We start from the raw sequence: 57,671 nt of genomic DNA, 5'->3' as shown, positions 1-57,671 counted from the left end.
TTCTGCGCCATAAAGCTTGATGATGTCCATCGTCGCCATGGCAAGGCCCGCGCCATTGACCATGCAGCCGATATTACCGTCGAGCGCGACATAAGCGAGATCGTGCTTGGAAGCCTCGATTTCCTTTTCGTCTTCTTCCGACAGGTCGCGCAGTTCGACGATGTCCGCATGGCGGAACAGCGCATTGCCGTCGAACGACACCTTGGCGTCGAGCACGCGCACGCGGCCATTGGTCATGACGATCAGCGGGTTGATTTCCAGAAGGCTCATATCCTTCTCGGTGAAGGCCTTGTAGAGAATCGGGAACAGCTTGAGGCCGTCCTCGCGCGCTTCGCCTTCGAGCTTGAGCGCATCGGCCAGCTTGTTGGCGTCTTCGTCGGTCACGCCCTTGGCCGGGTCGATGGCGACGGTCACGATCTTTTCAGGGGTTTCTTCTGCAACGGCCTCGATGTCCATGCCGCCTTCGGTCGAAACCACGAAAGCCGGACGACCAACCGTGCGGTCGATCAGGATCGAGAGATAAAGCTCGCGCGCAATGTCTGCGCCGTCTTCGATGTAAAGACGATTGACCTGCTTTCCGGCAGGACCGGTCTGCTTGGTGACGAGCGTATGCCCCAGCATTTCCTTGGCATGGGCAACCACTTCATCGACGGATTTCGCAAGCCGCACACCGCCCTTGGCGTCTTCCGGCAGTTCCTTGAACTTGCCCTTGCCGCGTCCGCCAGCATGGATCTGGCTCTTGACGACATAAAGCGGTCCGGGGAGCGTCTTTGCCCATTCTTCCGCCTGCTCGACGGAATAGACGGCCACACCATTGGCGATCGGCGCGCCATAAGTGTGCAGCAGGCGCTTGGCCTGATATTCGTGAATATTCATCTGGTTGTCCTCTACGGATTGACAGCCGGAAAAGGCCGGGAGAACCCCGGCCTTGTCTGGAACTTATTTCAGCGATGGCGCGATGCCAATACATGCCTCGCAAAGACCGGCGACTGCCGCCACCGACTTTTCGAACTCGCCCTTTTCAGCACTGTCGAGATCGATTTCGATGATGCGTTCAACGCCCTCGGCGCCGATCACCACCGGAACGCCGACATACATGTCCTTGACGCCGTACTGGCCCGAAAGCTGCGCTGCGACCGGCAGGACGCGCTTCTTGTCCTTGAGGTAGGATTCAGCCATCTGGATCGCCGAAGCAGCCGGTGCGTAGAAAGCGGAACCGGTCTTGAGCAGGCCGACGATTTCCGCGCCGCCGTCACGGGTGCGCTGGATGATCTTGTCGAGCTTGTCCTGGCTGGTCCAGCCCATCTTGACCAGATCGGGCAGCGGAATACCTGCAACCGTCGAGTAACGCGCCAGCGGCACCATTGAGTCGCCATGGCCGCCGAGCACGAATGCGGTGACGTCTTCGACCGACACATTGAATTCTTCCGAGAGGAAATAACGGAAGCGCGCCGAGTCGAGCACGCCGGCCATGCCGACGACCTTGTGCGCGGGAAGACCGGAGAATTTCTGCAAGGCCCAGACCATCGCATCGAGCGGGTTGGTGATGCAGATCACGAAAGCCTCGGGCGCATATTTGGCAATTCCCGCGCCAACCTGTTCCATCACCTTGAGGTTGATGCCCAGGAGATCGTCGCGGCTCATGCCCGGCTTGCGCGGCACGCCTGCGGTGACGATGACGACATCCGCGCCTTCGATGGCGGCGTAATCGTTCGCGCCGGTGAATTTCGCATCGAAACCGTCAACGGGTGAAGATTCTGCAATATCGAGTCCCTTGCCCTGCGGAATGCCTTCCGCAATGTCGAAAAGGACAACGTCGCCGAGTTCCTTCAGACCAGCCAGATGGGCGAGCGTGCCGCCGATCATGCCGGAGCCGATGAGGGCAATCTTGTTGCGTGCCATGATTGTTTCTTTCCTCACGTTTGATCCAGAAACGCATGAAGCCGTCCGGAAGATTGCCGGAAACGCTCAAGCGTTGCGAGGGTTCGATAGGACTCTTTGCAAAAAAACTCAACTCATTATTTTGCGACCAATGTTTTCAATCGGTTAGAATTATATGTTCTTACGTAAACGTCAAATAAATTGACGAAATGAAGACAATTGCCGCCCGCTCGCCTGCCCGATGCGCCCGCATCGGGACAATCGAGTCTGCGCTTCCTGTCGATGTTCTGTGACCCCCGCTCAAGCTCCGGTCATTCGTCCGGTTTAACCGCTCTATTCCCCCCTGATCCTTAACCTGATTCTTAAATCGCGTTTGTGGCAGACTGATGATATTTTCTACGCGCCGATCTTTTCCTTGCTTGCGTCCAGATACTCCGCGCTCTGCATTTCAAAAAGCCGCGATGCAGTGCGGTCGAATTCGAAGGCTTCGGTGCCGGTTTTCGCCTGATAGAGCTTTTCCGGCAGCGCTTCCGCCGATACGAACAGCCGCGCATGATGATCATAGAGCACATCGACCAGCAGGATGAAGCGCTTGGCCTCGTTGCGGCGCGTATAATCGAGCACCGGCACATCATCGATGAACAACGTCGGATAATGCTTGACGATGGCCATGTAATCGGACGCCCCCAAGGGGCGGGCGCAAAGCTCGTCGAAGGTGAAGCGTGCGGCCAGCCCCTCTACGGCATGGCGGATTTCAATATCGCGGCCCTTGATGCGGATGATGGCCGGTTTTTCTGCCTTGCCATCCGTGTAATCCGCCCAGGCTTCATTCATGCGGCTTGTCGTCTCCAGCCCCAGCGGCGTGAGATAGACCGGCTGGCGGTCGAGCTTTTCCAGCCGATAGTCAGTGCGCGAATCGAGATTGACCACATCGACATGCTGCTTGAGGATTGCCACGAAGGGCAGGAAAAGCTGGCGGTTCAGCCCATCACGATAAAGATTGTCGGGCGCGACATTCGAAGTTGCCACCAACACCACGCCGCGTTCGAAAAGCGCGCTGAAAAGGCGCGACAGGATCATCGCATCGGCAATATCGGTGACGGTGAATTCATCGAAGCACAACACCCATGCCTGCTGGCTGAGCGCTTCGGCAACGGGCGGGATCGGATCGTCCTGCTTTGTCTCGCCGCGTTTATGCGCCTGCCGGTGCGCATAGATGCGCTCATGCACATCGGCCATGAAATCGTTGAAATGCGCGCGCCGCTTGCGCTCGATGGGCAGAAGCTGAAAGAACATGTCCATCAGCATGGTCTTGCCGCGCCCGACCTCGCCATGGACATAAAGGCCCTTGACGGGCGCGGCTGCTTCCTTGCGCTTGCCGAACAGCCAGCCGAGCGCGCTCGACTTGCGCGACAGCCGCTTGGTGCAGATTTCCTCGATCAGCCGGTCATAACGATCGGTGAGATCGCGCTGCGCGGGATCGCGCTCGACATCGCCCGCCTGCACCATGGCGTCATAATGCTCGCGCAGCGAGGGGAAGGCTTTCAGATTGCCGTCAAAAGACATGATAGGTTGCGTCCAAAACCTTCATCAAAATATGGCGGAGCGATTTTAACCGCCCCGCCCCGTGCCGTGCCGTAATATCAAATCAGCGGGAGAGCGAAAGCGCCTGCCCTGCCACGGTCTGCCCGTCGAAACGGCCTTGACCGGAGGAATAAAGGGTTGCGACCGTGCCGCCATTGCCGTCATAGAGCGAAAGCTGCTTGCCGTTCACAGCCCAGGAGGCAAGGCTTGCAAGCTCGCCGGGGCAGCGCAGCGGACCGGCGCGGAAGCCCTGTCCATATTTGGTCTGCGGCGTTGCGATCTTGCAGCTTTGTCCGGCCAGATTGGCATTCCACACGCCCGCAACCGAACCCGGCGTCAGATCGGGAGCCGATTCCGGCGGCAGGCTCGCTACTTGCGTTCCGCTGTCCTGCGGCGCGGTTTCGGTGACTGGCGGTGTCGGGAACTGGGTGGGATTGTCCAGATTGCCCTTTTGCACGGTGCTGGTTGGCGCCGGGCGCAGCGGTGCGGGCGGATGCGACGATGCATTGTCGAAACCGCCAACCCGCGAGCTTTGGCAACCGGCCAAGACGATGCCAGCCGCGGCAATGCCGAGCAAACCTGCTTTTGAAATTCCCATCTGGTTCTCCATTTCCATCGTGATGCCGGGGCCGAAGATGATCGGGGGACGGCGCCGCATAAACAACATTACACTGATAAAATGGCCATATGGTTAAAAAATCAACACTGTCGGGAGGCAGATTCCGCCGCCAACCGTTTAAGAATGCTTGCAACCATTGACAAATTTTGACAATGGGGCAGGAAGGCCACAGTTTTTCTGCAATAGCTCGCAAGGATGGATAAAGCGCCCGTACTGGCAATTTGCGGGTTTTTCCGCCATACAGAGCATCTTCGCCACCGCCAGAACGCCTGACTTTACAGGAACCACCGATGAACAAGGCAGTCTTCGCCAGGATGAACGGATTGGGCAACAGGATCATTGTTGCCGATATGCGCGGGCGCGCCGACACGATTACGCCCGCCGCAGCCATTCGTCTGGCAGGCGAAAGCGAAACCGCCTTCGACCAGATCATGGCCATCCATGATCCGAAGACGCCCGGCACCGATCATTATATCGAAATCATCAATTGCGACGGCACGCAGGCGCAGGCTTGCGGCAACGGTACGCGCTGCGTGGTGCAATGGCTCTCACGCGAAAGCGCAAGGCGCAACTTCACCTTTGAAACCCTTGCCGGGATTCTTACCGCCAATGAGCATGAAGACGGGCTGATCACGGTGGATATGGGCAAGCCGCATTTCGGCTGGCAGGAGATCCCGCTCGCGCATGAAGTCGCCGACACGCGCGCAATCGATCTTGCCGCCGGTCCCGCCGATGCCCCCGTCCTGCAATCGCCCTCGGTGGCGTCGATGGGCAATCCGCATGCGATCTTCTGGGTCGAAAGCGACGTCTGGTCCTATGCGCTCGATGAATATGGCCCCGCGCTCGAACACGACCCGATCTTTCCCGAGCGCGCCAATATTTCCATTGCCCGCGTCACATCGCGCGAAGCAATCGACCTGCGCACATGGGAACGCGGCGCGGGCCTCACGCTTGCCTGCGGTTCCGCCGCCTGCGCTGCCGCCGTCCTGGGCGCGCGCACCGGGCGCACCGGACGCAGCCTCACCGTCAATGTCCCCGGTGGGCCGCTCGGGATCGAATGGCGCGATGACGATCACGTCATGATGACCGGCCCCGCCGAATGGGAATTTGACGGCAGTTTCGATCCGGCGACCGGCGCATGGAGCCGCAACGCCAGCCGGGGAGCCGCCTGATGAGCGTCGAAGTCGTAACATTCGGATGCCGCCTCAACACCTATGAATCCGAGGTGATGAAGCGCGAGGCCGACACAGCAGGTCTTGGCGAACTCAAAGACGGCGCAATCATCTTCAACACCTGCGCGGTGACGGCGGAAGCCGTGCGGCAGGCGCGGCAGGCGATCCGCAAGGCGCGTCGCGACAATCCGCAGGCGCGCATCATCGTCACCGGCTGCGCAGCCCAGACCGAGGCCGACAATTTCGCCTCCATGGATGAAGTGGACCTCGTGCTCGGCAATGAGGAAAAGCTCAAATCCAACTCCTACCGGATGTTGCCCGATTTCGGCGTCAACCAGTTCGAAAAGGTCCGCGTCAACGACATCATGGAAGTGCGCGAGACGGCGAGCCATATGGTCGACGCCATCGAAGGCCGCGCCCGCGCCTTCGTGCAGGTGCAGAACGGCTGCGATCATCGCTGCACCTTCTGCATCATCCCCTATGGCCGCGGCAATTCGCGCTCGGTGCCGATGGGCGGCGTGGTCGATCAGGTCAAGCGGCTGGTCGGCAACGGCTATGCGGAAGTGGTGCTGACCGGCGTGGACATGACGTCTTATGGCCCCGATCTGCCCGGAAACCTGCGGCTGGGCAAGCTGGTCAAAACCGTGCTTGGTCAGGTGCCGGATTTGCAGCGCCTGCGCCTTTCCTCCATCGATTCCATCGAGGCCGACGACGATCTGCTGGAGGCAATCGCCAATGAAAAGCGCCTGATGCCGCATCTGCATCTGTCGCTACAGGCAGGCGACGACATGATCCTGAAGCGCATGAAACGCCGCCACCTACGCGACGATTCGATCCGCTTTTGCGAAGATGTGCGCAAGCTTCGCCCCGACATGGTGTTCGGCGCGGACATCATTGCCGGTTTCCCGACCGAAACCGAGGAAATGTTTCAAAACTCGCTGAAAATCGTCGAGGAATGCGGCCTCACCCATCTGCATGTCTTCCCCTATAGCGCGCGCGAAGGCACGCCAGCCGCGCGCATGCCGCAGGTCAGGCGCGAGATCGTCAAGGAACGCGCCGCACGCCTGCGTGAAGCAGGTGAGCGCGCCTATCAAAACCATCTCGCCTCGCTGGTCGGCACACGCCAGCGCCTGCTGGTCGAAAAGGAAGGCATCGCGCGCACCGAAGGCTTTACGCTTGCCGCCGTCGATGGCGGCACACCGGGCGACATCATCGAATGCAACGTAACGGGTCATGACGGCGAAAAGCTCATCACCCGTCAGGCAGAGCCGCAGGCGGCTTAGGCTTACGACCAGACAAGGCATCAAAACGCATGGCAATGGGCTTCATCAAGAAAATGTTCTCCTTCGGCAAGAAGGAGGTCGAGGAAAAGCCGGTCGATCAACCGGCTCCCGATGCGGTGGAAACGCCACTGCCGCCAGTTCCCGAAGCTGAACCGGAGCCAGCACCGGAAAAACCCGCGCCTGAACATCCGGTCGCCGAGATTGAGATTCCCATCGAACAGCCGCCGGTGATGGAGCCGCTCGCGGCTGAACTGCCCGCGATTGAACCGATTGCCGAACCCGCGCCGCCGCCTGCGCCTGAACCCGTGAAGCCGAAAAAGGTGAAGGTGGCCAAGGCCGTCGAGGAACAGCAGGAAGAAGCCCCCGTCGAGGCAGCACCGGAACCCAGGCTTTCATGGTTCGAGCGCCTGCGCCGTGGCCTTGCCCGCTCGTCAAACTCGCTCAGCGATTCCATCGGCGGTATTTTTACCAAGCGCAAGCTCGATGACGACACATTGCAGGATCTCGAAGACGTGCTCATTCAGGCCGATCTCGGGCTTGAAACCGCCATGCGCGTGACCGATGCGCTCTCATCGGCGCGTTACGGCAAGGATGTGACCGGCGAAGAAGTGCGCGCCATCATGGGCGCGGAAATCGAAAAAGTGCTGGCCCCGGTGGCAAAGCCGCTGGAACTCGATCTTTCCCACAAGCCCCATGTCATCCTCGTCGTCGGCGTCAACGGCACCGGCAAGACGACCACCATCGGCAAGCTTGCGGCCAAGCTCACCGCAGGCGGCCTCAAGGTCATGCTGGCGGCGGGCGACACTTTCCGCGCCGCAGCCATCGAGCAATTGCACATTTGGGGCGAGCGCACCGGCGCGCCGGTCGTCTCCAGCAAGCTTGGCGCGGATGCGGCGGGCCTTGCCTATGATGCATGGGAGAAGGCGCGCGATGCAGGCAGCGACGTGCTCATCATCGACACGGCGGGGCGCTTGCAGAACAAGGCCGAGCTGATGGATGAACTTGCCAAGATCGTGCGCGTTCTGGGCAAGCATGATCCCGAAGCGCCGCATACGGTGCTGCAAACGCTCGACGCCACCACCGGGCAGAACGCGCTCAGTCAGGTGGAGATTTTCAAAAACATCGCCGGCGTCAACGGTCTGGTCATGACCAAGCTCGACGGCACGGCGCGCGGCGGCATTCTGGTGGCTATTTCCGCCACGCATAAATTGCCGGTCTATTTCATCGGCGTCGGTGAAGGCATCGACGATCTGGAACCTTTCGCGGCACGCGATTTTGCCCGCGCCATAGCAGGAGTTGCCTGATGCAACACCCCGTCTTCGAACGCGATCCATCACAAAAGACCGAAGCCGAGCGCAAGGAAGTGCCGCCGCTTCTCAAGCTGGCGCTGGAACTGGGACCGCTGCTGGTCTTCTTCTTCGCCAATGCGCGCGGCGAAAGCCTGATCGAACATTTTCCGCTGCTGGGCCAGATCGGCGAGCCGATCTTTCTGGCCACCGCGCTGTTCATGGTCGCAACCGTCATCGCGCTTGCGATCTCATGGGCCCTGACCCGCACCCTGCCCATCATGCCGCTGGTTTCGGGCATCGTGGTGCTGGCCTTCGGCGCACTGACGCTGTGGCTGCACAATGAGACCTTCATCAAGATGAAGCCGACCATTGTGAACACGCTTTTCGGCGCAATTCTGCTTGGCGGGCTTTTCTTCGGCAAATCCCTGCTTGGCTATGTGTTCGATTCGGCCTTCAAGCTCGACGCGGAAGGCTGGCGCAAGCTCACCTTCCGCTGGGGCCTGTTCTTCCTGTTTCTGGCCGTTGCCAATGAAGTGGTATGGCGCAATTTCTCGACCGACGCCTGGGTGGCATTCAAGGTCTGGGGCATCATGCCGATCACCATTGTCTTCACACTTTCACAAATGCCGCTTATCCAGAAACATAGCCTGCCCGAGCAGGTATCGACCGAATGAAGGAGGAGAACGCCATGCCCCGCAGCGATAAAAGGCTCGACATCGAACAATTCATCTGCCGCAGCGATAATTATGGCGTTCTCATTCATGATCCCGAAAGCGAACTGACCGCATCCATCGATGCGCCCGATGCGGACGCCATCGAAGCGGCGCTGGAGCGGCGCGGCTGGACGCTTGATTTCATCTTCACCACCCATCATCACCTCGATCATGTCGAAGGCAATGAGACGCTGAAAGCCAAATTCGGCATCAGCATTATCGGCCCCGGCGAGGAAGCTGCGAAAATTCCGGGGCTGGACCGCCCGGTCGGGGATGGCGACGAATTCACCTTCGGGCTTTTTCAGGTACAGGTCATTTCCACGCCCGGCCATACGGCGGGCGAGATTTCCTACTACCTGCCCGATGCAGGCGTGGTCTTTACCGGCGACACGCTGTTTGCGCTGGGTTGCGGACGGCTTTTCGAGGGCAATCCCGCCACCATGTTCCGCTCCCTGCAAAAGCTGATCGCCCTGCCCGGCGAAACAGCGGTCTATTGCGGCCACGAATATACCGAAAGCAATGCCCGCTTTGCATTGAGCGTCGATCCGGGCAATTCGGCCCTCAAGGAGCGCGCGCTCGAAATCGCGCGGCTGCGCGCAGCCGACCGCATGACGCTTCCGACCACCATTGCGCTGGAAATGGCGACCAATCCCTTCCTGCGCTGGCATGATGCCGGTATCCGCGCCCGTCTGGGCTTGCAGGATGCGCCAGACGAGGTAGTATTCGCGGAAATCCGCAAGCGCAAAGACCTGTTCTAGAGCATTTCCAGCAAAAGTGTGAAACGGTTTTGCGCCCGGATAATGCGTAAAAACAAATAGAGAGAGCGGTTCCGACTATTCCGTTTAAACAGGAACCGCTCTAGCCCATTTTTAGCCAGTTTTTAAAATGAGTGGACGATGAACCTGAACCGCTTCAAAAGCCTGAACCGCGCCGCCCTGCTTGGCCTGTCGCTTGCTGTCCTGCCTGCCTCGGCAGGTATGGCTTATGCGGAAGATATTCTATCGATTGCCACGCCGCCGCAAACACCGGCGGAGATCAACAATTTCAAGCTGACGGAAGATCTTCTGGGCCGCATGGAAACCATTCATGCCGGACTTGAAAAGATGCAGCTTTCGCCCACGGCGGAGGAAGGTCTCGACGCCCGGCCCTCGATGGATTCCATGGTGAAAAGCATCGAGTCGCGACCGCAGGTGATGGCGCTGATGAACGCGCAGGACATCAAGCCGCGTGATTATCTGCTTGCCTATTTCGCGATGATGAGCGCGCTTGCCGCCGCTGATGCGGAAGAAGAAGACCAGCTTGTCGACGAAGTGAGAGACATCAACCCCGAACATGTCGAATTCGGCAAGCAATATGGTGAGCGCATCCGCGAGCTGATCGGGGAATAACCCCGTCAGCTTCAATCCGGCAGCTTTAACAGCCGCAGCGCATTGATCGTCACCAGAACCGTCGCGCCGGTATCAGCGAGAATGGCGGGCCAGAGGCCGGTTATGCCCAGCACGGTGGTCACGAGGAATACGGCCTTCAGCCCCAGCGCAATTGCGATATTCTGGTGAATATTGCGCATGGCGCGTTTTGACAGATCAACCATCGCCGCCACATCGCCAACGCGTCCGTGCAGCACCGCCGCATCCGCCGTCTCCAGCGCCACATCGGTGCCGCCGCCCATGGCAATGCCGACATCGGCAGCAGCCAGCGCTGGCGCATCATTGATGCCGTCGCCCACTTTGGCGACGATCTGCCCCTGCGCGCGCAGTTCGCCGACGATACGCTGCTTGTCTTGCGGCAGAAGTTCGGCCCGCACCTCGATGCCAAGATCGGCCCCCACCGCCTGCGCCGTGCGGCGATTGTCGCCGGTCAGCATCAGCGTGCCGATACCTGCCTGCCTGAGTCCTTCAAGACCTGCTATGGCGTCGGCGCGCGGCTCGTCACGCATGGCGATGGCGCCTGCAATCCGGCCATCGGCAACCAGCACGGAAACCGTCTTGCCCTCATCATTGCAACGGGCGATGCGCGCGGCCAGATCGTCCGGCATGGCTGCAATGTCCTGTGCCGCCTTGCGCGAGCCAAGGAAAAGCTCGATGCCGTCGGCAAAGCCCGAAACACCCTTGCCGCCATGCGCCTTGCTTTGCGAAACTTCCGCCAGCGCCAGATGAAGGGCCTGCGCTGCCTCGACGATTGCCAGCGCCAGTGGATGGCTGGAGCCTGCATCGAGCGAAGCCGCCAGCCGCAGCACTTCATCCTCCTGCATGGAAGCGGCCAGCACATCCGTCACCTGCGGCCTGCCTTGCGTCAGCGTCCCGGTCTTGTCGAAGCAGACGGTGGTAATCCTGCCGATGGTTTCGAGCACCGCCCCGCCCTTCATCAGCAACCCGCGCCGCGCACCCGATGAAAGCGCTGCCGCAATGGCCGCAGGCGTTGAAATGACCAGCGCGCAGGGACAGCCGATCAGCAGGATGGCAAGCCCCTTATAGACCCACTCGCCCCATGCAGCCCCTGCAAGCAGCGGCGGCAGGATCGCAACAAGTGCTGCAACCGCCACCACGCCCGGCGTATACCAGCGCGAAAAACGGTTGATGAAGCGCTCGGTCGGAGCCTTGGCTTCCTGCGCCTCCTCCACCAACCGCACGACGCGGGCAATCGTATTGTCCTGCGCCGCAGCACTCACCTTCACCCGCAAAAGCCCATCGCCATTGATGGTGCCGGCAAAGACCATGTCGCCCGCAGCCTTGCCAACCGGCGTGCTTTCGCCCGTCACCGGCGCTTCATCGACGGCGCTTTCGCCTGAAACGATCTCACCATCGGCAGGCATGCGATCGCCCGGACGCACATTGATCACATCGCCCACGGCAAGACTGTCGGCTGGCACTTCCCGCGTGGTGCCGTTGCTTTCGACAAAGGCCGTCTTCGGCACCAGCGCGCTCAGCGAGCGGATGCTTGCCCGCGCCTTGCCAGCGGCGACGCCTTCGAGCAATTCACCCACCAGAAACAGGAACACCACCGCCGCAGCTTCCTGCGTCGCGCCGATAAAGACCGCACCCACAGCGGCAATCGTCATCAGCGTCTCGATGGAAAACGGCGTGCCGTTGAGCGCGGCCATGAGCGCGCGGCGCGCAATCGGTATCAACCCGATCAGCATCGCCGCGGTAAAGGCCCAGAGTTCCAGCGGCGGATAAAGAAAGCCGATCATATAGGCCGCAACCAGACCGCCGCCGCAGGCCAGCATCATCCGGCCCTTATCCGTCTGCCACCAGCGCGCGGGCTTTTCCGGCACAGACGCTGCCGCCTCCTGATCCATCGCATGGGCCTTGTAGCCAAGACCCGTTACTTTCGCCGCGATCTCGTCAAGGCTGGCGGAACCGTCATGGCTGACACTCATTGTCCCGCCGGTGACGGAAACCGAGACGTCCTCGACGCCGGAAAGCCGCCGCACCGCCGTATCGATTTTTGCGGCACAGGAAGCGCAATCCATGCCCTCGACCCGCAGACGCAGGCTGGCCGCGCCTCTCGCGATGGGCTTTTGCCTGACCGCTTCATGATCATGATGATGGCCGCAATTGCCGTGATCGTGATGATGATTATGCACGCTTTCGCTATGGCTCATTTTCCAACCCTTGAATTCTCTCATCAGGGGTCTACATCCTCTAGTGACTAGAGGAGCAAGCAAAAGATGATCACGAATGTTGCGATTGGCGAAGCTTCGAAAGCCAGCGGCGTGAAAGTTCCGACCATTCGCTATTATGAGCAGATCGGCCTGCTGCCAGCGCCGCCGCGCAGCGAGGGCAACCGCCGCCTTTATGACAAGAGCGATATTGACCGGCTTTTATTCATCCGCCATGCCCGCGATCTGGGTTTCGAGGTCGATGCGATCCGCACGCTTCTCGACCTTCAGGACAATCCCGACCAGTCCTGCGCTGCTGCCGACGCCATAGCCAGCGCGCGGCTGGCCGATGTCGAACACCGCATCGCGCGACTTACGGCGTTGAAGACGGAATTGGTGCGTATGCTCGATTGCACGGCGCATGGCCGCATCGACCAGTGCCGTGTCATCGAAATTCTCGGCAATCATGATGAATGCGCAAGTTCGCAGCACTGACCTATTCGGCGGCAACGGCCTGCCTGCGGCGTGTCGCAATCATGTCCTTTGCCGCCAGCGCAGCACCTGCCGTAATCAACACGCAAGCCGCAAGAATGCGCATGGAAGGCTCCGCCGTTCCGGCCGCAATCAGCACCAGCGTGGATAAAAGCGGCGCGGCATAGCTTGCCGCGCCCAGAACCTGAATATTGCCGCGTTTGACGCCAAAATCCCACGCATAAAAAGCCGCCCCGACTGGCAAAAGCCCCAATGCCAGCACGCAGAACCACTCCATTGCGCCCTGCGGCCAGACCGTCTGTTCAAGCGCCAGATGGCAGATCAGCGATAGCACCGCCGTCGCCACGCAAAAGCCTGTCACCGCATCAGTCGGCACATGCGCCAGACGGCGCGAGAGCAGGGAATAGGCAGACCATGCCAAAGCACACAGCCCCGCCATCGCATAACCGAAAGCATAACGCGCCTCAAAACCAACCCCGCCGCCCTTGGTGACGATCAGCACGGTGCCGCCAAGCCCCAGCAGCGCCCCGGCAATATGATACCAGCGCAGCCGCTCTCCCGGCATCAGCGCCGACCCGACGACGATGAGCAGCGGCCAGAGATAGGCGATCAGGCTGGCTTCCACCGCAGGCGCATTGCGCAGCGCCGTGAAATAAAGGAAATGATAGCCGAAAAGCCCGGCCACGCCGACCAGCCAGACGATTGCCGGCTGGCGCAGATGCCGCGCCGCACCCGGTCGCCACAGCCACGAGACAAGCCCGATGGACGCGCCGATGGAAAAGCACATGGCGGAGAGCTGGAACGGAGGAACCTGACCGGAACCGGCTGTGAAAAGCGCCAGCAGCGCCCACATGGCGATGGCTGAAAAGCCGATCAATGTCGCAAGTCTCATCCCGTCCCCATCGCTTACGCTTTTGCCGCTTACGCTTATTTCGGAGACATGCTTATCACATCTTTTCGAAGCGCGTCGCCACGATTTTCAACGTTCCCAATTGCGTGCCGATCCGTGCCTCGACCGGGGCATAGATACCGGAATCGCCCAATGTTGCAAAAAGGATCGTGATCTTGCTGCGCTTGCTCAGATAATCGATGGCTTTCTTGCCTTGCTGATAGCCCGCCACCGGCACGAACCGCGCCGAACAGATCACCGTTTCTCCGGTAAATCCGCGCGTGGTGAATGATTCGGTGCCGTTGAAGGAAAGCTTTATATCGGCGCGTGTCTGGCCATCGAAAACGCGCAAGGTGCGGTTGCAGACGGAAGCGCGATCCTCGGCCGGAATGATCAGCGCGCTGATGGGATCGCCGACATCGAGCAGATCGTCGGCGGCGACCTCCACCCACGGATCGCGCTTTTTCACCGGCGGCACATTTTCCGCCGTCATCACATTGCCATTGGCGAAGCGGATTTTCGTGCTCTTGTTCTTGCGCCCATGCTTATACGCCAGATCGAAGTTCGACGGCTTCACCTTCCCCGCAACCGACCTGCCGTCCACATGAACCGTGCCATCCGTATCGTCGAAAATACGCGCGAGGCCGGAGGTCATGAAACGCCCGTTTACGGCGTAAGCAGCCCCTTTTACCCTGGTTTCCATAGCTGAACGGGCAATGGACAGCCCGAATATAGAAATCTCGTATTCGGTGCGATAGAGCGCATCTGCCCATGCTGGGCCTGCCGAAAAAAAACCTGTCAGCACAAGCCCGGCCAGCATGGACTTGCTGGCGCGTAGAGAATAATCGATTGTGAGCTTCGTCAGACGAGTTTTTCGCATTGCACCCCGTTTGGCTATATCCGGTCATGGGATTGATCGAGCAAGAAAAACCGGCGAAGTTATGGTCACGCGCCGGAGCGATTGGCGCAAATCGCCGCAAATGCGCGCCTTTACAGCCTGACGAGCGAATCTGTCTTGACTGTAACGGCTGCTGTCACTATAGAAACGCGACTTTCCCAATAGGCCGCCTGTCCGAGATCGCGCGCCAGCAGCATCAAACTGCTTTGTTTGCGTTGAATTCGGACATTCGGGTCGGGGCCTGAGAAACAAACATTGAAGGTGAGACCAAAATGTCCCGCGCTTGTGAATTGACCGGCAAGTCGGTCCAGTACGGCAACAATGTCAGCCACGCGAACAACAAAACGCGTCGCCGCTTTCTGCCGAACCTCTGCAATGTAACGCTCATGTCCGAAGCTCTCGGCCAGAGCTACCGTCTTCGCGTTTCGGCCAACGCCCTGCGTTCGGTTGAGCATCGCGGCGGTCTCGACGCGTTCCTTACCAAGTCGGATGACAAGGAACTGTCGCAGCGCGCACGTCTGCTCAAGCGCCAGATCGCAAAGAAGCAGGCTGAAGCTGCTGCATAAAAAGCATATCCCGGAAAAGTGGATACCGGTTTTCCGATAAAGATATGCGTCGCACAAAGAATAAAAGCGCGCTTGCGCTTTGCTTTGTAAAAATTCGACAAAAACAGGCTGGCTCCTGCTGGCCTTTTTTGCTGGTTCCATTACCCAGGATAAAAAAATGCCTGCTATGAATACTTCTGTTTCCCGGCTTGTGCCGGCCATGCTGGCCATGTGTGCGGCGGTCGCCGCCTCGAACATACTGGTGCAATATCCGTTCCAGTATCTCGGACTTCATGAAGTCCTCACATGGGGCGCGTTCACCTACCCGATCGCTTTTCTGGTCAATGATCTCACCAATCGCCGCTTTGGCCCCAAAGCCGCGCGCCAGACCGTCTATGCCGGTTTCGTGCTGGGCGTCATCATGTCGATCTGGCTGGCGACGCCGCGCATCGCCATTGCATCGGGCAGCGCTTTCCTGTTCGCGCAATTGATGGATATTGCCGTCTTTGATCGCCTGCGCCGCAAGACATGGTGGAAAGCGCCCTTCGCCGCCGCCATGTTCGGCTCGGTGCTCGACACGATCCTGTTCTTCTCGATTGCCTTTGCCGCACGCTTCGCCTGGATCGATACGCTGACCGGCATGCCCGATTCGTCACTGACCGAACCCGCAGCCTTCCTCGGCCTTGGAATGCCGCTCTGGGCATCGCTGGCTTTCGGCGATTTCTTTGTGAAAGTGGTGTTGGGAACGCTGATGCTCATCCCCTATGGCGCAATTCTCGCCATTTTCGCTCCGGCGCTCTACGCGCCGGAGAAAGCCGCCTGAACTCTACCTTGCACCTCTGGCGCGGCGGCGTCCCCTGCCCGCAGCCTCCGCGCCCTGTTCCTCAAACAATGAGGCAAGCTGCTCGGTCATCGCGCCCGCAAGCTCTTCCGCATCGACGATCGTCACTGCGCGGCGGTAATAGCGCGTCACATCATGGCCGATACCGATGGCGATCAACTCGACCGGCGAGCGCGTTTCGATCTCCTCGATCACGGCGCGCAGATGCCGCTCCAGATAATTGCCCGGATTGACCGAAAGCGTCGAATCATCGACCGGCGCGCCATCCGAAATCATCATCAATATCTTGCGCTGCTCAGGACGGCCCAGCAGGCGCTGATGCGCCCAGATCAGCGCCTCGCCGTCGATATTCTCTTTCAGCAGCCCCTCGCGCATCATCAGGCCGAGATTGCGCCTTGCGCGCCGCCATGGCGCATCCGCGCTCTTGTAGATGATATGGCGCAGATCGTTGAGACGGCCCGGATTGGCAGGCTTGCCACGGCCCAGCCACGCTTCGCGCGACTGCCCGCCCTTCCATGCCTTGGTGGTAAAGCCCAGAATTTCCACCTTCACGCCGCAGCGCTCCAGCGTGCGCGCCAGAATATCGGCGCAGGTAGCTGCGACCGTGATCGGGCGTCCGCGCATGGAGCCGGAATTATCGATCACCAGCGTCACCACCGTATCGCGGAAATCCGTGTCGCGCTCCATCTTGTAGGAAAGCGGCTGCGTGGGATCGATCACGATGCGCACCAGACGCGCCGAATCGAGATAGCCCTCTTCCAGATCGAAATCCCACGAGCGGTTCTGCTGCGCCATCAGCCGGCGCTGCAAGCGATTGGCGAGCCGCCCGACCACGCCTTGCAGATTGGTGAGCTGCTTGTCGAGAAAACCGCGCAGACGATCGAGTTCCGCCTCGTCGCAAAGATCGGTAGCCTCGACTTCCTCATCGAATTCGCGCGTGAAAACCTTGTAATCGACATGTTCGGCGAAATTGGCGAAGGGCTGGTTGGCGCGGCGCGTATCGCCGGGCGTTTCCGCGTCTATATCCTCGCTGTCGTCCATATCGTCGGAAGAGGCATCGGCGGCGTCCATTTCGCCCTGCTCGCCTTCGTCGCTCGCCTCGTCCGATTCGTCGCTTTCCGCCGAATCCGAGCCTTCCTGGCTTTCCTCGCCGCCCTCTTCGTTCTCGTCCTGATCGGGCGTCTGTTCCTCGTCTTGGCTTTCGTCCTCGCTCTGCTCTTCGGGCGAAAGCTCCTCGGCCATGTCCATCGAGGCAAGCATGTCGCGCACCACGCGCGCAAAAGCCTGCTGATCGTCCAGATTATCGCCAAGGCGCGCAAGTTCGGAACCCGCCTTCTGCTCGATCCAGTCGCGCCAGAGTTCAAGCACCTGCCCCGCTTCCTGCGGTGCCGCGCGGCCTGTGAGCTTTTCGCGCAAGAGAAGCGACACCGCCTCTTCAAGCGGCGCATCCTCCCTGTCGGTAACGCCCGACAAACTGGTGCGGCCATATTTATCCGCGAGCATCACGGCCAGATTGTCGCCGACGCCCGCCATGGCGCGGGTGCCGATGGCTTCGACGCGCGCCTGCTCGACGGCATCGAAAATCGCCCGCGCCTGCTTGCCTTCCGGGGCCAGCGCCGCATGAATGCGCGCATTGTGGCGCGCCTTGCGCAGCGCCATGGAATCGCCAAGGCCGCGGGTTACGGCAATGTCGTGCGCGGTCGGGCGCTTGGGCAGGTCGGGCAGGCGGGCGCGATTGGCGGTCAGCGCCGGGCGATCATTGTTGAAGGCCACTTCCAGTTCATTATCGTTGGAAATGGCGCGCATGCACGCCGTCAGCGCCCGCTTGAACGGTTCCGAATCGACCGGTCCCGTTTTGCGCTCGCGCGAATTATCGCCCATTCCTGACATTTGGCCCGACATATGCCTATCCTGACTTCTCATAAAGCCGCTGCCGGAACGCTCCGGCAGCAATCCTTGCGCCGATCAGGCCAGAACGATATTGGCGGCTGATTCGGGAAGTTCCTCACCGAAGGCGCGCTGGTAGAATTCCGCCACCGTCGCGCGTTCCAGCTCGTCGCATTTGTTGAGGAAGGTCAGGCGGAATGCGAAACCGACATCGTTGAAGATCGCGGCGTTTTCGGCCCAGGTAATCACCGTGCGCGGGCTCATCACGGTCGAAAGATCGCCATTAATGAAAGCCTGACGGGTCAGATCGGCGACGCGCACCATCTTGTTGACGATCTCGCGGCCTTCCGTGTTCTGGTAATGCTTGGCCTTGGCGAGAACGATGTTCACTTCATTGTCATGCGGCAGATAGTTGAGCGTGGTCACGATGGACCAGCGGTCCATCTGCGCCTGATTGATCTGCTGCGTGCCGTGATAAAGGCCGGTCGTATCGCCAAGCCCGACCGTATTGGCGGTGGCAAACAGGCGGAACGCGGGATGCGGGCGGATGACGCGGCTCTGGTCGAGCAGCGTCAGGCGGCCTGAAGATTCGAGCACGCGCTGGATCACGAACATCACATCCGGGCGGCCCGCATCATATTCGTCGAAGACCAGCGCCACATTGTGCTGATAGGCCCATGGCAGGATGCCGTCCTTGAATTCCGTGACCTGCACACCGTCCTTGACGACGATGGCGTCCTTGCCGACCAGATCGATACGGCTGACATGGCTGTCGAGATTGACGCGCACACAGGGCCAGTTTAGGCGGGCGGCGACCTGTTCGATATGGGTCGATTTACCCGTGCCGTGATAGCCCGAAACCATCACGCGGCGGTTATAGGCAAAGCCTGCGAGGATCGCGAGGGTCGTCTGGCGATCAAAAAGATAGTCCGGATCGAGTTCCGGCACATAGGAATCGCCTGCCGCATAGGCTGGCACCATCATGTCGGAATCGATCCCGAACTTTTCGCGCACCGAAACCGTGGTATCCGGCAAATTGGCTATATCGCGCTCGACCTTGTTCATCATGCCTCCAGAGCGGCAGGACTGTCCGGCCGCGACATTCAAGTTCCCTCTGGAGCAACGCAGGGCGAGCCTGCCGGCAAGCCCGATCGATGCCCCATCCAAATTCAGTTGCGGGCATCCGTACTTGCATCCCGCACATGGCGCGGCAGAAGAATGTCCGTCGAGCATCGAGGCCATCGGCCTCGCGCTCTTCGCTCATGCAAAAGGCTTTAGCAAAAACCTGCCTGCTTGAGCAATTGATAAGCCTGGATCACGTCGCGGAAACGCTCCTCTGACCCACGGTCGCCACCATTCGCATCGGGATGATGAAGCTTCACCAGTTCTTTATAGCGCGCCTTGATCTTATCGCCAGTCGAATTTGCATCAAGACCCAGCGTGACCAGCGCCTTGATCTCCAATGTGCGCGGCTTTCGCTGTGCCGTTTTCGTCGAAGCCCGGCTTTTCGTCTCATTGACGAAATTGAACGGATCGCGCAGGCGGTTGTGGTAGGAGGCCGAGCCGGAACGCCGCTGCGCCATATCGGGCGAGGTGCGCGCAGCACCCGTCGAATTGGACGCCGTCGACCATGTCGGGCGATTGCCGGTGATGGCTTCCTTCTGGAATTTGGCGATGTCGGAATCCGACAATCCTGAGAAATAGTTGAAATTCTTGTTATATTCCCGGACGTGATCGATACAGAAGCGGAAATATTCGCCCTCGCGCATGCGTCCCACAGGCGCGCGATGCGTTCCCGGCTTGGTGCAGCCATTCCACTGGCAGCAGGGTGCATTGGATTTCGCCTCCGCTTCCTTCTTGGGGCGGATACGAATGCTGTCGAAGTATTTGGAGCTCGTTGTCATCGAATCGGATTATGCGGATTAAGAGTGACTAAACAAGAATTGACATTTCATCCTGACTGGTTCTGGTCCGGTGTGACCATTGTTTCAGGGCGAAACTTTGTTGCAAACTGCATTTCCTGTGCGGATTTGCCCCACCGATTGCCGCCGGGGCGGCATCTATATGAAGCACAGCGTCTATATGGGGAGAACTGGCCCGAATGTCCATTCTTAATAACAAACAATCTGCCATGGAAGAAAAACTCAAGGCGGCTTTTGCGCCACAGCGCCTTGAAATCATGAATGAAAGTCATCTTCATGCCGGTCATCACCATACCGGCAGCGACCATCACGGCACCTATGACGGCACCGGCGAAACCCATTTTCGCGTGCGCATGGTGGCGGATGCTTTCACCGGCATGAGTCGCGTTGCGCGTCATCGCGCGGTCAACGATGCGCTCAAGCAGGAACTCGACAGCGGCGTTCATGCGCTGGCGCTCGAACTTTCCGCCCCCGGCGAACCGAGCCGGAGATAAGCATTTCCAGTAAAAGCGTGAAACGCTTTTACGTCCGGATAATGCGTGAAAATAAAGCATTTCCAGCAAAAGTGCGTAGCGGTTTTCGGGCAAGATGCGGAGTGCCGATCAGGCGGCAAGGCGCTCCTTGAGGAATTCCAGAACCGCAGCAGGCGGCACGTCTTTGGCGATGAAGGACTGGCCGATGCCATGCGTCAGAATGAAGGTGAGCGCGCCGCGCGCCACTTTCTTGTCCTGCGCGATATACTCCATAAGTTTATCCGCGGGCGGCAATCCGCCCGGCACATCGGCAAGCGTCGTGGGCAGGCCGACGGCCTTCAGATGCGCCTCGACCCTCTCCGCAGCCTCGATGCCGCATAAATTCATCTTGACTGAAAAACGATGCGCCAGCGCCATGCCGATGGCAACGCCTTCGCCATGCACCAGACGGCTTGAATCATAGCCGGTCGCGCCTTCCAGCGCATGGCCGAACGTATGGCCGAGATTGAGCAGCGTCCGGTCGCCGACCTCGCGCTCATCACGCGCCACCACGGCTGCTTTCGCGCGACAGGATTGCGCAATCGCTTGCGTGCGTTCCGCTCCGCCCGCAAAGACCTGCTGCCAGTTCTGCTCCAGCCAGGCGAAGAAATCCGGCTGGTCGATCAGGCCATATTTCGCCACTTCCGCATAGCCTGCGCGAAACTCGCGCGCAGACAGCGTGTCGAGCACTTCCGTGTCGGCCAGCACCAGCTGCGGCTGGTTGAAGACACCGACGAGATTCTTGCCATGCGTGGTATTGATGCCGGTCTTGCCGCCAACGGAAGAATCCACCTGCGCCAGCAGCGATGTCGGCATCTGCACGAAATTCATGCCGCGCCGCACGATACCGGCAACGAAACCGGAAAGATCACCGATCACGCCGCCGCCAAGCGCCACGACGGCATCGCCGCGCTCAAGCCGCGCGGCCAGAACCGCATTGGTCACGGCTTCAAGCGTTGCGAAGGATTTCGATTTCTCCCCCGGCGCGACGATGATCGGCGTGGATTGAATACCGGCGCGCTCAAAGCTTGCGCTCAGCCGCTCCAGATGCGCTTTGGCGACATTTTCATCGGTGACGATGGCAACGCGGATACCCGCAAGACGGCGCGCCACTTCCTCGCCTGCACGATCGACCAGCCCCTTGCCAATCAGAATATCATAGGAACGCTCACCCAATGAAACCGGAACGGTGACATGATCGGCGGTGGTCGAAGGCGCATTCATATTGTTCTCCCGCAGGCTCACACCCGCTCTTTTTCCACCGGCCGGGCTTTACGCCCGCTCTTTCTCTAAGTGCCCGATCAGAACATCGATCAGTTCCGCAGCGATCACTTCCTTCTTGTCGTCGCGCGTCATCACATGCAGATCGGCCAGCGCATAGACCGGATAGCGCTCCTTCATCAGCCGCTCCATGACGCCGCGCGGATCGTCGTTTTTCAGCAATGGACGGTTCTGGCGGCGCGACACGCGATCCATCAGCACGTCGAGTTCGGCATTGAGCCAGATCGAAACGCCTGCCTGCGCAATGGCTGCGCGGGTTTCGGCATTCATATAGGCCCCGCCGCCGGTGGCCAGCACCATCGGCCCGTCATCGAGCAGCCGCAGGATCACCCGCCGTTCGAGATCGCGGAATTCTTCCTCGCCATAGGTTTCGAACAATTCCGGTATGGTCATGCGCGAAACGGCCTCGATTTCATTATCGACATCGCGAAAAGGCAGGCCCAGCATCGTCGCCACCTTGCGCCCGACCGTCGATTTGCCCGCGCCCATCAATCCAACGAGAACGACCACTTTCGTGTCCAGCAATTGGCGGACGGTTTCCGCCTTTTCATTAAGGTGTGACTGTTTTTGCGTGCTGTTCATCGTCCTCGTCCATTTGTGTCGTTTCCACATCAAAAACCGCGCGGCGTCAATCCCGACGCGGCTTTTTAATCGCCCGCCTTTTAATCGCCCGCCTTGGGCGCTCCTTGCTTTCGTCTCAATAGCACAGCATAAAACGACCATGCCCACATTGACGCGCCTTCTCGCCTTTCTTGCTGTCATTGCCGCCATCGCCTATGGCGCGATGTTCGCGCTTGCCAACTTCGTACAGCCCACAACCCACCAGATCACGGTGGAGATACCCGCGTCGAAAATCCCGCAAACCGTCATTGCCCCGCCGCCCCCGCCTGCCCCCGCACCCCCAGCGGAACCCGCTGTGCAGGAGGAATGATATGCGCGCTTCGCTGGCAATCGAGAATTTCCTCGAAATGATGAGCGCGGAACGCGGCGCGGCGCAGAATACGCTCGAATCCTACCGCCGCGATCTGGAAACCTGCGCGCAGACCCTTGCGGAAGGCGGCGTCAATCTCGCCAAGGCCGGGACCGAAGATATTCGCCATGCGCTCGATGCCATGGCCGTTGAGGGCTTTGCCGCGACATCGCAGGCGCGTCGCCTCTCGGCACTCAAGCAGTTCTTCCGCTTTCTTTACGCCGAAGGTTTCCGGCAAGACGATCCGACCGGCACGATCGACGCACCCAAGAAGCAAAAGCCGCTGCCCAAGATCATGAGCGTCGAGAATGTCACGCGCCTGCTTGATCGTGCGGCACTCGAAGCGCGGGAAGCCGCAGAACCCGAAGAGCGCCTCAAAGCGCTGCGCCTTCATGCGCTGCTGGAAACACTCTATGCCACGGGACTGCGCGTCTCCGAGCTCGTCGGCCTGCCCGCAAGCGTCGCCCGCACCGACCACCGCTTCCTGATCGTGCGCGGCAAAGGCTCGAAAGATCGCATGGTGCCGCTGTCGCAAAAGGCGCGCGAGGCCTTGCAGCTTTTTCTTGCCCTGCGCGATTGCCAGCCGGGTCTTGACGAAAATCCGTGGCTGTTTCCGGCCTTTTCCGAAAGCGGCCATCTGGCGCGGCAGGTTTTTGCGCGCGAACTCAAATCCCTTGCCGCCCGCGCGGGCCTATCAAGCGCTTCCGTCTCGCCGCATGTCCTGCGCCATGCCTTCGCCAGCCACCTCTTGCAGAACGGCGCGGATTTGCGCACCGTGCAGCAATTGCTCGGCCATGCCGATATTTCGACAACGCAGATTTACACCCATGTACTGGAAGAAAGACTGCATAAATTGGTAAGTGAACACCATCCGCTTGCCGATTAAGCGCGCTGCTTGTATGAGAAAGCCGGAAAAATTTGCAAGATGCACATGAAGTAAATATGTAAAGCGACAAAAGCTGCCCTATGCTCGCTATCCGTACAAACGCACAATAGTCAGGCCCGATGTATAATTATCTCGATTTTGAAAAACCCGTCGCCGATCTCGAAGGCCAGATTCTGGAGCTGAAGAAGCTTGCGCAGGAACAGGGCAGCGTCGAGATGAGCGACGAGATCAGCCGTCTCGAGAAACGCTCGGCGGATGCGTTGAAGGATATTTACCGCAAGCTGACGCCATGGCAGAAGGCGCAGATCGCCCGCCACCCCGACCGTCCGCACTGCCTCGAATATATCGAAAAGCTGTTTACCGAATTCACGCCGCTGGCAGGCGACCGGCAATTTGCCAATGACGAGGCCATTCAGGGCGGCTTTGCCCGCTTCAACGGCCAGCCCGTCGCCATTCTGGGACAGGAAAAAGGCTCCGACACCAAAACGCGGCTCAAGCACAATTTCGGCTCGGCCCGCCCCGAAGGCTATCGCAAGGCCGTCCGCATCATGGAAATGGCCGACCGTTTCCAGCTTCCCCTCATCACTTTCGTCGACACCGCCGGTGCCTATCCGGGCGTCAGCGCCGAAGAGCGCGGGCAGGCGGAAGCCATCGCGCGTTCGACCGCCCAATGCCTCAAGCTGCGCGTGCCGGTGATCTCGATCATCATCGGCGAGGGCGGCTCCGGAGGCGCAATCGCCATCGCGGTCGCAAACCGCGTCTATATGCTCGAACATTCGATCTATTCGGTGATTTCGCCGGAAGGTGCCGCCTCGATCCTCTGGCATGATTCCACCCGCGCAAGAGATGCCGCCTCCAATATGCGCATCACCGCGCAGGACCTGTTCGAACTCAAGATCATCGACGGTATCATTTCCGAACCGATGGGCGGCGCGCATCGCGGCAAGGATGCCGTTATTGCTGCGACCGGCGACACCATCGCCGCTTCGCTGCGCTCGATGAAGGATGTTGACGGCGAGACGCTCAAGCAGGAACGCCGCCAGAAATTCCTCGAAATCGGCCGCAATATCTGATGCAAAATCAGAAAAGCGCAAATGCTTTTCTGAGAAAGCCATATAATTCAAATAGTTAAACCTGTTTTTATCCGGCGCGCCCGTCATGGTCGCGCCCGATTGCATGCGTGCGTCATTTCCGCCATATTGCGGTCGGGTGGTTTTTTAGGTATTCGGGCAAGGATTCATAAACGATACCGAAAGGTTTCGTTGATAGGATCGGGTCCATGAGGGGACGGGAATTTGCTCCGGGCATCGAAGGGTGCCGCTCCAACAGGCTTGATGCGATATGAAAATCAGAACCGCCATTCTTGCAACCGTCATGGCATCCGCGCTTCTTGCGGGCTGTCAGGGTGCGTCCGTTTCCGATCTCGCCTTGCGGGCTGAAAAGCCCCTGCCCACCAAGATCGTCACGAAAATGAAGGCGAAGGGCATGTCCCGCAATTCGCCGATCATGGTGCGCATCTTCAAGGAAGAAGGCGTTCTGGAAGTCTGGAAGCAGAAGAATAACGGCAAATACGACCAGATCGCAGCCTATGAAATCTGCAAATGGTCGGGCAAGCTCGGGCCGAAATTCGTCGAGGGCGACCGGCAGGCGCCCGAAGGCTTCTACACGGTGCGCCCGGCGCAGATGAACCCCAATTCGCAATATTACCTCGCTTTCAACATCGGCTTTCCCAACGATTATGACCGCGTCAATGGCCGCACCGGCCAGCATCTGATGGTGCATGGCGCCTGCTCGTCGTCGGGCTGCTATTCGATGACCGATGAAAGCGTCAGCGAAATTTACGCATTTGGCCGCGACGCCTTCCGCGGCGGCCAGCGTGAATTCCAGATTCAGGCATTTCCGTTCCGCATGACCGCCGCCAATATGGCGCGTTATCGCAACGACCCCAATTACGGCTTCTGGAAAATGCTCAAGCAGGGCTATGATTCCTTCGAGACGACGAAAACCCCGCCGAAGGTCGATGTCTGCGAAAGGCGCTATGTGTTCAACGTCGCCTCGCCGGACGGCCAGCCGCTGTCGCCTGCGGAAGCCTGCCCGCCATCAGCCGGTGCAGAAGCCATGTCCTACGCAACTTACGAGAAATCCTATCTCGCCGCTTTCAGCGCCGCGCAGAAGGCCCCCGCCCCCTCCATTCAGGGGCTGGCGGAAGCAAAGCTCGTCTCCGCATGGAGTGCCGCGCGTGCGCGTGGCGAAAGGGTGAGCCGCGAGCCGCCGTCGCTAAACCCCTCCTCCGCCGAAACGCCCAATGCGCCCGATATAGCGCCTGCGCAGCCAACCGCGATTGCCGCTACGCCGCAGCCGCAGCCTGCTCCGCTCGCAACTGCCGCAGTGCCCGTGCCTCAGGAAAACCCGGTCTCGCCCATGACAACCGCAAGCACCGTGGCGGACACCATCGTCGCGCCTGAACCGGCACCAGAGAAGAAAAAGTCGTGGTGGAAATTCGGTCGGGACTAAAACCGCTGGAAAACGACATCCCCGTCTATGACTTGAGAGGGCTTAAATGCCCTCTTCCGGTTTTGAAGACCCGCAATCGTTTGCAGGCCATGCCGGACGGCGCGCTTTTATGGGTCGAGGCCACTGATCCCCTGTCGGGCATCGACCTGCCGCATTTCTGCACGCAGGAAGGCCACGAACTGCTTGCGCAGACGCGCGAAGGCAGCCTGCACCGCTTTCTCATCCGCAAGAAGCAGGTGGATCAACCGCGCGGCGAATAGCCGGGAATAGCCAGCGGATTGTCCATCATCGCCGCACGATCCGGGCGGTCTATGCCCGCCTTGCCTAAAAATGCATCGAAAAGCTCGCGCACATAGCTTTCGGGCAGGTCTTTCACGATCAGGACCAGCAATGTTTCGCGCTCGCCCGATCCCTGTCCTTGCGGCCATTGCGGCAGGCGCGCGGGCGGATGAAAAATCTTCTGCACGCCATGAATGACCAGCGGACGCTCCGGGTCTTCCGCAATCTGCACGATGCCTTTCATGCGCAGCAGCTTTTCGCCATGGGTCGAGCGCAGCAGATCAAGAAACATCTCGAAGGTCGAAAAGGGTATCGGCTCCTTGTGCCGCAGCGCAAAAGAGCGGATCGCCTCGTCATGATGGTGATGGTGATGCTCATGATCGTGGTGATCATGATCGCAATCGGGGCCGCATATATGATCATGATGATGATCGCCCTCATAGGCTTCCGCCCTGAGCCAGTGCTGCACATCCGCCGATTTGGTTTGCGGATTATAGAGCCCGCATTCAAACAGCGCCGCATAGCCGGTGCGCGCATCAGATGCTTCGAGAATATCCGCACCCGGGTTAAGCAGTTTCAGCCTTGCTTTCAGCGCTGCAAGCCCCGGCTGCGCCTCATCGAGATCGGCTTTGGTGATGATGATGCGATCGGCCATTGCGGCCTGCTTGACGGCTTCTTCATGATTGTCGAGCGTCGCCATGCCGTTGACGGCATCCACCGTCGCCAGCACGCCATCGAGCCGGAATGCCTGCATGAGCACCGGATGCCCCATGATCGAATGCAGCACCGGTGCCGGATCGGCCAGCCCGGTGGTTTCGATGATGACGCGCTTGAGCGCCTTGATGCGCCCGGTTTCCAGCCGGTCGATCAGATCGGCCAGCGTGTCCACCAGCTCCCCGCGCACCGTGCAGCACAGGCAGCCATCGGCCAGCTCGATCACGCCTTCGCTCGCCTGTTCGACCAGAAGATGATCGATGCTGATCTCACCGAATTCATTGATGATGACGGCGGTATCGGTCAGGGCCGGGTCTTTGAGAAGCCGGTTGAGCAGCGTGGTCTTGCCCGAGCCGAGAAAGCCGGTCAGCACGGAAACGGGAATCGGGTTCTGCATGTTTTAAACTTAATTGATCGTGGATGTATTGACGCGCGCAGCACGTTGCGGACGCGGCTTAGGCACGGGGATCTGCGAAATATCGAGCTGCCCCACCTTGCTGATATTGCGCGGCGGCTCCGACACGAGCCCGACCTGCACCGCGATGGGATCACGGGTCATCGCATGAATATAGGGCGAATCGATCTTGAGCCGCCCTTCCACATCGCGCCCGTCCCAGCGGCTCGCCACCGCTTCCTGGCTACAGATCGCCTTGCGCATATCCACGGCCTGATTGACAGCATTGCCTGCCGGCGGCGTCATGCTGGCCAGTGTCGGCACGCCTGCGCCATTGCTGCGGAAAGCATCCGTCATGAGCTGCGCGGCCTGCACCGTGCGCGTTTCCTGCCGATCCGCTCCCAAAACCACCGCCAGCATCGTGCGGCCCTGACGGGTTGCCGAACCGGCAAGATTGAAGCCCGAAGCGCAGACGAAGCCCGTCTTCATGCCATCGGCGCCATCATAACGCCCAAGCAGGATATTGTAATTGGCCTGTGGCTTCTTGCCATTGCCCGTATCGATCGCCTCGGTCGAGAAATAATGGGCATATTGCGGAAATTCGCGGCGAAGCTGCACGCCGAGGATCGCAAGATCGCGCGCGGTCGAATAATTGTTGGGATCGTGCAGCCCGTTGGGATTGGCAAAATGCGTGCCGACCATGCCCAGCCGCTGCGCTTCGGCATTCATGCGCTGCACAAAACCCGATTCACTGCCGCCGACGGCCTCCGCCAGCGCGACCGACACGTCATTGGCGGATTTGACCAGCATGATCCTGAGCGCATTGTCGAGCGTCATCACGGAGCCGGGGCGATAGCCCATCTTGCTCGGCGGCTCCTTGGACGCATTGACGCTCATGCGCACGGGCGAATCCAGCGTCAGCCTGCCGGCCTGCAGGTCGCGAAACGTCACATAGGCGCTCATCATCTTGGTCAGCGATGCGGGATACCAGCGCTGGAAGGCATCCTTTTGCGCATAGACCTTGCCGGTCGCCACATCGACGACGATGGACGGGTTTGCCGAAGCGGCAGACAGGGTCATGCCTGCGATTGCCGTGGCGGTGAGCCAGATTTTCAATGCCTTCGAGATCATTTCCGTAATTCCAATCAACAATGGCCGCAATACCGGCAAACGACCGTTCCGCATCTCCATAGCGTCTTGCGACCTTCATAACGGCTTGCGAATATCTCAGTCATAATGGAGAAGTTGCATAGTCAATATCTATGACATGTGGCAAGGAAAAGGCAAACGGGGATTGCCCGCTTTCACCGAAACGTCATATCCTGCCATCACCTTTTTACACCCACTTATTCGGGAGCATTCCATAATGCCAGTTCTCAACCGTGCCGCTGAAACCCAGGCGGAAATCACCGCATGGCGCCGTCATCTGCATCAGCACCCGGAACTGTTATACGATATTCACGAGACGGCGCGTTTCGTCGAGGAAAAGCTCAGATCCTTCGGTTGCGATCTGGTTGAAACCGGCATAGGCCGCACCGGCGTGGTCGCGCTCATCAAGGGCAGGCATGGCGACGGCCCGGCCATCGGCCTGCGCGCCGATATGGATGCGCTGCCCATCGATGAGACCACCGGCGCGCCATGGGCTTCGAAAACACCCGGCAGGGCGCATTCCTGCGGTCATGACGGCCATACGGCCATGCTGCTGGGCGCAGCACAATATCTAAGCGAAACCCGCAATTTCCGCGGTTCCGCCGTGATGGTCTTCCAGCCTGCCGAAGAAGGCGGCGCGGGCGCACGCGCCATGGTCGAGGACGGGCTGATGGAGCGCTTCGGCATTTCGGAAATCTATGGCGTGCATAATCTGCCCGGCCTGCCCGTCGGGGAATTTTCCATGTGCAAGGGGCCGATCATGGCCGCGACCGACGAGTTCGACTTTTTCGTCACCGGCCATGGCGGCCATGCCGCACAGCCGCACCGCACGATCGATCCCATTCTCGCGGGCTCCCAGCTTCTCACCGCCATTCAGGGCATCGTCGCCCGCAACACCGACCCGCTGGATTCGCTCGTCATATCGGTGACGAAATTCATCGCAGGCGACGCCTATAATGTCATCCCCGAGAAAGCGACGCTGTCGGGCACGGTCCGCACCCTGAAGAAGGAAACCCATAGCTTCGTGGAACGCCGCCTGCGCGAAGTCGCCGAAGGAACGGCTCTTCTCACCGGCGCACAAATCGCCGTGCGCTACCAGCACAATTATCCCGTCACCTTCAATCATGACGCGCAGACCGAATTCGCCGCGCGCGTGGCAAAAAGCGTGGCGGGAGAAGGCAAGGTGACAACCGATGTCGCGCCCTTGATGGCGGCGGAGGATTTTTCCTTCATGCTGGAGTCGCGTCCCGGCGCCTATATCTTTATCGGCAATGGCGACACGCCCGGCCTGCACAATCCCGCCTATGACTTCAACGATGAAGCCATTCCCTATGGCGTGAGTTATTTCGCCTCGATCATCGAGACCGCGCTTGCGGCCTGAACCGGCAAGCAAGACCGGCAAGCAAGACCGGCGAGCAAGAAATACGCCTGCCCCGCTTTTGCGGGGTTGGCGAAGCGGCAGAAAGATTATATGTGTGGCGCGGCGGTCCCGTAGCTCAGTAGGATAGAGCGACAGATTCCTAATCTGTAGGTCACAGGTTCGATTCCTGTCGGGATCACCACTTGAACCACCCAAAACCGGATTTTGGGCGCTGGCACTGCAAAACTGCTTTATCTATGCTATATCCCATGGAAATGACCCACATTACCTGCTGAAAATCATATGTCCGACCGTCGCCCCATCCTGCTGACCGATGACCATCTCGCTATGGTGGCCCCCGCCGATGGGCCGATGCATGACCCATGCTGGCGGATACTCGAAGATACCGATCTCGACCTGCTGGCTGACAGGCTGATGCAGGATCGGCCCCACCCGATCCCGATTTTCGCCTATGGATCGCTGATCTGGAACCCCGGCTTTCCCGTCCGGTCGCGCCGCCGCGCCACAGCCATCGGCTGGCATCGCAGCTTCTCGATCTCGCTCGATCATTTTCGCGGCACGCCCGAGCGGCCCGGCCTGATGCTGGCTCTTGCTTCGGGCGGCAATTGCGAGGGGCTTGTTCTGGAAATTGCCGCAGGAACCGAAGCGCAATCGCTGCGCGCGCTGCTGCGCCGCGAGCTTGTCGCCCATGAACTGGCCGGCAATGCCTGCTGGATCGAGATCGAAACCGAGCGCGGACGCGAGCAGGCCCTGACCTTCTATGCCGACCCGGTGGGGACGCAGATCGCCGAGCTGACGATAGAGCAGCAGGCGCAAAGGCTGGCCCGCGCGGCGGGCGCTGCCGGATCAGGCGCGGAATATTTGCTGCGAACCGCCAGCGGATTGGAGCAATTCGGCATCCATGACGACTATATCTGGTCACTGCAAAAGCTCGTCGCCGAGGAAATCGAAGCCGCAGCATTGAAGTAGCATCAGGCCCGCGCGCGCGGCTTGCTCTCGTTGCGCTCCCAGCTGAAAATCGCAGGCGGCAGCGGGTCATGTCCGCGAATAATATCCGCACCCTTTTCACCCATCATGATCGTCGGCGCATTGGTATTGCAGGACGGAACCCGCGGCATGATCGAACTGTCGCACACGCGCAAGCCCTCCAGCCCATGAACCTTGAGTTCGGGATCGACCACCGCCATGGCGTCCGTGCCCATCTTGCAGGTGCCGACCGGATGATGGTCGGTCTTGGCGTTCGCGCAGGCATAATCGAACAATTCATCATCGCTCATCACTTTCGGCCCCGGCAGGCGCTCCGCCATCACGAAAGGCTTGAGCGCGTCCTGGCTCATGATTTCGCGTGCGATCTTCAGCCCTTCCAGCGACATTTTCACGTCATGCGGATCGCTCCAGTAATTCGGGTCGATCAAGGGTGCTGCCGCCGGATCGCTGGTGGAAAGCCGGACTGTTCCCCGCGAACGCGGATGCAGATAGGCGGAATTAAGCGTCACACCGGCATTTTTCAGTTTCTCGACGCCTGCCTCGATGCCCGAGCCAAGCCCCAAATGAAACTGAATATCGGGCGTGCGCGCATCCTTGTCCGCATACCAGAAACCGCCGGTCTCAAACAGGCTCGACGCCACTGGCCCGGAGCGCAGCAGAATATATTGAAGGCCAGCGGCAAGCGTGCGGTGCAGCTTCGCCACGCCGTCATAGGTGTGATCGCCGGTGCATTCGCAGATCACGAAGAGATCAAGATGATCCTGCAGGTTTTCGCCCACGCCCGGCAGATCATGCTTCACATCGACGCCGACTTTTCTCAGATGATCGGCAGGGCCGATGCCCGATTGCAAAAGCAGCTTGGGCGAACCGATGGCGCCCGATGCCACGATCACCTCGCGCGCGGCGCGTAAGACCTCGCCGCTCATCAGCGCAACGCCGGTGGCGCGGGTCTTTTCCAGCACGATATTGCGCACGGCGGCATTCATGCGAATGGTCAGGTTCTTGCGCGTGCGGATGGGCGAAAGATAGGCAAGCGACGCCGAAGAACGGCGGCGATTGCGCTGCGTAAGCTGATAAAAGCCGACGCCCGCCTGCTCGCGCCCGTTGAAATCGGGATTGTAGGGAATGCCCAGTTCCTGCCCTGCGCGGATATAGGCGTCGCAAATGGGCAACGGCGCGGACGGCATGGAAACGCCCAGCGGCCCGCCATAGGAATGATAATCATCGTTGAAACGCTGATTGTCCTCGGCACGTTTGAAATAGGGCAGCACATGGCGATAATCCCAGCCGGTGCAGCCGTCTTCACTGGCCCACAGATCATAATCGGCTGCATTGCCGCGCGTATAAATCTGCGCATTGATGCTGGAGCCGCCGCCGATCACTTTCGCCTGCGTATAGCGCAGCACGCGGTTTTTCATGTGTTTCTGCGGCACGGTTTCCCAGCCCCAGCTTCCCACACCCTTGGTCATCTTGGCAAAACCGGCGGGCATGTGAAACAGCGGGTTCCAGTCGCTGCCGCCTGCTTCCAAAAGCAGCACCTTGACCGAGGCATCCTCGCTCAGCCGATTGGCCAGAACGCATCCGGCAGGCCCGCCGCCGACAATGATATAATCATAAGCCATGGCCATTTCTTCCTAAAGCTTTGCAATCGACAGGCCACCATCGGCATTGATGGTGGAGCCTGTGGCGAAGATGAAATCGCCGCCTGCAAGTCCGGCAACGATAGCGCCGACATCGCCCGCCTCGCCCCAGCGCTTCATCGGCACCAGCCCGCCTTCGATCAGCGCGTCGTAACGCTCGGCGACCTTCGCCGTCATATCGGTGCGGATGATGCCGGGCCGCACCTCGAATACGCCGATGCGCGCTTGCGCAAGCCGCAAGGCCAGCCCCTGCACAAAAGCCGACAATCCCGCCTTGGAGATGCAATAATCAAGCCGCTCGGGCGATGTCATCACTGATGAAACCGAGCTGATCGTCACAATGCTGCGCGAGAACGGCACCTCCTCCGCCGAAAGCATCGCCTTCACCACGGCCTGCGTGAAAAACACCGTGCCGCGCAGGTTCACGCCCATGATCGTGTCGAAATTTTCCGGCTTGAGATTGATGAAATCCCCACGCTCCACAGACCCCATCCCGGCATTGTTGACGAGGCAATCAATATTGCCAAATTCAGAAAGAACGGCGTTCACGGTCGCTTCATGCGTCTCAACGGCTGCAAGATCGCTTTTGAAAAAGACGATCTTCCGGCCCGTTTCCCGCAATTCATTCATGGCTGCTTCGTCGTGTTCGCGGTCAGTGACGGCAAGATCGAAGCCCTTGTCGGCAAGCGCGCGCGCAACGGAAAAACCAATGCCACGTCTTGCGCCAGTCACCAGCGCCACAGGTCGTTGACGGGTCATGCCAGTTCCTCCTTTGTAATATGATCGGCCACGCGCAGCGCCTGCGCGGCAATGGTCAGTGCCGGGTTGACCGCCGCCGATGTGGGCAGGAAAGATGCATCGACCACATAGAGATTGGGATGGTCGAAAGCGCGGCAATAAGGATCGAGCGGCGCAAGCGCTGCATCATTGCCGATGCGCACCGTCCCGCATTGATGCGAGGGCGTGCGCCGGTCGAAAGCCTGCGAAAGCACGATGGGAAAGCCCGCCTGCCTGAGCACGGATTTAAGCTTTTCCACCAGCATCAGATGCGCCTGCCAGTTGGAGCGCACCCAATGCAGCACGATGCGCTCACCATCCACGCTCACGCGGCTTTCGGGCGACGGCAGATCCTCGCTCATGGCGTAAAAATCGACCGTATGGCGCGCCACCTGATCAAGCAGCCATTCCGGCACGCGCGGCATATTCGCCTTTAAAACCGCACCCGAAACACGCCCCAGCAATTGCACATTGCCCAGCGGCGGCCCGCCCGCCCCGTCGGACAGGTAGAAATCATTGAAGCCGAATGTCTTCTGATAGATGCTGTCATTGCGAAAGCGCGGATCGAACCCGATCACCGCACTCGCATTATGGTTCATGAAATTGCGCCCCACCTGATCGGATCGGTTTGCCAGTCCCGACCGCAGCAGAAGCGCTGCCGATTGCACCGCACCCGCCGATAAAATCACCAGCTTGGGGCGCAAAATCTGCGTTTCTCCATTCTTCACATAGTGCACAGCGGCAATCCGCGCGCCCTCCGCCTCCAGCCGCGTAACCCTTGCCGATGTCTCCAGCCGCACATTGGCATATTTGAGCGCCTCCGCCAGCGGTCGGGTTTCCGCATCCATCTTGCCGTCATTAGCGTTGGGATGCGCGTCCCACGGCGTCTTGCCCTTTGCCAGCCAGCGTTCAATATCGACGCCAAGCGGCAGGGAAGCTGCGTGAATGCCGTTCTTTTTCAGCCTTGCGCGCAATTCGGCTATCGGCTTTTCATCAGGAACCGGCGCAAAGGGATAGGGCTGTGAATGATAGGGCTCGCTCGGATCGTCGCCCAATTCGCCGCGCACTGCAAATAATTGCTCGGCACGGCAATACCACGGCTCCAGTTCGTCATAATCAAACGGCCATGCAGGCGACACCCCGTCGAGATGCGCCATTTCCGCAAAATCCTCGCGGCGATAGCGCACCAGCACCGCGCCATAGAATTTTGAATTGCCGCCGACATTATAATAATTGCCCGGATTGAACGGCGCTCCGTCCGCCTCATACCAGTGCTCTTTCGGGCGAAAGAAGCCGCGCTGGAAAATGGCACGCGGGTCGCGATTTTCCGGCCGGTCGGCCAGACGCTCACCGGCTTCCAGAATGAGAATATCGGCACCCGAAGGCGCAAGACCGGCGGCAATTGTCGCGCCGCCGATCCCCGATCCGATGATAACAATATCCGGCTGTCCTCCCAAAGCCGTTCCTCCCTATTTGCCCTGCGGCACCCACCAGTTGCTGCGCGGGCCTATATGCATATTGAGCGTCTTGGTCTCGGTGTAATCCTCCACCGCATGACGCCCCAATTCACGCCCCAGACCCGACTGGCGATAGCCGCCGAAAGGCAGTTCCGGCGTGCCGTCCATGAAGGTGTTCATCCAGATCGTGCCCGCACGCACCTTGCGCCCGATGCGCATGCAGGTGTCGAAATCGCGGCTCCACACGCCTGCCGAAAGACCGTAATCGACTGAATTGGCAATCGAAATCGCCTCATCCACTGTATCGAAGGAAAGCACTGACAAAACCGGCCCGAACACTTCCTCGCGCGCCACGGCCATATCCGTCGTAACGCCTGCAAGAATGGTCGGCCCCATATAGTGACCGGCCCCAAGGTCCAGCACCTCGCCGCCATGCGCAAGGGCGGCACCGGCCTTTTTCGCATCCTCGACATAGGCCCCGATCTTGCCAAGATGCTGCGGCGAGATGATCGCGCCCACCTGCGTCCGGTCGTTGAGCGGATCACCGATCACCACTTTCTTCGACAGATCGGCAATGCGCGCCACGATCTCGTCTACAATCGAGCGATGCACGATCAGCCGCGACCCGGCATTGCAGCATTCGCCCGCATTGAACCACGCGCCAAACACCGCCGCATCGATGAATTCATCGAGATTGGCATCAGGAAACACGATTTGCGGGTTCTTGCCGCCAAGCTCCAGCGACACTTTCTTGAGCGTTTGCGCGGCATTGGCCATGGTCAGCCTGCCGACCCCGGTAGAGCCGGTGAATGACACCATGTCGACATCCGCATGGGTGCTCATATGCTGGCCCACATCAGCACCCGTGCCGGTGATGATATTGACCACGCCATCGGGGATTCCTGCTTCCGCAAGAATTTCGCCCAGCACCAGCGTCGAGCCGGAAGTCAGCTCGGACGGTTTCACCACCGCCGTACAGCCCGCAGCCAGCGCGAAAGGCAGCTTCTGGCTGACGATCAGGAACGGGAAATTCCATGGCGTGATGATCGAGACGACGCCGATCGCCTCGCGCAGCACCACGCCCAGCGTGCCGTCTCCGAGCGTATTGTAGCTCTCGCCATGCAGATCGCGCGCAAGTGCAGCCGCATAGCGCCATATATCGACGGCACCGGCAATCTCGCCACGCACCTGCGCAATTGGTTTGCCGGCTTCAATTGCATCGAGATAGGCCAGCTCTTCAGCGCGCGCCTCGATCAGATCCGCAGCCTTGAGCAGCGCAAGCGAGCGCTGCGAAGCGGTCTTCGAGGTCCAGCGCCCGTCGTCGAAAGCCTTGCGCGCAACCGCGATTGCGCGTTCCGCATCACCCTTGCCGCCCGCCGGATATCGGCTCACCGTCACGCCATGGCCGGGCGCCACGCGCTCGATGGTCTGGCCGCTCGCAGCAGCCACCCATTTGCCGTCGATCAGCATGGAGAATTCGCGGATTTCCAGCCCCGCCAGCGGCTGCGGTTTGACAATAACGCTCATCACCATTCTCCCTTGAACTTCGCTGCGCGCTTTTCGCCAAAAGCGCTGACGCCTTCTTTAAGATCACCGGTCTTGGCGACAAGGATGGAACCCAGCGCCTCGACAGCGGTTCCATTGTCCTCGCCATTGGCAACAGCAATCATCAGTTTGGAAACTTCAAGTGCCGCCGGTCCGCGCTGTGCCACCCGCGCCGCATAATCCTTTGCCGCTTCCAATGCCTTGCCCGTATCGACAATGCCATCAACCAGCCCGTGAGCAAGCGCTTCTTCAGCCGTGAACATTTCACCGCCCAGCACCATGCGCCGCACGATCTGCGCGCCAAAGCGGCGCACCAGACGCTGCGTGCCCGACCAGCCCGGCACCATGCCAAGCGAGGTCTCCGGCAGGCCGATCTTCGCCTGCTGCTCGACAATGCGAATATCCGCAGCCGCTGCCAGTTCCAGCCCGCCGCCCAGCGCATGGCCATTCATGGCGGCAATCAGCGGCATGCGCAAGGTCGCCAGCCGCTCGAACACGCGATGGCCATAGCGCACCCATGCATGGCCGAATTCGGATGGCTCCATACCGCCCCACGCCTTGATGTCGCCACCCGCCGAAAAAGCCTTGCCCTCGCCCGTCAGGATGGCCACGCGCACATTGCGTTCCGCCTCCACCCGGTCGCAGGCAGCGGATAATTCCCGCAACATCTCAATATCGAAGGCATTGAGCTTTTCAGGCCGCTTGATGATCATTGTTGCGATATGGTTTTCAATCGCAATTTCAATACGTCCCGACATTTACGCCTCCAGCCTTCTTGCCGGTTTTTGCGGCAGTTTCAGCCCGATCGGCTCTTCGCCAAACAGCGCTGCGTCCATCACCTTGAGCTGATCCGATACGATCAGCGGGAATTCCGACTGGTCGAGAATATGCGTTTGCAGATCGATGCCGGGTGCAATCTCGGTCAGCATGATGCCTTCGGGTGTGAGCTTCATCACGCAGCGCTCGGTGACATAGGTAATGTCCTGTCCCTGTGCCACGCTGCGCGGGCCGGAGAAAGTGACGTGCTCTACCTCGTTGACAAGCTTTTTCAGCTTGCCTTCCTTGTCGATCACCAGCTTGCCGTCCGCGACCGCAAGCTTCGCACCCGCATTGAACATGCCGGAAAAAACGATCTTTTTCGCGCGCGCGGTAATATCGACAAAGCCGCCCGCCCCCGCCGTCACATGCGGACGGAAGGAGAGTTTTGACACATTGACCGAACCATCACGCCCGATTTCAAGGAAAGACAGCAAAGAGGCATCAAAGCCTGCGCCCTGAAAATAGGTGAACTGATAGGGCGAGGGCATATAGCCATCGGCATTGGACGCACAGCCAAAGGCAAAATCCAGCAGCGGCACGCCGCCGACAGCCCCCTGTTCGATAACCCAGGTGACGGCGCCATGCAGACCTTCTTCAAGCAGGATACGCGGCACATTGGCGGAAATGCCAAAGCCTAAGTTTACGGCGCTGCCCGCTTCCAGCTCCTGCGCCACGCGCCGCGCGATCACCTTTTGAATATTGAATTCGGGCAGGCGGAACGTATCGAGCGGACGGATGATCTCGCCGGAAATAGCCGGGTCGTAAAGCGTCTGCGTGGTCTGTTTCTGCTCCGGATCGACGATCACATAATCGACCAGCGTACCCGGAACCCGCACATCATGCGGGCGCAATGTGCCTGCCTTGGCGATGCGCTTGACCTGCGCAATGACGATGCCGCCATTGTTGCGCGCAGCCAGTGCCTGATCGAGACCGCCCAGATAAGCCCCCTCATGCTCATAGGTGAGATTGCCGCGCTCATCGGCGGTCGTGGCGCGGATGATCGCCACCTGCGGCACGATATTGGGGAAATAAAGCCAGTCTTCACCGGCAAAATTCACCTTCTCGACCAGCACTTCCTTCGCCGCCAGATCATTCATCGCGCAGCCCTGCCGCGCCGGATCGACAAATGTATCCATGCCGATCTTCGTCAGCACGCCGGGGCGCTTGGCCGCTGCCTCGCGATGCATGTCGAACAGAATGCCGGAGGGAATATTATAAGCCGGAATTTCGTTATTGGTGATCATCTGCCAGATCAACGGCGGCTCCGCGCCCGACGGACCGGAGGGATAGGAACCCGCAACGATCTTTTTCAGCAGTCCCTTTTTGGCGATATAATCGACCCCCTTGATACCGCTCATGTCGCCTGCTGCAATCGGATGCAGCGTGGTGATGTTTTGCGGATGGCCGCTTTCATCGAAACGCTCGCCGATTGCTTTCAGCATCAGGTCCGGGCAGCCAAGGCCGCTCGATGACGAAACCGAAACGACAGCGTTGTCGGGAATAAGGGCTGCGGCTTGTGCCGGGGTAATATGCTTGCTCATTGTGTCAGATTCCTGGATTGATCGGGGTCGCCTTGCCGCTTTTTGCGGCTTCCAGCACGGCAAGCCCGGTCGCAAGCGACCAGATGCCGTCTTCAAGCGTTGCCGATGGCTGGCCCTTGCCGGCAATCGCATCATGGAAAGCCCGCAAGGTTTTTTCATAAAGATTGTGCTGGTCGAGCGGCAATTCATACTCACCGTCTTGATCGCGCAGGATCACGCTTCCGACCGGCCTTTGCGTCATCACATCGCGCGCAATCAGCGAGCCTTCGCTGCCATGCACCTCAAAGCCGGTTTGCGCATATTTCGTCGTAAAGCCATCATGAAACTGCGCAATCGCGCCGGATGGAAAGCGCAGAACACCCATCACGCCATCTTCCAGCCCCTCGCCGCTCAAGCCGCCCTGCTGGCTGAAAGCCACTGCCTCGACCGGGTTTTCGCCGAGCACGAAGCGCAGCGTGTCGGCATCATGCACGGTAATATCGAGGATTACGCCGCCGCCCGCATCAACCCGCTCGAGGCGCCAGCCCTGCAAGTGCGGCGGCAGATAGACCGCATGGAAAACCCGCGCGCCCAGCACCTTGCCGATCCTGCCCTTGGCTATGGCATCGCGCATGGCGCGGTGGCTTGCGGCATTGCGCAGATGATGATTGGTGGCAGCGACCACACCTGCCTCGCGCACCGCTTCAAGCATGGCTTTCGCATCATCAAGCGTCAGCGCCAGCGGCTTTTCGCAGAGAATATGCTTGCCAGCCTTTGCCGCCGCGATCAGTTGATCGCGATGCAATTCATTGGTGGTGGAAATATAGACGGCATCGATTTCCGGGTCTGCCAGCAGCGCATCGAGGCTTGTCACCGAACGCGCAATGCCATTTTCCTGCGCGTATTTTTCGCCGCGTTCGGCATTGGTGCTATAGAGCGATACCACCTCGCCGCCCGCCGCGCGGATTGCGCCGATAACCCATTCCTTTGCAATCGTGCTTGCGCCGATCAAACCCCATCTGGTCATGCCAAAACCTCCTGTTTTAACGGCGCGCCGCAACTTGCGCGCACCACGAGGCGCACCGCCAGGCGCTGCGCCTCCGCCTCCACCCGTTCTGAATTGATCTGCTTCAATAAAAGATGCGCGGCGCGTTCGCCCATGCCCTGCGGATCGACCGATATGGTGGTCAGCGCCGGAACAGCGGTCTTGGCCTCGATCACATCGTCAAAACCGACCACGCCGAAATCCCGCCCCGGCTCAAGATTTGCCGCGCGCAGGCCGTCGCAAACCCCAAAAGCCACCGCGTCATTGAAGCACACCGTTGCTGTCGGCTTCGCACCGCCCAGCAGCATACGCTCCACCGCCTCGACACCTCCCGCGCGCGATGGCGCTGAAGTGAAAACCAACGCATCCTTGAAGGAAATTCCCGCCTGCTCCAGCCCGGCGCGATAACCTGCAACGCGCTCGCCAAACACCGCCGTATCGGCATAGCCGCCCATGAAAGCAATTGCCCGATGCCCCAAAGCGACCAGATGCTCGACCGCCTTCGCCACCCCGCCGCGATTGTCCGAAACAATGGACGAAACGCCGGAACCGGGCACATCGCGCACCATCTGCACCACCGGCAGGCCGCTTTTGGCCATGGGTCTTAAATCGCTGGCTTCGGTGCCGCGCGCGGGCGAAATGATCAGCCCGGCAATGCCATGTTCACGCATCGAGGCCACCACTTCGCGCTGCCGGTCGATGCTTTCCGCCGTATTGGCGAGAAATTGCACATAGCCCGCCGATTGCATCACCCGGTCGACACCAACCGCCAGTTCGGCAAAAAAGCCGTTGGTAAGATCATTGACCACAAGGCCGATGATTTTCGAATTGGACTGACGCAGATTGGCCGCCGAGCGATTATAGACATAGCCGAGTTTTTCGATTGCCTGCTGCACCCGCTCGCGGGTTTCGGCATGGACCAGCGGACTGCCGCGCAGCACCAGTGAGACGGTCGATTTCGACACGCCTGCCTCCTGCGCAATATCGATCACCGTGATCCGGTCCCTGCTCATCCACTTCTCCCGACTGCTGCAATTTAATTGGAACGTTCCAAATTTGTCAATAGTCAGAAAATTGCACCCTGTTTTATGCTAAATCGCACCAAAACAGCACTACCTTTGCATCGGTTTTCGCAATTTTTGCATGATTTTTCTGCTTTTACTTGCCATTTGGAACGTTCTAAATTAAATCGACAATCATGAAGCGGAGGAACACCATGAGCGCATTATCCAATTCCATGCTGATTTTGCCCGAGGCCGATGGCAGCGCGAAATCTTACCGCCTCACCGGCATTCCGACCGAACGTCCCCGCACGGTTCCGCAATTCAACCGCATCGCCTATGCCGCGGCCCATGTGGTTTCCGATCCGCAAAGCGACAACCGGCCATGGAACAGCCCGGCGATTGACTGGGACGCGACAATCCGCTTCCGCCATCACCTCTGGAGCCTCGGCTTCAAGATCGCCGAAGCCATGGATACATCGCAGCGCGGCATGGGACTGGACTGGAGCGGCGCACAGGAACTCATCCGCCGTTCGCTTGCCGAAAGCAAAAGCGTTCCCGGTGCTGATCTCGCCTGCGGCGCGGGCACCGATCATCTCGATCCTGCGGATGCAAAAAGCCTTGATGATGTCATCAAAGCCTATGAGACACAGGCCGGTTTCGTTGAAAAACACGGCGGACGTTTCATCCTGATGGCAAGCCGCGCCCTTGCCCGCATCGCCAGCTCGCCCGACGATTATGCGAAGGTCTATGGCCACATCCTCAGCCATGCGCGCGAAAAGGTCGTTCTGCACTGGCTTGGCGACATGTTCGACCCGCAATTGCGCGGCTATTGGGGATCGGAAAAATTCGAGGATGCGCTTGAAACAGTCATCGCCATCATCGAGGACAACCGCGACAAGGTTGAGGGGATAAAAATTTCGCTGCTCGAAGAGCGCTATGAAATCGCGCTGCGTGATCGCCTGCCGGACAGCGTTTTGTGTTTCACGGGTGATGATTTCAACTATGCGCCGCTGATCGAGGGCGATGGCAAGCGGCACAGCCACGCACTTCTGGGCATTTTCGATGCGGTCGCCCCGCAAGCATCCAGCGCTCTCGCAGCACTTGCCAAGGGCGATAATGAGCGCTTCCGCACCATCATCGAGCCGACAGTGCCGCTATCGCGCAAGATTTTCGAAGCGCCGACCCAATATTACAAGGCAGGCGTGGTGTTTCTGGCCTGGCTCAACGGCCATCAAAGCCATTTCACCATGCCGGGCGGGATGCAATCGGCGCGCGGCATGCTGCATTATGCGGATATTTTCCGCCTCGCCGATCAGGCCAATGTCCTCGACAGGCCGGAACTTGCCACCAGACGCATGAAGCATCTGATGGCAATCCATGGCGTAGAACAGGATTAAACCGTCAGCGCCAGCCCAGCGCTGGCGCGACATGCTTTAAGATCGATTCAATGACATGGGCATTGTAATCGACGCCCAACTGGTTGGGGACCGTCAGCAGCAGCGTATCCGCTTCAGCGACGGCTTCATCCTGCGCCAGTTCCTTGATGAGCTGGTCCGGTTCGGCGGCATAGGAACGCCCGAAAATCGCGCGCGTATTCTCGTCGATATAACCAACGGAATCCTGCTCCTTGGAGCCGCCGCCAAAATAGGCGCGATCACGGTCATCGACCAGCGCAAAGATGCTGCGGCTGACCGAAACGCGCGGCGTGCGCGTATGGCCCGCTTCCTTCCATGCTTCGCGATAGGCGCGGATCTGCGCTGCCTGCTGCACATGGAACGGCTCGCCGGTTTCATCATCCTTGAGCGTTGAACTTTGCAGGTTCATACCAAGCTTCGCCGCCCATCGCGCCGTGGCGTTGGACCCCGCACCCCACCAGATGCGCTCGCGCAATCCTTCCGAATAAGGCTCAAGGCGCAGCAAGCCGGGCGGATTGGGAAACATCGGGCGCGGATTGGGCTGCGCAAAGCCTTTGCCGCGCAATGTTTCAAGAAAGACCTCGCCATGCTTGCGGCCCATATCGGCATCGCTCTGCCCCTCTTGCGGCGCATAGCCGAAATAGCGCCAGCCATCGATGACCTGCTCGGGCGAACCGCGGCTGAGGCCAAGTTGCAGGCGCCCGCCGGAAATCAGGTCGGCGGCACCGGCATCTTCGGCCATATAAAGCGGGTTTTCATAACGCATATCGATGACGGCGGTGCCGATCTCGATCTTGCTGGTCCTTGCGCCGATAGCCGCAAGAAGCGGAAACGGCGAAGCAAGCTGGCGGGCAAAATGATGCACCCGGAAATAGGCCCCGTCCGCGCCAAGTTCCTCGGCGGCGACAGCCAGATCTATCGATTGCAACAGCGTGTCGCTTGCGGAGCGGGTGCCCGATTGCGGAGACGGCGACCAATGGCCGAATGAAAGAAAGCCGATCTTCTTCATGGTGAAGTTCCTTGAATATGGGCCTGTAGAGGCGTTCTCGCAGAATATGGCGGCACAGGAAAGGGTTTGAAAGTGCGCTGAACACTCTGTTCATCGAATGCAACCGGGCAAGGTTTTTCGCTGGCAAGGGATTGGGGGGACGAACGCGACACGTTGACAGCCTATCCGGACAAGATTAAGCCTCGAAACAGGCGGATAACCTTGGCTCCGGCTTATTGGATATGGGGATATGCCGACGACAGACGCATCAAAACAGGGGAGATCTTCATGCGTTCCATGCTTCTGGCCTTGCTGGCCGCAACGGCCATCGCCACATCGGCGCATGCCAAGGACGTAACCGTCATGGTTACAGCCATCGTTGAACACCCGGCGCTTGATGCAGCGCGTGACGGCGTAAAGGATACGCTGGCCGAGGCTGGCTTCAAGGAAGGTGAAAACCTGAAATTCGTCTATCAGTCCGCACAGGGCAACCCGGCGACCGCAGCCCAGATCGCCCGCCAGTTCGTGGGCGACAGCCCGGACGTAATCGTGCCGATCTCGACGCCTTCCGCGCAGGCGGTCGTTTCCGCCACCCGCGATATTCCGATCGTCTTCACCGCTGTTTCCGATCCGGTCGGCGCGCAACTCGTCAAGAGCATGGAAAACCCCGGCGGCAATGTCACCGGCCTTTCCGACATGTCGCCGGTCGCCGAACATATCAAGCTCATCAAGGAAGTGATGCCGGACATCAAGAAGCTTGGCTATCTCTATAATTCCGGTGAAACCAATTCGGTCTCGCTTCTGGCAGCGCTCAAGGAAGCCGCTTCGGCCGAGGGCATTGAGATCGTCGAATCCGCCGCCACCAAATCGGCGGAAGTTCAGGGTGCCGCGCGCGCCCTCGTAGGCCGTGCGGATGCCATGTATGTGCCGACCGACAACACCATCGTTTCCGCGCTTGAAAGTGCCGTGGGCGTTGCCGAGGAAAGCAAGCTGCCGCTCTTCACCGCAGATACAGATTCCGTCAAGCGCGGCGCAGCCGCAGCCCTTGGCTTCAACTATTATGATGTCGGCAAGCAGACCGGCGACGTGGTGGTCAAAATTCTCAATGGCGAAAAGCCCGGCGATATTCCGGTTGAAGTGGCCAAGGGAACCGATCTCGTCATCAATCTGGGCGCTGCCAGGAAGATGGGAATTGAATTCCCGCAAGCCGTCATCGATCGCGCCACCAGCAAGATCGACTGATCGCCGATTGCAATCGAAATGACAGGGCGGGGGTAAATTCCCGCCCTTTTCAATTTGGACCCCGCTCTTTTCAATTTGAACAAAGCAGATCGAGCATGACCAGAATCCGCATTCTGCCCGCAGACGACAACACCAATGGCTGGAGTCATATCCTGCCGCAGCGCACGCCCAAACCAGCGCTGTCAGCCCATATCAAGGCCGACTGGGTGGTGATCGGCGCGGGCTATGCGGGCCTTGCCGCAGCACGCCGGCTGGCCGAAAACCGCCCCGGCGATCATATCGTGCTTTTGGACGCCCAACAGGCTGGAGAAGGCACATCGGGCCGCAATGCAGGCTTTGCCATTGATCTGCCGCACAATGTCACCGCGTCGCTGGAAGAGCTGGCAAAATCGCATGGCTATCGCAAGCTTGCCCGAGCGGGCATCGATTACCTCCGCCAACAGGTCGATCGCCATGCCATTGCCTGCCAGTGGAGCAGGCAGGGAAAGTTTCACGCCGCCGTCACCGATCTGGGTATCCGTGAAGTGCTGGAGCCGACCATCAAGGAAATGGAGCGGCTTGAAGAACCGTTCGACTGGTATGAAAGCGACGAGCTGGCCCGGCGGCTGGGCACGAGCCATTACAAGGCGGCGATCTATACTTACGGCACGATCCTGCTTAATCCTGCGGCGCTGGTGCGCGGACTTGCCGACAGCCTGCCCGAAAACGTCACGCTCTATGAAAATACCCCCGCAATCAATGTCGATTATGGCAAACGCATCGTGGTCACCACGGATCGCGGATCGGTCGAAGCGCCGACGATGATCCTGACGGTCAACAGCTTTGGCGAGCAATTCGGCTTCTTCAAAAGGAAGCTGCTGAATTTTGCCGCCCACGCCAGTCTCAGCCGTCCGCTCACGGATGAAGAATACAGGGCGCTGGGCGAGGTCGAGCCATGGGGCGTGACCCCGGCCAATTCATTTTCCGGCATTACCATGCGTCTGACGCCGGATCGACGCATTCTTGTGCGGCAGAATGTGCATTTCTGCCCTTCCCTGCGCCAGTCCGACGAACGCAGGCTGGCGATCAAGCGCGAGCACAAGCGCTTTTTCGATGAGCGCTTTCCCATGTTGCCGCAGGTGGAAATGCAATCCACATGGACGGGCTATATCTGCCTGTCGCGCAATGGCGCGCCGGGCTTTGGCCGCCTGGCGAAGAACGTCTATACATCGCTTTGCCAGAACGGGGTCGGGATAGCGAAGGGAACCATCGGCGGCATGCTGGCCGCGGACATGGCCTGCAACATCGACAACCCGCTGATTGCCGATATGTATTCGCTGGGCAGTCCGGTCAGGCTCCCCCCGCGTCCATTCCTCGATATTGGCGTGCGCTCGCGCTTTGCATGGGAAATGTGGCGCGCCCGCCGCGAGGTTTGAACTTATGGTATTTCCGGCAAAAGCATTGTTGTATTCGCTCCACAGGGTCTCTTTATCGCAGGGCTTTTTGCGATAATGCTTGCGTGAGGAAAGAGTTGGGTTGTATTCCGTCACGTTAAATTGAGCGCGCCGCAACCGGACGCGACGAAAAACAAGGAATATCGTTGTGAGTCAGATCGCCTTTTGGGGTGCGGTCGAATTGGGCCTCGTCTTTTCATTCGTAGCTATCGGCGTCTATCTGGCGTTCCGCGTCCTCGACTTTCCCGACCTTACCGTGGACGGTTCCTTCCCGCTTGGCGCGGCTGTGACCGGCGTCCTGATCCTCGCGGGCTATAATCCATGGCTTGCCGCAGGCATCGCCATGGTCGCCGGTGCCCTTGCAGGTCTTGTGACCGCAACGCTCAATGTGCGCTTCAAAATACTCAATCTTCTTGCCTCGATCCTCACCATGATCGCGCTCTTCTCGGTCAATCTGCGCATCATGGGCCGACCCAATATCGCGCTCATCAATCAGGATACGATGCTTTCGCCTTTCTATGGCCACGGCATTCCCGAATATTACGTGCGCCCGGCTTTCCTGTTCGTGCTGGTCGCCGTCGCTGTCTTCCTCGTCTGGCGCTTTCTTGAAAGCGATATGGGCCTTGCCATGCGCGCCACCGGCGCCAACCCCAAAATGGCCCGCGCGCAGGGCGTGCAGACGGATCGGCAGATCTATCTCGGCATGGCGATCTCCAACGCGCTGGTGGCGCTCGGCGGCTCGCTCTTCGCGCAGACCAACGGCTTTGCCGATGTGACGTCCGGTGTCGGCACCATCGTTGTCGGCCTTGCTGCGGTCATCATCGGCGAAACGCTGCTGCGCACTCGCCTCATCCTTCTTATCCTGATCGGCTGCGTGGCGGGCTCGATCATCTATCGCATCGCGATCCAGCTTGCCCTTTCCAACGGCGATATTGTCGGGCTTCAGGCATCCGATCTCAATATCGCGACAGCGCTTCTCGTCACCATCGCGCTGATATTGCCGCGCCTGCGTCGTGGAGGAGCATCGGCATGATCGAACTATCCAATCTCGACGTTATTTTCGGTCGCGGAACGCCGCTGGAAAAGCAGGTTCTCAAGAAAATCAATCTGACGATGGATCGCGGTTCCTTCGTGACCGTCATCGGCTCCAATGGTGCTGGCAAATCCACGCTGCTGAGCGTTCTGGCAGGCGATGTCATTCCAGCCGCTGGCAAGGTTCTGATCAGCGGCAAGGATGTGACCCGCAAACCTACCGCCGAACGCGCAGGGCTTGTTGCCCGCGTATTTCAGGATCCGCTGGCCGGAAGCTGCGGAACGCTGACCATCGAGGAAAATCTCGCGCTTGCCGCAGCACGCGGCAAAAGGCGCGGCCTTGGCGCAGCCCTTGCGCCTGCCCGGCGCGAATTGTTCCGCGAACGCGTCGCAAGCCTCAATCTCGGCCTTGAAAACCGCATGCAGGACCGCATGGAGCTTTTATCCGGCGGCCAGCGTCAGGCGCTTTCGCTCGTCATGGCCACGCTGGCTGGTTCGGAGGTGCTGCTGCTCGACGAGCATACGGCGGCTCTTGATCCCGGCATGGCGGAATTCGTCATGGAACTGACCCGCAACCTGATCGCGGAAAACAAGCTGACCGCTTTGATGGTCACCCATTCCATGCGGCAGGCGCTCGATTATGGCGACCGCACCATCATGCTGCATGGCGGCAATATCCTGCTCGATGTCACTGGCGACAAGCGCAAGACGCTCGGCGTCGAAGACCTGATCGAAATGTTCCGCAAGGTGCGCGGCCAGACGCTCGATGACGATGCGTTGTTGATCGAATAGGCTGGCGGGCTGACATTCCGTTCGTAAGAGCCGTGCCTGGCGATGAACTGAAAGGGCAATGTCCACCGGACGGATCAAGCGGCCGATACCCTTGTTGCAATCGTGGAATATCGAAAGGCGTTCGGCCCCGCTCGAACGAATGTCTTCGCTATGGCAAAACGCCTCTCGACCGTGACGACTATACCCAGAATCTGGATAATTCTTTCAGATAAACTCGCATTGATTAGCTCAATAAACTTTTCCCGCATTCCCTGACATTATAAACAGTATCAAATGGAAGCATAAATTATTATTAAATTGTGTAATTTCAACACATAATGAGTAATAATTATGCTGAGATATACTTATAATTATAATGATCACACATATAGTATGAGCGACAGCCTCAAGGATGACCTTAAAAAAATCATCGACGGCTTTCTTTATAAAAAACAGTATAAAAACTTCGAATCTGGACAAGTCCCCGGACGGCGCGCCGCTTTTATCAAGACACATGGGGGAGCCAGCGCGAAGTTTACGGTAACGCACAGTGAAATAAACAAATCCGACAAAGCATCCATATTGAAACAGGGCATATTTGCCAATGAAGGCAGCCATGATGCCTGGGTTCGCTTCGGCGGTGACATCAATATTGATAAAGCCGACCGCCATTCTACGGTCGGCTGCAGCATAAAACTATTCAATGTCCCTGGCGTTAATATACTCGATTATCCCGCCACGCAGGACAGCGCCAGCCAGTTTACGACCGTCGATTTTGCCTTGCAGAACTATCCTGTTTTCTTTGCTCGGGACGCAAAGCAAATGGCAGCCTATCTGACAGCAAAATATGATGGCACTCTGGCTGATTTCAGAAACCGTCCGGAAAATAAAGAGCTGTCTTCAATCATTAACGCTATGATCGCGAGCGACCCATCCAGCGTCCTGAAAGAGACCTATTGGAGTTGTGTGCCCTTCATTCTCGGAGCGCCGAAAGATGGGAGCCAAAATCTTCTTCAGTTTTGTAAATATATTGTGACCCCTGCTCCGGATCAGGAAACTCTGCCCGAAGCGGATAAATCGGACCCGGTCTTTCTGCGCAAAGACCTCGCAGCAAATTTGAATAAAGCTGCTTATAAGTTCGACTTCTATATGCATCTCAAGACGTCCCCGTACCAGTCGGTAGACAGCGCTTCGGATAATTGGGAGAAAGACAATAGCGACGATCCGGATGTCGCGCCGTTTGGCACCAATGACATCGACAATATATTTAAAATTGCTACTCTGGAAATTGCGCAGCAGGATATTACGCAAAGGGGGCAGGATGACTATGTGGAAGCCCTCTCTTTCAATCCATGGCGAACTCTCGCCGACAATATGCCTTATGGAGAGATCGCCTTTGCTCGAAGAATCTCTTACGATCTTGCCGCCAAAGCCCGCCGCGATCTGAACGGCCAACCTGTTGGGGAGCCAAATTCTCCACGTCCGCCCGCCTTCAACAGTGCAGCATATGACGAACCGGAAAAGGATATTCCGTGGTCGCAGGTTGCAGTGAAACCAACTCCATCACAAGAGACCGAGATTGTCCGCATTGCTATTCACCCCGGCATCGGTGTTGCACGTGTCGGCAACAGTGAATTGACGGGCAGCGAATGGATTACCGGCAACGACGAATATGCCGATATTTATATTGGCCCGGAGACCGACACGCCACAACCGATGCAATATGAAACGGTTCGGGACAGTACAGGCAAGATAAAGCGGCAAGGTGCGCGTTTTCGAATTTATGGTTATAATGCCCAGGGGCAAGTCGTCAAAGAAATTCTACCGGAAGATGCGGGCACGACCATCAATTGGAAAGTAACGCTTGCCAATAGAAAAGCGCAATGGTTCCGATTCGATCATGCATGGGATAAGGATTTCTTCCGGAGTGAGGAAAATCAGCCCTCGATATTGAGAAACTCCGAGAATTCTGACCGGGCATCCCTGGCCATTACGCCAGATACGATGAGCATATCCGGCACCCATACCCGATCTGCACCGATCAAGGGAAAGTTCCGCTCGATAGAAGTGACGCTGGGTGAGTTGCGTACAGATATGAAAGGCAGGCTCATTGTGTTGGGCGGAGCCGGAACCGCCGGCACGACCGCAGATGCCAATGACCCCGATCATAACGTGCTCTTGGGGAATACCGGAAATTTCAACAATTCCAATCAATGGTATGATGATATTTCTGATGGCCCTGTTCATGCCGAGGTGACGATCAACGGAAAATCCTTCGACGTCGATTCCGCCTGGGTCATTGTTGCCCCACCAAATTTTGCACCAGACATGATCGGCATAACGACGCTGTATGAGCGGCTGGAAGAGCTCTATATGGAAGCCGGCATGCTCCCCGCGCCTGAAAAAATATTGTTCAGCAAACATATCTTGCCGACTTTACAACGTCTGTCGCAAACATCATGGGTCAACAAAGGTTTTCACGATTTGTTTGGCCCCGGCAAGCCTGGCGACTTTTTCAATATCGAGAAGCTGAAGAGGTTGAGTACAGCCCCTGATCATGGCGACGATCCAAACAAGGCAAGCCGTCAATATGTATTCGACCATTTGCAGGATCCGTCTGCTCCCAAATGTGACCCGACGAAATGGCCGTTGCTTTACGGAGATTCCTTTGGCGAAGATCCGGTCGACATCCAGGATGACACGAAGCCGTTTCTGAATGTCGATAGTCCCGATGACATGACGGCTCTCTCCTATATCCGCTACTCCTGGTTCAAACGGTGGCTGGAGGGTGATTTCGTCGATGATAGCGATACATTGCCGCCAGACTATGCCACGATCGATGAGGCGCCACTGGCCGAGCAACCTGCACTGCTGGATAAGGCCGCACTGCATTTCTGCCTTGCAGACGCTTTCCATCCCGGTTGCGAAGTCACCTGGCCAATGCGTCATCTGGGCCTTTATCGCGCCCCCTTCAGAATTCGTGAAGCTGGTGCGGATGGGGTATATATCCCCGCACAGGGCGAAACATTCGGTCACACGGATGCGCATATTCCAGACAAGGGGCTGGGTGCCCAACCCGCCGGCGGGCTGACCCGTTGGATGGCTCTGCCATGGCATGGCGATACGGCGCGCTGCCGCGGCGGATACGATGCTAACCACGATGGCGGATACGGTGCCTACACGCCTGCATACTGGCCGGCACGCGTGCCGAACCAGGTTCTGACACAAGCCAATTTCAATAAGGTCAAAGACAGCAGTCAATCTAAGTCGGATCGGCTTACTGCTTTCGAAACGCGGGATAACTGGTGGCGCAACATGTCGGACAATCCTGATTCCCGCGATACGGTGGAAGAGGAGAAACAGGCTCAGTTTATGATCCAGCACTATGAAAAGCTGGGGACCGTTCTGCAGGCCGGTGGACCGACGGATCTGGCGGGAATTCCCGGGAAAATCTATGTCGAGTGCATTGATAAAAAGCCATGAGCTACGATTGCATCATCATTGGCGGCGGGGTAGCAGGCTCCTCCGCCGGCTTCACCCTCGCCCGGGCCGGATTGCGCGTCCTGGTCATTGATCGGCAGCCGCCAGGCACGAAGCAGAAAATCGGAGAATGCCTGTCCGGGCAAGGAATCCATCTGCTGAAACGAAGCGGTCTTTTCGACTGGGCACGGAAAAGTCAACCATTGGAGTATATTGGCGATGTGTTTTCATGGGGGAGCGAAAGGCTGATCGAGAAAGATTTCATTCTCGACAGGTTCGGCAGCGGATGGCATCTGGACCGTAATGCCTTTGATCGATGTTTGCAGGCGGCAGTTCGCTCGACAGGAGCAGATGTTCTTGTTGGACAGGTCAGGAATGCTCGCCGAAATGAGAATTCGGGCTGGAAAGTACAACTCACAGACAAGGCGTTCTATTCCCGGTGGATCGTCGATGCCAGTGGCCGACAAAGTATGGTCTCCCGATCTTTGGGAATCAAACGTGTTGCAGACAGCCCCTTGGTTGCGGTGTTTAGCTGGGGGCCAAATCGCTCGCCTGAAAGCCGCACCCTGATCGAAGCTGTCCCCGAAGGCTGGTGGTATACGGCAGCGCTGCCCGGCAACCGCCGCGTAGTTGCCTTTCATACAACGCCTGCCAACGCGAAACGTCTGGTTCACAACGAGCATCTTTTCGCAAATGCCATGCAAAAAACACTGCATTTGCGCAGGCATTGCAGTTTCGATGCATCATGGTCGCGTTTGCGGGGAATGAATGCCTGCGGTTCGATGCTGGCAACCACCGCTGGCAAGGATTGGCTGGCCGTCGGAGATGCGGCAATGACCTTCGAGCCTCTATCAGCTCACGGCATTCTGAATGCCTTGGCCCATGGAATATTTGGTGCAAGAGCCCTCTTGAAAGCCTTTACAGGTGATTTTCGAGAACTGGATAATCTAAAGCGAGACATAGAAATAAAAAGGGCAAATTATACTCAAGATATAAATTCAATTTATAGTTTAGAAAAAAGATGGCAAAGTTTATTTTGGAGAGAGAAAAATGAAAATCAATTTTACCGCCAGCATCAATAGAGAATATTCCACCATTAACACAAATGTAAAACCCAACCCCGATCTGGTCCCCCCCAGCATATTTCCACCTTATATTGCGGAAGCTCAGGACGACTTTCGCGTATTTGTAATCATACCGCCTTATCCGAATATGGCAGCTGGCGACACCATCAATCTTAATATTGCAGCAGGGGTTACAAGTGCCTATGAAGTCACTTCTTCTGATGTAAACGATCAAATCGTCGTTCTTTTAACTTCGGATTCTATCCCTGCAGAAAGTATTAAACCCGGAAACAAGATTCCGATAACATACAATGTAAATAATAATGACAGCTATTCTGATGATAATATGTCTCAAAATTCAATCATTCGTGTAGCAGATCAATATAATAATGAGCTTAATATCGTTAGTATTTATGAAAACATTTTCCTCGATGAATTGACTGACGATTGCTTAGGAAAAAGTAGGACTGTATTTGCCTCAAATAACGATAGCACTATTTATAAAGATATTTCCGAAGCATACTTATTAATTACAGATACTAACAATAATTATTTATATTACGATCATTTTTCCACTTTAGAAGCATATGATAATCTTATATTCTTGGTGGATTCAATGAAATTGTATCGCCACGCTGGCGAAGATGTCAATGTATGGATCATTGCAATATCACAGGACAGTAATTCTGTGGCTATTCATTCAACACCTGTAGCCAAGATAAAGATTCCAGCTTCCCTGCAAATCAGCCCCGCTAAAATGTCATATGCATTTTCATGTAACGCCTTGAATATAGTGGAAGGAAAACTAGACATAATAGTAGAGCACCATGAAGCAATGGAATCCGGAGATATTATTAGGGTAGGTCTTTTTAATAAGAATATGATGAAAGCAACATTATTTCCTATAAGCGATAACATAATTGGTAGAGATATAGTAATTCCATATACGCATCTTAATAAAATTAACATAAATTATTTTAATAATACAGCTTTCTCTGTAGCAATTATAAAGAAAAATATTAACCTTTTAACTAATAGTTTTATATTAAATATAGATAATTTTAAGAGTGATTAATAAGTTATACAATATTAATACTATATATATCTTATATTAAAAATATTAAACGAACAAACCTGTCATTTCCGAAGTGCAAAATGGCTATTTAGCGTAAGTTTCGGGTCTGACTGGTCCAAAGCGTGCTCAGGATAATGAAAGGCCCGTTCGGGCCTTTCTGTTTTCATCGCTTTTGTGCACAGGCTACCATTTGACACGGAAACCGATCGTGCCTTTAAGGTCATAGCTTTTTGCGAAGTTATTGAGGGAGGTATTGACGGCGCCCTCACCATAAACGGCATATTTATCGTCGTTCCACGCATAGGTGCCTCCCAGCCCAAGCCCCGCCCACGTGCGATCCTGCTGGGTCCGGAAACGGGTATCGGCCACATGCACCGAAGTACCGCGTAGAAAATCCTGATAAACATTGGCTATGGCATAGGCACTGACCCGGGACAGCTGTCCCTCATTGCTGTACCAGGAATTTCGGTAATCGAGGGAGGCCCCGAGACGCCCGGTCAGGCTGTTGCCATCTTTCATGCGCACTGTCGTGTCCCATGTGTCACGGAAACTCTCCGCATCGATTGAAGACCAGAGCAGTTGCGCCTGCGGCGTCACGGACCAATACGGATCAAAGACGATACGCTGCCCTGTCTCAACGCTGATCGCATAGCCGAAGGCGTCTTGCCCGGAGGCAAGTTCCCGGTTGGCGGTGGTGGAATGATAATCGGACCGGAACCAGTTCACATGCGCCTGACCGTCAAGATAGATTCCGCTCTCGCCATACCAGGTTAGTGTGGCACCCAGCCCCCAGGCCTCTATATCTGTCTTGCCGTCACCATGCGGCGAGACGACATCGGAATTTGCCTTGCCGTAATGACCGCTCATGCCGCCAATGAGCCTCCCGTTTTCGCCCTCATGGAACAGGCCGTCAATACCCGCCTGAAACAGTGCCGTATCGATATTCTGACGCATGTTGGTCGTCGAGCTTTGCGGACGAAGATGGCTATACCCGCCCTCGATCCGTGCCCAGATGCCGTTGCTGTCGATCGCCGCCCCCAGATCGGGTGAAGGAGCGCCCTCCATCCATCCTGGCCCATCGCCTTGCACCATGGCCCGGTTGGCGGCACCACCCCAGTGGCGATTACCAACACGCTGCTGCAAGCTTGGCAGACGGTTCAACAGTTTCATGCTCTGTGCAGCCCCTTCATAGACCGGCGTAGCGGGGTTGTAATGCGGCTGCGGAGCAGGCGGAACTGGTGGAGTTGGTGGTGTTGGCGGCGTAGGCGGATTTGGTTGGTTGGTCAGTTCTGAACGCAAATACCAGTTGCCGTCGGCCTGCGTCGGCTGCCCCTTGTAAAGACTGTAAGAATAAGCGCCTGCGACTATCGCAGGCCGTCCATCCTTGGTGGTAAAGTCTGACTGGAGCGCGAACACTGCATTCGATTGTCCACCGACGCTGATGATCTCAATTCCCGCAGCGGTCTGTGCGCCGACGCCGCCACGGTTGGTAACATGAACCTTGCCGGTCCCGGACGTATTCCCGGTGACGGCCAGCCGGCTGGTCGGCGAATTGTCGGCGGCCAGTGCCGAGGCTATCTCGACAATACCGCCGCTGACAGTATAGTTGCCCTTGATTGTCAATGTGCCCAGACCGCCATCTCCGGGAGCGATGGTGCCGTGGGCTGTGCTGGTGACGGATCCCACAGTACCGGTTCCCTCCAGCCTGCCGGCTTGCAGATCGACAGACCCCCCCAATGTACCGTTAACAATAAGCCCGCCTTTATTGATGGCGGCAATACCGGTAAAGCCGCTGCCATTTCCATTAAGCCGGGTTTTTCCGGAACCGTTCTGGGCGATCATGCCCGGTCCTTGCAGCGTGGCGCCAAAGGACCATATATCGGAACGGTCAAAAGAAAGCGTGCCGTCAACAGCGACGGTCCCGGCGACGGTGCCGGAGGTGCCGCCATCACCCAATTGCAGCTTCGCTCCGGCAGCGATGCCTGTCGTACCCGTATATATATTGTTGCCGGTAAAAATTTGCGTGCCGCTGAGAATATTAACGCCTCCGCCGTCACCAGAGGCGATACCGGCAAAAGTCTGCGGCGTATCAGCCTGCAAGGCCAGCGCCTTGCCCCCCAGAATGATGCGGCCATTGGCATTGCCGGAAACATTCTTCATCGTAGTGGTATCATCGATGCCGGAAATATCGAGCGTCGCATCCACCGTCACGCTTTGATGAGATGCCAGACTGCCATCGCCCGTCAATGCCAGGGTGCCTTCGTTAATCATCCACGGGCCGGTCGCCTTGGATATTCCTCCACCCGACCAGGTGCTCGTCCCGTTTTTCGTGAAATCGGCAAACCCGACATAACCTCCCAGCTTCCGGCTTTCAGGTACGGTAGCAATGCCATCCAGCAGGCCAAAGTTGAATGTATCGGATGTTTCTCCTGCAAGAATTAGATGGTTATCGGAACCGCTCGTGACGCGGGCAACACCCCGCATATTCTGCCCGCCCCAAAGTTCCAGAATATTGTTATTGCCCTCAAATTCTATTGCTTCCGATGTGGAAACAAATCCATTCTCTGTTACAGTGCCATTTCCCTGAATTGTGTGTTTATTGATAATTTTATTTCCATTACCCAACACATATATGGCTGGAACAATATATTCTTCGTGCTGAAAGAATTCATCCTGGGCCGGTATAGCTTTATAAATAGTACCTTCATTGCTAATCGTACTGTTGTCTCCATGTAATATAACAGCTGGAGGAAGTTTTTGCTTGGTATGAATTTGTCCACCAGTACCTACTGCCCCTCCATGCAAAACATTAAGCGTGGTGTTGGACTTCATATAAACGCCACCGCCTGGAGAGCCTTCCGGTACCTGCCCGTCTGTATAATCTCCGCCTTTCAACGGCGCGTCGGGAGTGCCCCCCTGGACCGTCCCATAGACATCCAGTCTTCCCGAATTCAACAATATTCCCAATCCGCCTCCGCCCGTAAACTCACTCGGGGCCGCGCCGGGACCTGGGTGCGCATTAGACACTGACGCCCCTCCATAGACACGCCCCCGAACCGTAAGTACTTCGCCATTGAGAATGAGCCCGATTCCCCCGCCTCCGCTTCCCCTGGGGGCCGGATTGGTCTGGCTTAAACTCGTCTGTCCGCCAATCCCTCCCTGGATCAAAACACCCTCGTCAATCGTGTAATTTGCTGCATTGATAACAGCGCGCACAGCTCCGCCGCCGCCGCCTGCTTCTTCAGTAGCAGACCCATCTCCTCCGTCCACATTGTCTGCCGTGGATATTGGATCTGTCGAACTGTTGATAATACCGCCGAAGATGCCCCCCGCTGCTTGCGTGGCTGCGCCGCCATTTCCCGGGGCACCATGTCCGCCATTGTGTTCCACAGCAGGGGCAACGGGACCGGCGCCCAACGCGCCGCCGCCCTCCCCTCCTGTGGTTGTAACTCCACCCCCTTTTCCGCCAACAGCCTCACCACCGGCCGCATAGCCCCCGATGCCGCCGCCATCGCCATATTTTGTCTGCGCATATGCTGAATTCCAATAAACAATGCATGTTCCCGTCAATAATATCAGCTTCCATTGCCTATGAGTTAACATAGTATAGCCTTTCTAAAATATAGAATATAAATAAGGATTTTATAATGGGTACTAAAGCAAATATTGATGATATTTCAATCGTCTACACCGACTCCTTAACCAACCCGACAAGACAGACGAGAATAAGTGCGACTTTGATATACTCCGGTAACGATAATGACCGACCAACTCCCGGAGTTGACACTTACACATTTAGTTTCTCACCTAAAAAATATGGAAATATTTCTCCCGCTCCCGGCTTTAACTACACCGTACCGATAACCCAGGACCCGAAAGATCCGAATAAATATACTGCCTGCATGATGGTTGTCGCCAAGACTTATGGTAGGTGTAGCGTTAGCGGCTCCAAGACAGGAGACTCCACTACCTGGCCCAGTACAGGAATAACTTTTACCGTTGAGCCGGTAACTGCAATTCCCTACATCACCAAGCAACCTGCTCCAGCATTGCTGGTATCACCAGTCCCTGGCAAACCTGACGATTCTCCGACACTTGTTACTCAAATAGACGTAACAGTCTTCGATTCTGACAAGAATACTGTGACCGAATATCCCGTATCATTTACAATAAAAAATGTTAGAACCCAGCCTACAAGCCAGACAGGGGCTTTCTATAATGGAAACAAAGCTCCGATAGCGCTAAATTTGACTCCAAATCGTAATAATTCAAATGACTCAACGGTTACATTACCAACAGATACAAATGGCGTTGCAACATTATATATAGGCTCCAACAGCAATGCCGGCTATGTACAGATAACAGTTACATCAGGGGGGTATTCTCTAGATGGTTGCTTCGTTTATGTTTACGAAAAGCTGGCAGGATACGAATTTGATCCTCCGAAGACGAACATTGCCAGATTGTTGCCCAATTACGATAAAACTACGTTTCCGGTGACGGTTGAAAACAACAACATCACGAACGAAGAATTCATTGGTCTTTTCCTCAATGATAAATTCCAGAATCAAGCGGAGTTTGATAATCTTAATCAAGACACCAATTATATTAAAGTAGACGCCAATATTGATGATCTTATCGTTAATGACAACCCTCATGTAAAAACTAATAACTATTTATA

The 57,671-nt window shown here is 57.8% G+C and carries 50 protein-coding genes, 1 tRNA gene and 1 pseudogene (2 of these 52 only partly in view); 27 read left to right on the top strand and 25 right to left on the bottom strand.

Features of this window, described 5'->3' with window-relative positions; genetic code table 11:
• From sucC to DKP76_RS03495, 4 genes are all read right to left on the bottom strand, one after another.
• Positions 1-876 carry the 5' portion of an ADP-forming succinate--CoA ligase subunit beta gene (gene sucC / locus DKP76_RS03510; protein ID WP_109705005.1) on the bottom strand. It extends 321 nt beyond the left edge of the window, so the window shows 876 of its 1,197 coding nt (coding positions 1-876); its start codon is at positions 874-876; its stop codon lies beyond the left edge, outside the window.
• A gap of 63 nt (positions 877-939) precedes the next feature.
• On the bottom strand, positions 940-1,902 hold the full coding sequence (gene mdh / locus DKP76_RS03505; RefSeq protein ID WP_109705004.1) for a malate dehydrogenase: 963 nt from the start codon (positions 1,900-1,902) through the stop codon (positions 940-942).
• Positions 1,903-2,277: 375 nt separating this feature from the next.
• Positions 2,278-3,447: a cell division protein ZapE gene (gene zapE, locus DKP76_RS03500; protein WP_109705003.1), complete on the bottom strand. Its 1,170-nt coding sequence runs from the start codon at positions 3,445-3,447 to the stop codon at positions 2,278-2,280.
• 82 nt (positions 3,448-3,529) lie between these two features.
• Positions 3,530-4,063: a protease inhibitor Inh/omp19 family protein gene (locus DKP76_RS03495; RefSeq protein WP_109705166.1), complete on the bottom strand. Its 534-nt coding sequence runs from the start codon at positions 4,061-4,063 to the stop codon at positions 3,530-3,532.
• Between the two features lie 311 nt (positions 4,064-4,374).
• Between DKP76_RS03495 and dapF the strand changes: the two genes are divergently transcribed.
• The 6 genes from dapF (at position 4,375) to DKP76_RS03465 (ending at position 9,929) form a co-directional block, all read left to right on the top strand.
• The gene (gene dapF, locus DKP76_RS03490) at positions 4,375-5,256 is read left to right on the top strand and encodes a diaminopimelate epimerase (protein ID WP_109705002.1); all 882 of its coding nucleotides are present in this window, start codon (positions 4,375-4,377) and stop codon (positions 5,254-5,256) included.
• Positions 5,256-6,539, top strand: coding sequence for a tRNA (N(6)-L-threonylcarbamoyladenosine(37)-C(2))-methylthiotransferase MtaB (mtaB, locus tag DKP76_RS03485; RefSeq protein WP_109705165.1), 1,284 nt, complete (start codon positions 5,256-5,258; stop codon positions 6,537-6,539). The genes dapF and mtaB overlap by 1 nt, the downstream gene beginning before the upstream one ends.
• A gap of 29 nt (positions 6,540-6,568) precedes the next feature.
• The gene (gene ftsY, locus DKP76_RS03480; protein WP_109705001.1) at positions 6,569-7,843 is read left to right on the top strand and encodes a signal recognition particle-docking protein FtsY; all 1,275 of its coding nucleotides are present in this window, start codon (positions 6,569-6,571) and stop codon (positions 7,841-7,843) included.
• Entirely contained in the window at positions 7,843-8,502 is a 660-nt protein-coding gene (locus DKP76_RS03475) for a septation protein A (RefSeq protein ID WP_109705000.1), read from the top strand. Before ftsY ends, DKP76_RS03475 begins: the two co-directional genes overlap by 1 nt.
• A gap of 14 nt (positions 8,503-8,516) precedes the next feature.
• Complete coding sequence (gene gloB, locus DKP76_RS03470; RefSeq protein WP_109704999.1) at positions 8,517-9,299, top strand: hydroxyacylglutathione hydrolase; 783 nt, start codon at positions 8,517-8,519, stop codon at positions 9,297-9,299.
• 138 nt (positions 9,300-9,437) lie between these two features.
• Complete coding sequence (locus tag DKP76_RS03465; protein WP_109704998.1) at positions 9,438-9,929, top strand: hypothetical protein; 492 nt, start codon at positions 9,438-9,440, stop codon at positions 9,927-9,929.
• A gap of 11 nt (positions 9,930-9,940) precedes the next feature.
• On the opposite strand, the pseudogene DKP76_RS03460 reads toward DKP76_RS03465, so the two are convergent.
• Positions 9,941-12,130, bottom strand: a pseudogene (locus DKP76_RS03460) (heavy metal translocating P-type ATPase); the annotation flags it as partial.
• A gap of 81 nt (positions 12,131-12,211) precedes the next feature.
• Between DKP76_RS03460 and DKP76_RS03455 the strand changes: the two are divergent.
• The gene (locus DKP76_RS03455) at positions 12,212-12,637 is read left to right on the top strand and encodes a MerR family transcriptional regulator (RefSeq protein WP_109704997.1); all 426 of its coding nucleotides are present in this window, start codon (positions 12,212-12,214) and stop codon (positions 12,635-12,637) included.
• A 1-nt stretch (position 12,638) separates the two neighbouring features.
• Here DKP76_RS03455 and yddG read toward each other — a convergent pair whose 3' ends face one another.
• Positions 12,639-13,526: an aromatic amino acid exporter YddG gene (yddG, locus tag DKP76_RS03450; protein ID WP_109704996.1), complete on the bottom strand. Its 888-nt coding sequence runs from the start codon at positions 13,524-13,526 to the stop codon at positions 12,639-12,641.
• Between the two features lie 55 nt (positions 13,527-13,581).
• Positions 13,582-14,403, bottom strand: a complete 822-nt coding sequence (locus DKP76_RS03445) for a DUF3108 domain-containing protein (protein WP_109704995.1) — start codon at positions 14,401-14,403, stop codon at positions 13,582-13,584.
• Positions 14,404-14,693: 290 nt separating this feature from the next.
• Here DKP76_RS03445 and rpmB point away from each other — a divergent pair, with 290 nt between their 5' ends.
• Together rpmB and DKP76_RS03435 are read left to right on the top strand one after the other, a co-directional pair.
• Positions 14,694-14,987 carry a 50S ribosomal protein L28 gene (gene rpmB, locus DKP76_RS03440; protein WP_109704994.1) on the top strand — a complete coding sequence of 98 codons (294 nt, stop codon included), beginning with the start codon at positions 14,694-14,696 and terminating at the stop codon, positions 14,985-14,987.
• Between the two features lie 157 nt (positions 14,988-15,144).
• Positions 15,145-15,789 (top strand): VUT family protein, encoded by a 645-nt coding sequence (locus DKP76_RS03435; RefSeq protein ID WP_109704993.1) that lies wholly within the window; start codon positions 15,145-15,147, stop codon positions 15,787-15,789.
• 3 nt (positions 15,790-15,792) lie between these two features.
• Here the strand turns inward: DKP76_RS03435 and cobT are convergent, their stop codons facing one another.
• From cobT to DKP76_RS03420, 3 genes are all read right to left on the bottom strand, one after another.
• Positions 15,793-17,709 carry a cobaltochelatase subunit CobT gene (cobT, locus tag DKP76_RS03430; protein ID WP_109704992.1) on the bottom strand — a complete coding sequence of 639 codons (1,917 nt, stop codon included), beginning with the start codon at positions 17,707-17,709 and terminating at the stop codon, positions 15,793-15,795.
• Between the two features lie 63 nt (positions 17,710-17,772).
• Positions 17,773-18,759 carry a cobaltochelatase subunit CobS gene (cobS, locus tag DKP76_RS03425; RefSeq protein WP_109704991.1) on the bottom strand — a complete coding sequence of 329 codons (987 nt, stop codon included), beginning with the start codon at positions 18,757-18,759 and terminating at the stop codon, positions 17,773-17,775.
• Between the two features lie 209 nt (positions 18,760-18,968).
• Positions 18,969-19,598 carry a J domain-containing protein gene (locus DKP76_RS03420; protein ID WP_109704990.1) on the bottom strand — a complete coding sequence of 210 codons (630 nt, stop codon included), beginning with the start codon at positions 19,596-19,598 and terminating at the stop codon, positions 18,969-18,971.
• Positions 19,599-19,795: 197 nt separating this feature from the next.
• Here DKP76_RS03420 and DKP76_RS03415 point away from each other — a divergent pair, with 197 nt between their 5' ends.
• A complete protein-coding gene (locus tag DKP76_RS03415; RefSeq protein WP_109704989.1) occupies positions 19,796-20,110 on the top strand; it encodes a BolA family protein in 315 nt (104 codons plus the stop codon).
• Between the two features lie 108 nt (positions 20,111-20,218).
• Here the strand turns inward: DKP76_RS03415 and aroB are convergent, their stop codons facing one another.
• Positions 20,219-21,352 carry a 3-dehydroquinate synthase gene (aroB, locus tag DKP76_RS03410; RefSeq protein ID WP_109704988.1) on the bottom strand — a complete coding sequence of 378 codons (1,134 nt, stop codon included), beginning with the start codon at positions 21,350-21,352 and terminating at the stop codon, positions 20,219-20,221.
• A gap of 48 nt (positions 21,353-21,400) precedes the next feature.
• On the bottom strand, positions 21,401-21,991 hold the full coding sequence (locus tag DKP76_RS03405) for a shikimate kinase (RefSeq protein ID WP_109704987.1): 591 nt from the start codon (positions 21,989-21,991) through the stop codon (positions 21,401-21,403).
• A 139-nt stretch (positions 21,992-22,130) separates the two neighbouring features.
• On the opposite strand from DKP76_RS03405, the gene DKP76_RS03400 reads away from it, so the two are divergent.
• The 5 genes from DKP76_RS03400 (at position 22,131) to DKP76_RS03380 (ending at position 26,039) form a co-directional block, all read left to right on the top strand.
• Complete coding sequence (locus DKP76_RS03400; protein WP_109704986.1) at positions 22,131-22,340, top strand: hypothetical protein; 210 nt, start codon at positions 22,131-22,133, stop codon at positions 22,338-22,340.
• A 1-nt stretch (position 22,341) separates the two neighbouring features.
• Positions 22,342-23,265 (top strand): site-specific tyrosine recombinase XerD, encoded by a 924-nt coding sequence (gene xerD, locus DKP76_RS03395; RefSeq protein WP_109704985.1) that lies wholly within the window; start codon positions 22,342-22,344, stop codon positions 23,263-23,265.
• 119 nt (positions 23,266-23,384) lie between these two features.
• Positions 23,385-24,338, top strand: a complete 954-nt coding sequence (locus DKP76_RS03390) for an acetyl-CoA carboxylase carboxyltransferase subunit alpha (protein ID WP_109704984.1) — start codon at positions 23,385-23,387, stop codon at positions 24,336-24,338.
• 268 nt (positions 24,339-24,606) lie between these two features.
• Positions 24,607-25,779, top strand: a complete 1,173-nt coding sequence (locus DKP76_RS03385; protein ID WP_109704983.1) for a L,D-transpeptidase family protein — start codon at positions 24,607-24,609, stop codon at positions 25,777-25,779.
• A complete protein-coding gene (locus tag DKP76_RS03380) occupies positions 25,758-26,039 on the top strand; it encodes a sulfurtransferase TusA family protein (RefSeq protein WP_109705164.1) in 282 nt (93 codons plus the stop codon). Before DKP76_RS03385 ends, DKP76_RS03380 begins: the two co-directional genes overlap by 22 nt.
• Here the strand turns inward: DKP76_RS03380 and DKP76_RS03375 are convergent.
• Together DKP76_RS03375 and DKP76_RS03370 are read right to left on the bottom strand one after the other, a co-directional pair.
• Complete coding sequence (locus tag DKP76_RS03375; RefSeq protein WP_109704982.1) at positions 26,021-27,169, bottom strand: CobW family GTP-binding protein; 1,149 nt, start codon at positions 27,167-27,169, stop codon at positions 26,021-26,023. The genes DKP76_RS03380 and DKP76_RS03375 overlap by 19 nt on opposite strands.
• A gap of 9 nt (positions 27,170-27,178) precedes the next feature.
• Positions 27,179-28,297, bottom strand: coding sequence for a D-alanyl-D-alanine carboxypeptidase family protein (locus DKP76_RS03370; RefSeq protein WP_109704981.1), 1,119 nt, complete (start codon positions 28,295-28,297; stop codon positions 27,179-27,181).
• 235 nt (positions 28,298-28,532) lie between these two features.
• On the opposite strand from DKP76_RS03370, the gene DKP76_RS03365 reads away from it, so the two are divergent.
• From DKP76_RS03365 to DKP76_RS03355, 3 genes are all read left to right on the top strand, one after another.
• On the top strand, positions 28,533-29,696 hold the full coding sequence (locus DKP76_RS03365; protein ID WP_109705163.1) for a M20 aminoacylase family protein: 1,164 nt from the start codon (positions 28,533-28,535) through the stop codon (positions 29,694-29,696).
• Positions 29,697-29,800: 104 nt separating this feature from the next.
• A tRNA-Arg gene (locus tag DKP76_RS03360) sits at positions 29,801-29,877 on the top strand.
• Between the two features lie 101 nt (positions 29,878-29,978).
• The gene (locus tag DKP76_RS03355) at positions 29,979-30,665 is read left to right on the top strand and encodes a gamma-glutamylcyclotransferase (RefSeq protein WP_109704980.1); all 687 of its coding nucleotides are present in this window, start codon (positions 29,979-29,981) and stop codon (positions 30,663-30,665) included.
• A gap of 2 nt (positions 30,666-30,667) precedes the next feature.
• Here the strand turns inward: DKP76_RS03355 and DKP76_RS03350 are convergent, their stop codons facing one another.
• From DKP76_RS03350 to DKP76_RS03315, 8 genes are read right to left on the bottom strand one after another with little or no spacing between them, the layout of a single operon-like run.
• Positions 30,668-32,305 carry a GMC family oxidoreductase gene (locus DKP76_RS03350; protein ID WP_109705162.1) on the bottom strand — a complete coding sequence of 546 codons (1,638 nt, stop codon included), beginning with the start codon at positions 32,303-32,305 and terminating at the stop codon, positions 30,668-30,670.
• A gap of 12 nt (positions 32,306-32,317) precedes the next feature.
• Positions 32,318-33,082 (bottom strand): 3-ketoacyl-ACP reductase, encoded by a 765-nt coding sequence (locus tag DKP76_RS03345; RefSeq protein WP_109704979.1) that lies wholly within the window; start codon positions 33,080-33,082, stop codon positions 32,318-32,320.
• Positions 33,079-34,557, bottom strand: coding sequence for a GMC oxidoreductase (locus tag DKP76_RS03340; protein WP_109704978.1), 1,479 nt, complete (start codon positions 34,555-34,557; stop codon positions 33,079-33,081). Before DKP76_RS03340 ends, DKP76_RS03345 begins: the two co-directional genes overlap by 4 nt.
• A gap of 12 nt (positions 34,558-34,569) precedes the next feature.
• Complete coding sequence (locus DKP76_RS03335; protein ID WP_109704977.1) at positions 34,570-36,090, bottom strand: aldehyde dehydrogenase family protein; 1,521 nt, start codon at positions 36,088-36,090, stop codon at positions 34,570-34,572.
• Positions 36,084-36,860: an enoyl-CoA hydratase/isomerase family protein gene (locus DKP76_RS03330; RefSeq protein WP_109704976.1), complete on the bottom strand. Its 777-nt coding sequence runs from the start codon at positions 36,858-36,860 to the stop codon at positions 36,084-36,086. Before DKP76_RS03330 ends, DKP76_RS03335 begins: the two co-directional genes overlap by 7 nt.
• The gene (locus DKP76_RS03325; protein ID WP_109704975.1) at positions 36,861-38,462 is read right to left on the bottom strand and encodes an acyl CoA:acetate/3-ketoacid CoA transferase; all 1,602 of its coding nucleotides are present in this window, start codon (positions 38,460-38,462) and stop codon (positions 36,861-36,863) included.
• A gap of 4 nt (positions 38,463-38,466) precedes the next feature.
• The gene (locus tag DKP76_RS03320) at positions 38,467-39,468 is read right to left on the bottom strand and encodes a Gfo/Idh/MocA family protein (RefSeq protein ID WP_109704974.1); all 1,002 of its coding nucleotides are present in this window, start codon (positions 39,466-39,468) and stop codon (positions 38,467-38,469) included.
• Positions 39,465-40,499 carry a LacI family DNA-binding transcriptional regulator gene (locus DKP76_RS03315; protein WP_109704973.1) on the bottom strand — a complete coding sequence of 345 codons (1,035 nt, stop codon included), beginning with the start codon at positions 40,497-40,499 and terminating at the stop codon, positions 39,465-39,467. The genes DKP76_RS03320 and DKP76_RS03315 overlap by 4 nt, the downstream gene beginning before the upstream one ends.
• 224 nt (positions 40,500-40,723) lie before the next feature.
• Between DKP76_RS03315 and DKP76_RS03310 the strand changes: the two genes are divergently transcribed.
• Complete coding sequence (locus DKP76_RS03310; RefSeq protein WP_425349362.1) at positions 40,724-41,887, top strand: dihydrodipicolinate synthase family protein; 1,164 nt, start codon at positions 40,724-40,726, stop codon at positions 41,885-41,887.
• A 4-nt stretch (positions 41,888-41,891) separates the two neighbouring features.
• Here the strand turns inward: DKP76_RS03310 and DKP76_RS03305 are convergent, their stop codons facing one another.
• On the bottom strand, positions 41,892-42,914 hold the full coding sequence (locus DKP76_RS03305) for an LLM class flavin-dependent oxidoreductase (RefSeq protein ID WP_109704971.1): 1,023 nt from the start codon (positions 42,912-42,914) through the stop codon (positions 41,892-41,894).
• 267 nt (positions 42,915-43,181) lie between these two features.
• On the opposite strand from DKP76_RS03305, the gene DKP76_RS03300 reads away from it, so the two are divergent.
• From DKP76_RS03300 to DKP76_RS03270, 7 genes are all read left to right on the top strand, one after another.
• Complete coding sequence (locus tag DKP76_RS03300; RefSeq protein ID WP_109704970.1) at positions 43,182-44,135, top strand: ABC transporter substrate-binding protein; 954 nt, start codon at positions 43,182-43,184, stop codon at positions 44,133-44,135.
• Positions 44,136-44,230: 95 nt separating this feature from the next.
• Positions 44,231-45,550, top strand: a complete 1,320-nt coding sequence (locus DKP76_RS03295; protein WP_109704969.1) for an NAD(P)/FAD-dependent oxidoreductase — start codon at positions 44,231-44,233, stop codon at positions 45,548-45,550.
• Between the two features lie 166 nt (positions 45,551-45,716).
• Positions 45,717-46,601 (top strand): ABC transporter permease, encoded by an 885-nt coding sequence (locus DKP76_RS03290; protein ID WP_109704968.1) that lies wholly within the window; start codon positions 45,717-45,719, stop codon positions 46,599-46,601.
• Complete coding sequence (locus DKP76_RS03285; protein ID WP_109704967.1) at positions 46,598-47,392, top strand: ABC transporter ATP-binding protein; 795 nt, start codon at positions 46,598-46,600, stop codon at positions 47,390-47,392. Before DKP76_RS03290 ends, DKP76_RS03285 begins: the two co-directional genes overlap by 4 nt.
• Positions 47,393-47,764: 372 nt before the next feature.
• Positions 47,765-50,854 (top strand): LodA/GoxA family CTQ-dependent oxidase, encoded by a 3,090-nt coding sequence (locus DKP76_RS03280; protein ID WP_109704966.1) that lies wholly within the window; start codon positions 47,765-47,767, stop codon positions 50,852-50,854.
• Complete coding sequence (locus DKP76_RS03275) at positions 50,851-51,933, top strand: NAD(P)/FAD-dependent oxidoreductase (protein ID WP_109704965.1); 1,083 nt, start codon at positions 50,851-50,853, stop codon at positions 51,931-51,933. Before DKP76_RS03280 ends, DKP76_RS03275 begins: the two co-directional genes overlap by 4 nt.
• Positions 51,902-52,990, top strand: a complete 1,089-nt coding sequence (locus DKP76_RS03270) for a hypothetical protein (protein WP_109704964.1) — start codon at positions 51,902-51,904, stop codon at positions 52,988-52,990. The genes DKP76_RS03275 and DKP76_RS03270 overlap by 32 nt, the downstream gene beginning before the upstream one ends.
• Before the next feature lie 183 nt (positions 52,991-53,173).
• On the opposite strand, the gene DKP76_RS03265 is transcribed toward DKP76_RS03270, so the two are convergent.
• Positions 53,174-55,474: an autotransporter family protein gene (locus DKP76_RS03265; protein WP_245410123.1), complete on the bottom strand. Its 2,301-nt coding sequence runs from the start codon at positions 55,472-55,474 to the stop codon at positions 53,174-53,176.
• Positions 55,475-56,154: 680 nt separating this feature from the next.
• Positions 56,155-56,523, bottom strand: a complete 369-nt coding sequence (locus DKP76_RS19575; RefSeq protein ID WP_245410122.1) for a hypothetical protein — start codon at positions 56,521-56,523, stop codon at positions 56,155-56,157.
• A gap of 114 nt (positions 56,524-56,637) precedes the next feature.
• Between DKP76_RS19575 and DKP76_RS19570 the strand changes: the two genes are divergently transcribed.
• Positions 56,638-57,671, top strand: the 5' portion of a protein-coding gene (locus DKP76_RS19570; protein WP_245410121.1) for a hypothetical protein. It continues 526 nt past the right edge of the window; 1,034 of the gene's 1,560 nt are visible here — the first part of the coding sequence; its start codon is at positions 56,638-56,640; its stop codon lies off the right edge, out of view.

The organism is Falsochrobactrum shanghaiense (assembly GCF_003149535.1).
Classification (GTDB): domain Bacteria; phylum Pseudomonadota; class Alphaproteobacteria; order Rhizobiales; family Rhizobiaceae; genus Brucella; species Brucella shanghaiense.
This window is presented reverse-complemented; position numbering and strand designations above follow the sequence as displayed.

Bases quoted from the DNA above. Each gene is read 5' to 3' on its own strand.
- mdh (WP_109705004.1), bottom strand. From the start codon at position 1,902: ATGGCACGCAACAAGATTGCCCTCATCGGCTCCGGCATGATCGGCGGC.
- zapE (WP_109705003.1), bottom strand. From the start codon at position 3,447: ATGTCTTTTGACGGCAATCTGAAAGCCTTCCCCTCGCTGCGCGAGCAT.
- DKP76_RS03495 (WP_109705166.1), bottom strand. From the start codon at position 4,063: ATGGGAATTTCAAAAGCAGGTTTGCTCGGCATTGCCGCGGCTGGCATC.
- dapF (WP_109705002.1), top strand. From the start codon at position 4,375: ATGAACAAGGCAGTCTTCGCCAGGATGAACGGATTGGGCAACAGGATC.
- mtaB (WP_109705165.1), top strand. From the start codon at position 5,256: ATGAGCGTCGAAGTCGTAACATTCGGATGCCGCCTCAACACCTATGAA.
- ftsY (WP_109705001.1), top strand. From the start codon at position 6,569: ATGGCAATGGGCTTCATCAAGAAAATGTTCTCCTTCGGCAAGAAGGAG.
- DKP76_RS03475 (WP_109705000.1), top strand. From the start codon at position 7,843: ATGCAACACCCCGTCTTCGAACGCGATCCATCACAAAAGACCGAAGCC.
- gloB (WP_109704999.1), top strand. From the start codon at position 8,517: ATGCCCCGCAGCGATAAAAGGCTCGACATCGAACAATTCATCTGCCGC.
- DKP76_RS03465 (WP_109704998.1), top strand. From the start codon at position 9,438: ATGAACCTGAACCGCTTCAAAAGCCTGAACCGCGCCGCCCTGCTTGGC.
- DKP76_RS03455 (WP_109704997.1), top strand. From the start codon at position 12,212: ATGATCACGAATGTTGCGATTGGCGAAGCTTCGAAAGCCAGCGGCGTG.
- yddG (WP_109704996.1), bottom strand. From the start codon at position 13,526: ATGAGACTTGCGACATTGATCGGCTTTTCAGCCATCGCCATGTGGGCG.
- DKP76_RS03445 (WP_109704995.1), bottom strand. From the start codon at position 14,403: ATGCGAAAAACTCGTCTGACGAAGCTCACAATCGATTATTCTCTACGC.
- rpmB (WP_109704994.1), top strand. From the start codon at position 14,694: ATGTCCCGCGCTTGTGAATTGACCGGCAAGTCGGTCCAGTACGGCAAC.
- DKP76_RS03435 (WP_109704993.1), top strand. From the start codon at position 15,145: ATGCCTGCTATGAATACTTCTGTTTCCCGGCTTGTGCCGGCCATGCTG.
- cobT (WP_109704992.1), bottom strand. From the start codon at position 17,709: ATGTCGGGCCAAATGTCAGGAATGGGCGATAATTCGCGCGAGCGCAAA.
- cobS (WP_109704991.1), bottom strand. From the start codon at position 18,759: ATGAACAAGGTCGAGCGCGATATAGCCAATTTGCCGGATACCACGGTT.
- DKP76_RS03420 (WP_109704990.1), bottom strand. From the start codon at position 19,598: ATGACAACGAGCTCCAAATACTTCGACAGCATTCGTATCCGCCCCAAG.
- DKP76_RS03415 (WP_109704989.1), top strand. From the start codon at position 19,796: ATGTCCATTCTTAATAACAAACAATCTGCCATGGAAGAAAAACTCAAG.
- aroB (WP_109704988.1), bottom strand. From the start codon at position 21,352: ATGAATGCGCCTTCGACCACCGCCGATCATGTCACCGTTCCGGTTTCA.
- DKP76_RS03405 (WP_109704987.1), bottom strand. From the start codon at position 21,991: ATGAACAGCACGCAAAAACAGTCACACCTTAATGAAAAGGCGGAAACC.
- DKP76_RS03400 (WP_109704986.1), top strand. From the start codon at position 22,131: ATGCCCACATTGACGCGCCTTCTCGCCTTTCTTGCTGTCATTGCCGCC.
- xerD (WP_109704985.1), top strand. From the start codon at position 22,342: ATGCGCGCTTCGCTGGCAATCGAGAATTTCCTCGAAATGATGAGCGCG.
- DKP76_RS03390 (WP_109704984.1), top strand. From the start codon at position 23,385: ATGTATAATTATCTCGATTTTGAAAAACCCGTCGCCGATCTCGAAGGC.
- DKP76_RS03385 (WP_109704983.1), top strand. From the start codon at position 24,607: ATGAAAATCAGAACCGCCATTCTTGCAACCGTCATGGCATCCGCGCTT.
- DKP76_RS03375 (WP_109704982.1), bottom strand. From the start codon at position 27,169: ATGCAGAACCCGATTCCCGTTTCCGTGCTGACCGGCTTTCTCGGCTCG.
- DKP76_RS03370 (WP_109704981.1), bottom strand. From the start codon at position 28,297: ATGATCTCGAAGGCATTGAAAATCTGGCTCACCGCCACGGCAATCGCA.
- DKP76_RS03365 (WP_109705163.1), top strand. From the start codon at position 28,533: ATGCCAGTTCTCAACCGTGCCGCTGAAACCCAGGCGGAAATCACCGCA.
- DKP76_RS03355 (WP_109704980.1), top strand. From the start codon at position 29,979: ATGTCCGACCGTCGCCCCATCCTGCTGACCGATGACCATCTCGCTATG.
- DKP76_RS03350 (WP_109705162.1), bottom strand. From the start codon at position 32,305: ATGGCTTATGATTATATCATTGTCGGCGGCGGGCCTGCCGGATGCGTT.
- DKP76_RS03345 (WP_109704979.1), bottom strand. From the start codon at position 33,082: ATGACCCGTCAACGACCTGTGGCGCTGGTGACTGGCGCAAGACGTGGC.
- DKP76_RS03335 (WP_109704977.1), bottom strand. From the start codon at position 36,090: ATGGTGATGAGCGTTATTGTCAAACCGCAGCCGCTGGCGGGGCTGGAA.
- DKP76_RS03330 (WP_109704976.1), bottom strand. From the start codon at position 36,860: ATGTCGGGACGTATTGAAATTGCGATTGAAAACCATATCGCAACAATG.
- DKP76_RS03325 (WP_109704975.1), bottom strand. From the start codon at position 38,462: ATGAGCAAGCATATTACCCCGGCACAAGCCGCAGCCCTTATTCCCGAC.
- DKP76_RS03320 (WP_109704974.1), bottom strand. From the start codon at position 39,468: ATGACCAGATGGGGTTTGATCGGCGCAAGCACGATTGCAAAGGAATGG.
- DKP76_RS03315 (WP_109704973.1), bottom strand. From the start codon at position 40,499: ATGAGCAGGGACCGGATCACGGTGATCGATATTGCGCAGGAGGCAGGC.
- DKP76_RS03310 (WP_425349362.1), top strand. From the start codon at position 40,724: ATGCTGATTTTGCCCGAGGCCGATGGCAGCGCGAAATCTTACCGCCTC.
- DKP76_RS03305 (WP_109704971.1), bottom strand. From the start codon at position 42,914: ATGAAGAAGATCGGCTTTCTTTCATTCGGCCATTGGTCGCCGTCTCCG.
- DKP76_RS03300 (WP_109704970.1), top strand. From the start codon at position 43,182: ATGCGTTCCATGCTTCTGGCCTTGCTGGCCGCAACGGCCATCGCCACA.
- DKP76_RS03295 (WP_109704969.1), top strand. From the start codon at position 44,231: ATGACCAGAATCCGCATTCTGCCCGCAGACGACAACACCAATGGCTGG.
- DKP76_RS03285 (WP_109704967.1), top strand. From the start codon at position 46,598: ATGATCGAACTATCCAATCTCGACGTTATTTTCGGTCGCGGAACGCCG.
- DKP76_RS03280 (WP_109704966.1), top strand. From the start codon at position 47,765: ATGAGCGACAGCCTCAAGGATGACCTTAAAAAAATCATCGACGGCTTT.
- DKP76_RS03275 (WP_109704965.1), top strand. From the start codon at position 50,851: ATGAGCTACGATTGCATCATCATTGGCGGCGGGGTAGCAGGCTCCTCC.
- DKP76_RS03270 (WP_109704964.1), top strand. From the start codon at position 51,902: ATGAAAATCAATTTTACCGCCAGCATCAATAGAGAATATTCCACCATT.
- DKP76_RS03265 (WP_245410123.1), bottom strand. From the start codon at position 55,474: ATGCGGGGTGTTGCCCGCGTCACGAGCGGTTCCGATAACCATCTAATT.
- DKP76_RS19575 (WP_245410122.1), bottom strand. From the start codon at position 56,523: ATGCGCAGACAAAATATGGCGATGGCGGCGGCATCGGGGGCTATGCGG.